The 56,622-nt window shown below is 63.2% G+C and carries 51 protein-coding genes (2 of these 51 cut by a window edge); 15 read left to right on the top strand and 36 right to left on the bottom strand.

Going from position 1 to position 56,622, the window contains the following annotated elements; translation table 11 throughout:
- Positions 1–19, bottom strand: the 5' end (the start) of a protein-coding gene (locus AC1DDS_RS20690) for a PRC-barrel domain-containing protein (RefSeq protein WP_477480563.1). 284 nt of this gene lie to the left of the window's left edge; 19 of the gene's 303 nt are visible here — the first part of the coding sequence; the start codon lies at positions 17–19; its stop codon lies off the left edge, out of view.
- Between the two features lie 304 nt (positions 20–323).
- On the opposite strand from AC1DDS_RS20690, the gene AC1DDS_RS20685 reads away from it, so the two are divergent.
- Together AC1DDS_RS20685 and AC1DDS_RS20680 are read left to right on the top strand one after the other, a co-directional pair.
- Positions 324–659 (top strand): hypothetical protein, encoded by a 336-nt coding sequence (locus tag AC1DDS_RS20685; RefSeq protein ID WP_477480562.1) that lies wholly within the window; start codon positions 324–326, stop codon positions 657–659.
- Positions 660–728: 69 nt separating this feature from the next.
- Positions 729–914: a hypothetical protein gene (locus AC1DDS_RS20680; protein ID WP_310420447.1), complete on the top strand. Its 186-nt coding sequence runs from the start codon at positions 729–731 to the stop codon at positions 912–914.
- A gap of 66 nt (positions 915–980) precedes the next feature.
- Here AC1DDS_RS20680 and mfd read toward each other — a convergent pair whose 3' ends face one another.
- Together mfd and AC1DDS_RS20670 are read right to left on the bottom strand one after the other, a co-directional pair.
- On the bottom strand, positions 981–4,490 hold the full coding sequence (mfd, locus tag AC1DDS_RS20675) for a transcription-repair coupling factor (protein WP_477480561.1): 3,510 nt from the start codon (positions 4,488–4,490) through the stop codon (positions 981–983).
- On the bottom strand, positions 4,487–4,804 hold the full coding sequence (locus AC1DDS_RS20670) for a succinate dehydrogenase assembly factor 2 (RefSeq protein WP_477480560.1): 318 nt from the start codon (positions 4,802–4,804) through the stop codon (positions 4,487–4,489). The genes mfd and AC1DDS_RS20670 overlap by 4 nt, the downstream gene beginning before the upstream one ends.
- 159 nt (positions 4,805–4,963) lie before the next feature.
- On the opposite strand from AC1DDS_RS20670, the gene recG reads away from it, so the two are divergent.
- Positions 4,964–7,069, top strand: a complete 2,106-nt coding sequence (gene recG, locus AC1DDS_RS20665) for an ATP-dependent DNA helicase RecG (protein ID WP_477480559.1) — start codon at positions 4,964–4,966, stop codon at positions 7,067–7,069.
- A 10-nt stretch (positions 7,070–7,079) separates the two neighbouring features.
- Here the strand turns inward: recG and AC1DDS_RS20660 are convergent, their stop codons facing one another.
- The 5 genes from AC1DDS_RS20660 to AC1DDS_RS20640 form a co-directional block, all read right to left on the bottom strand.
- Complete coding sequence (locus AC1DDS_RS20660; protein ID WP_310420456.1) at positions 7,080–7,778, bottom strand: DUF502 domain-containing protein; 699 nt, start codon at positions 7,776–7,778, stop codon at positions 7,080–7,082.
- A gap of 22 nt (positions 7,779–7,800) precedes the next feature.
- Entirely contained in the window at positions 7,801–8,295 is a 495-nt protein-coding gene (locus AC1DDS_RS20655; RefSeq protein WP_477480558.1) for a GNAT family N-acetyltransferase, read from the bottom strand.
- Complete coding sequence (gene glmS, locus AC1DDS_RS20650; RefSeq protein ID WP_477480557.1) at positions 8,292–10,118, bottom strand: glutamine--fructose-6-phosphate transaminase (isomerizing); 1,827 nt, start codon at positions 10,116–10,118, stop codon at positions 8,292–8,294. Before glmS ends, AC1DDS_RS20655 begins: the two co-directional genes overlap by 4 nt.
- Before the next feature lie 214 nt (positions 10,119–10,332).
- Positions 10,333–11,712, bottom strand: a complete 1,380-nt coding sequence (gene glmU, locus AC1DDS_RS20645) for a bifunctional UDP-N-acetylglucosamine diphosphorylase/glucosamine-1-phosphate N-acetyltransferase GlmU (protein WP_477480556.1) — start codon at positions 11,710–11,712, stop codon at positions 10,333–10,335.
- A 73-nt stretch (positions 11,713–11,785) separates the two neighbouring features.
- Positions 11,786–13,429: a Na/Pi cotransporter family protein gene (locus AC1DDS_RS20640; RefSeq protein WP_477480555.1), complete on the bottom strand. Its 1,644-nt coding sequence runs from the start codon at positions 13,427–13,429 to the stop codon at positions 11,786–11,788.
- 322 nt (positions 13,430–13,751) lie between these two features.
- On the opposite strand from AC1DDS_RS20640, the gene AC1DDS_RS20635 reads away from it, so the two are divergent.
- From AC1DDS_RS20635 to AC1DDS_RS20615, 5 genes are read left to right on the top strand one after another with little or no spacing between them, the layout of a single operon-like run.
- The gene (locus AC1DDS_RS20635; protein WP_477480554.1) at positions 13,752–15,635 is read left to right on the top strand and encodes a peptidylprolyl isomerase; all 1,884 of its coding nucleotides are present in this window, start codon (positions 13,752–13,754) and stop codon (positions 15,633–15,635) included.
- Positions 15,636–15,659: 24 nt separating this feature from the next.
- Positions 15,660–16,676: an anthranilate phosphoribosyltransferase gene (gene trpD / locus AC1DDS_RS20630; protein WP_477480553.1), complete on the top strand. Its 1,017-nt coding sequence runs from the start codon at positions 15,660–15,662 to the stop codon at positions 16,674–16,676.
- Between the two features lie 15 nt (positions 16,677–16,691).
- Positions 16,692–17,507: an indole-3-glycerol phosphate synthase TrpC gene (gene trpC / locus AC1DDS_RS20625; RefSeq protein ID WP_477480552.1), complete on the top strand. Its 816-nt coding sequence runs from the start codon at positions 16,692–16,694 to the stop codon at positions 17,505–17,507.
- Positions 17,504–18,004: a cyclic pyranopterin monophosphate synthase MoaC gene (gene moaC, locus AC1DDS_RS20620; RefSeq protein WP_477480551.1), complete on the top strand. Its 501-nt coding sequence runs from the start codon at positions 17,504–17,506 to the stop codon at positions 18,002–18,004. Before trpC ends, moaC begins: the two co-directional genes overlap by 4 nt.
- Positions 18,005–18,006: 2 nt before the next feature.
- Positions 18,007–19,236, top strand: a complete 1,230-nt coding sequence (locus tag AC1DDS_RS20615; RefSeq protein ID WP_477480550.1) for a molybdopterin molybdotransferase MoeA — start codon at positions 18,007–18,009, stop codon at positions 19,234–19,236.
- Positions 19,237–19,261: 25 nt separating this feature from the next.
- Here the strand turns inward: AC1DDS_RS20615 and AC1DDS_RS20610 are convergent, their stop codons facing one another.
- Complete coding sequence (locus AC1DDS_RS20610) at positions 19,262–19,426, bottom strand: hypothetical protein (protein ID WP_310420475.1); 165 nt, start codon at positions 19,424–19,426, stop codon at positions 19,262–19,264.
- A 242-nt stretch (positions 19,427–19,668) separates the two neighbouring features.
- Between AC1DDS_RS20610 and AC1DDS_RS20605 the strand changes: the two genes are divergently transcribed.
- Together AC1DDS_RS20605 and AC1DDS_RS20600 are read left to right on the top strand one after the other, a co-directional pair.
- Positions 19,669–21,282, top strand: coding sequence for a M10 family metallopeptidase C-terminal domain-containing protein (locus AC1DDS_RS20605; protein ID WP_477480549.1), 1,614 nt, complete (start codon positions 19,669–19,671; stop codon positions 21,280–21,282).
- Between the two features lie 204 nt (positions 21,283–21,486).
- Complete coding sequence (locus AC1DDS_RS20600) at positions 21,487–22,110, top strand: GntR family transcriptional regulator (protein WP_477480548.1); 624 nt, start codon at positions 21,487–21,489, stop codon at positions 22,108–22,110.
- An 80-nt stretch (positions 22,111–22,190) separates the two neighbouring features.
- Here AC1DDS_RS20600 and AC1DDS_RS20595 read toward each other — a convergent pair whose 3' ends face one another.
- The 5 genes from AC1DDS_RS20595 to cysG all read right to left on the bottom strand — a co-directional run bounded on the left by AC1DDS_RS20595 (position 22,191) and on the right by cysG (position 27,177).
- Complete coding sequence (locus AC1DDS_RS20595; RefSeq protein ID WP_477480547.1) at positions 22,191–23,003, bottom strand: ferredoxin--NADP reductase; 813 nt, start codon at positions 23,001–23,003, stop codon at positions 22,191–22,193.
- A gap of 222 nt (positions 23,004–23,225) precedes the next feature.
- Positions 23,226–23,726, bottom strand: a complete 501-nt coding sequence (locus tag AC1DDS_RS20590) for a DUF934 domain-containing protein (RefSeq protein ID WP_477480546.1) — start codon at positions 23,724–23,726, stop codon at positions 23,226–23,228.
- A gap of 14 nt (positions 23,727–23,740) precedes the next feature.
- Positions 23,741–25,411 (bottom strand): nitrite/sulfite reductase, encoded by a 1,671-nt coding sequence (locus tag AC1DDS_RS20585; RefSeq protein ID WP_477480545.1) that lies wholly within the window; start codon positions 25,409–25,411, stop codon positions 23,741–23,743.
- A gap of 10 nt (positions 25,412–25,421) precedes the next feature.
- Positions 25,422–25,739 (bottom strand): DUF2849 domain-containing protein, encoded by a 318-nt coding sequence (locus AC1DDS_RS20580; RefSeq protein ID WP_477480544.1) that lies wholly within the window; start codon positions 25,737–25,739, stop codon positions 25,422–25,424.
- Between the two features lies 1 nt (position 25,740).
- Positions 25,741–27,177, bottom strand: a complete 1,437-nt coding sequence (gene cysG / locus AC1DDS_RS20575) for a siroheme synthase CysG (protein ID WP_477480543.1) — start codon at positions 27,175–27,177, stop codon at positions 25,741–25,743.
- A 257-nt stretch (positions 27,178–27,434) separates the two neighbouring features.
- Here cysG and AC1DDS_RS20570 point away from each other — a divergent pair, with 257 nt between their 5' ends.
- From AC1DDS_RS20570 to mazG, 3 genes are all read left to right on the top strand, one after another.
- A complete protein-coding gene (locus AC1DDS_RS20570; protein WP_477480542.1) occupies positions 27,435–28,829 on the top strand; it encodes a GGDEF domain-containing protein in 1,395 nt (464 codons plus the stop codon).
- Between the two features lie 77 nt (positions 28,830–28,906).
- Positions 28,907–29,494, top strand: a complete 588-nt coding sequence (locus AC1DDS_RS20565) for a deaminase (protein WP_477480541.1) — start codon at positions 28,907–28,909, stop codon at positions 29,492–29,494.
- A 19-nt stretch (positions 29,495–29,513) separates the two neighbouring features.
- A complete protein-coding gene (mazG, locus tag AC1DDS_RS20560; RefSeq protein WP_477480540.1) occupies positions 29,514–30,347 on the top strand; it encodes a nucleoside triphosphate pyrophosphohydrolase in 834 nt (277 codons plus the stop codon).
- A gap of 123 nt (positions 30,348–30,470) precedes the next feature.
- Here the strand turns inward: mazG and hflX are convergent, their stop codons facing one another.
- The 9 genes from hflX to dusB all read right to left on the bottom strand — a co-directional run bounded on the left by hflX (position 30,471) and on the right by dusB (position 41,933).
- Positions 30,471–31,823, bottom strand: a complete 1,353-nt coding sequence (hflX, locus tag AC1DDS_RS20555; RefSeq protein ID WP_477480539.1) for a GTPase HflX — start codon at positions 31,821–31,823, stop codon at positions 30,471–30,473.
- Positions 31,824–31,870: 47 nt separating this feature from the next.
- Entirely contained in the window at positions 31,871–32,113 is a 243-nt protein-coding gene (gene hfq / locus AC1DDS_RS20550; RefSeq protein ID WP_310420496.1) for an RNA chaperone Hfq, read from the bottom strand.
- 105 nt (positions 32,114–32,218) lie between these two features.
- A complete protein-coding gene (locus AC1DDS_RS20545) occupies positions 32,219–33,082 on the bottom strand; it encodes a D-amino-acid transaminase (RefSeq protein WP_477480538.1) in 864 nt (287 codons plus the stop codon).
- 18 nt (positions 33,083–33,100) lie between these two features.
- Positions 33,101–34,477, bottom strand: a complete 1,377-nt coding sequence (trkA, locus tag AC1DDS_RS20540) for a Trk system potassium transporter TrkA (protein WP_477480537.1) — start codon at positions 34,475–34,477, stop codon at positions 33,101–33,103.
- Between the two features lie 27 nt (positions 34,478–34,504).
- A complete protein-coding gene (ntrX, locus tag AC1DDS_RS20535) occupies positions 34,505–35,869 on the bottom strand; it encodes a nitrogen assimilation response regulator NtrX (RefSeq protein WP_477480536.1) in 1,365 nt (454 codons plus the stop codon).
- Positions 35,859–38,129, bottom strand: a complete 2,271-nt coding sequence (locus tag AC1DDS_RS20530; RefSeq protein ID WP_477480535.1) for a sensor histidine kinase NtrY-like — start codon at positions 38,127–38,129, stop codon at positions 35,859–35,861. The genes ntrX and AC1DDS_RS20530 overlap by 11 nt, the downstream gene beginning before the upstream one ends.
- 185 nt (positions 38,130–38,314) lie before the next feature.
- Positions 38,315–39,769 carry a nitrogen regulation protein NR(I) gene (gene ntrC / locus AC1DDS_RS20525; protein WP_310420506.1) on the bottom strand — a complete coding sequence of 485 codons (1,455 nt, stop codon included), beginning with the start codon at positions 39,767–39,769 and terminating at the stop codon, positions 38,315–38,317.
- Complete coding sequence (locus AC1DDS_RS20520) at positions 39,766–40,914, bottom strand: two-component system sensor histidine kinase NtrB (RefSeq protein WP_477480534.1); 1,149 nt, start codon at positions 40,912–40,914, stop codon at positions 39,766–39,768. Before AC1DDS_RS20520 ends, ntrC begins: the two co-directional genes overlap by 4 nt.
- Positions 40,911–41,933: a tRNA dihydrouridine synthase DusB gene (gene dusB, locus AC1DDS_RS20515; protein WP_477480533.1), complete on the bottom strand. Its 1,023-nt coding sequence runs from the start codon at positions 41,931–41,933 to the stop codon at positions 40,911–40,913. Before dusB ends, AC1DDS_RS20520 begins: the two co-directional genes overlap by 4 nt.
- A 153-nt stretch (positions 41,934–42,086) precedes the next feature.
- On the opposite strand from dusB, the gene AC1DDS_RS20510 reads away from it, so the two are divergent.
- Both AC1DDS_RS20510 and AC1DDS_RS20505 read left to right on the top strand, forming a co-directional pair.
- Positions 42,087–43,289, top strand: a complete 1,203-nt coding sequence (locus AC1DDS_RS20510; protein WP_477480532.1) for a bifunctional 2-C-methyl-D-erythritol 4-phosphate cytidylyltransferase/2-C-methyl-D-erythritol 2,4-cyclodiphosphate synthase — start codon at positions 42,087–42,089, stop codon at positions 43,287–43,289.
- 14 nt (positions 43,290–43,303) lie between these two features.
- Positions 43,304–43,798, top strand: coding sequence for a CinA family protein (locus AC1DDS_RS20505; RefSeq protein WP_477480531.1), 495 nt, complete (start codon positions 43,304–43,306; stop codon positions 43,796–43,798).
- Positions 43,799–43,940: 142 nt separating this feature from the next.
- On the opposite strand, the gene AC1DDS_RS20500 is transcribed toward AC1DDS_RS20505, so the two are convergent.
- From AC1DDS_RS20500 to kdsA, 13 genes are all read right to left on the bottom strand, one after another.
- Positions 43,941–44,390, bottom strand: a complete 450-nt coding sequence (locus tag AC1DDS_RS20500) for a type II toxin-antitoxin system RatA family toxin (RefSeq protein ID WP_477480530.1) — start codon at positions 44,388–44,390, stop codon at positions 43,941–43,943.
- A 70-nt stretch (positions 44,391–44,460) separates the two neighbouring features.
- On the bottom strand, positions 44,461–45,870 hold the full coding sequence (locus AC1DDS_RS20495) for a pyridoxal phosphate-dependent decarboxylase family protein (RefSeq protein WP_477480529.1): 1,410 nt from the start codon (positions 45,868–45,870) through the stop codon (positions 44,461–44,463).
- 155 nt (positions 45,871–46,025) lie between these two features.
- Positions 46,026–46,997: a lipoyl synthase gene (gene lipA / locus AC1DDS_RS20490; protein WP_477480528.1), complete on the bottom strand. Its 972-nt coding sequence runs from the start codon at positions 46,995–46,997 to the stop codon at positions 46,026–46,028.
- Positions 46,998–47,034: 37 nt separating this feature from the next.
- On the bottom strand, positions 47,035–47,280 hold the full coding sequence (locus AC1DDS_RS20485; protein ID WP_477480527.1) for a GlsB/YeaQ/YmgE family stress response membrane protein: 246 nt from the start codon (positions 47,278–47,280) through the stop codon (positions 47,035–47,037).
- 212 nt (positions 47,281–47,492) lie between these two features.
- Positions 47,493–48,938 (bottom strand): dihydrolipoyl dehydrogenase, encoded by a 1,446-nt coding sequence (lpdA, locus tag AC1DDS_RS20480; RefSeq protein ID WP_477480526.1) that lies wholly within the window; start codon positions 48,936–48,938, stop codon positions 47,493–47,495.
- An 89-nt stretch (positions 48,939–49,027) separates the two neighbouring features.
- Positions 49,028–49,288, bottom strand: a complete 261-nt coding sequence (locus AC1DDS_RS20475; RefSeq protein WP_310420526.1) for an HP1242/YdcH family protein — start codon at positions 49,286–49,288, stop codon at positions 49,028–49,030.
- Positions 49,289–49,369: 81 nt separating this feature from the next.
- Positions 49,370–50,011, bottom strand: a complete 642-nt coding sequence (locus tag AC1DDS_RS20470) for an SGNH/GDSL hydrolase family protein (RefSeq protein WP_477480525.1) — start codon at positions 50,009–50,011, stop codon at positions 49,370–49,372.
- A 212-nt stretch (positions 50,012–50,223) separates the two neighbouring features.
- On the bottom strand, positions 50,224–51,552 hold the full coding sequence (locus AC1DDS_RS20465; RefSeq protein ID WP_477480524.1) for a pyruvate dehydrogenase complex dihydrolipoamide acetyltransferase: 1,329 nt from the start codon (positions 51,550–51,552) through the stop codon (positions 50,224–50,226).
- 15 nt (positions 51,553–51,567) lie between these two features.
- Positions 51,568–52,962, bottom strand: coding sequence for a pyruvate dehydrogenase complex E1 component subunit beta (locus AC1DDS_RS20460; protein ID WP_477480523.1), 1,395 nt, complete (start codon positions 52,960–52,962; stop codon positions 51,568–51,570).
- Positions 52,963–52,982: 20 nt separating this feature from the next.
- Entirely contained in the window at positions 52,983–54,029 is a 1,047-nt protein-coding gene (gene pdhA, locus AC1DDS_RS20455; protein ID WP_477480522.1) for a pyruvate dehydrogenase (acetyl-transferring) E1 component subunit alpha, read from the bottom strand.
- 150 nt (positions 54,030–54,179) lie between these two features.
- A complete protein-coding gene (locus tag AC1DDS_RS20450; protein ID WP_192244911.1) occupies positions 54,180–54,488 on the bottom strand; it encodes an FtsB family cell division protein in 309 nt (102 codons plus the stop codon).
- Positions 54,489–54,839: 351 nt separating this feature from the next.
- Entirely contained in the window at positions 54,840–56,114 is a 1,275-nt protein-coding gene (eno, locus tag AC1DDS_RS20445; protein WP_477480521.1) for a phosphopyruvate hydratase, read from the bottom strand.
- Positions 56,115–56,309: 195 nt separating this feature from the next.
- Positions 56,310–56,622: the 3' end of a 3-deoxy-8-phosphooctulonate synthase gene (gene kdsA / locus AC1DDS_RS20440; protein ID WP_477480520.1), read on the bottom strand. 530 nt of this gene lie beyond the right edge of the window; 313 of the gene's 843 nt are visible here — the last part of the coding sequence; its start codon lies beyond the right edge, outside the window; its stop codon occupies positions 56,310–56,312.

Here is a 56,622-nt window from a genome sequence, read left to right as displayed (position 1 = left end):
CGTGGTTGGTATGGTCCATTTCCAGTCCTCCATTCTACTAGACTGAAATAATCCGATGGAAGGGAAATTTGTTCCCACTCTCTACGGTCAAAGAACAGCGACCGAGCGTGGGCACGGATCGGAAACGATCCCGGTTCAGGAAGCGGCGATCCCGCCTGCAATGGATCGCGGTAAATTGAAGATCTACCGTCCTGCCAACTCCAGGGAGGTGTTGAAAGCCAGTGCGATCGCGTTAGAATCTGGGCGTTCGGATATCTCTTCGCGGACCTCACCCAAGAATGGCGGATCCGAGGGGCGCGCGGTACGGGCCGATGGAGATGGCTATGAATTTCAGCAAGCTCAGATCTTCACTGGCCTCACTGGCACTCGGCTTGGCGGTGATCGCATCACCGTTGGCAATTGCCCACCAGGCGGACGCTCAAACCAACATCAACATCAATATCGGGGTCGGCAGCAGCCTTAACAGAGGCCACGGGATAAGTTGTCGTGAGGGGGAACGGTTGCTTCGTAATCGCGGATTCCGCGACGTCCGACGGATCGACTGCCGTGGCAGGTTCTTCATCTATCGCGCCTGGCGCGGCAACTCGCGCTTCGAGATTGCAATTGCCCGAATCGACGGCCGCATCGTCGACATGCGTCGAATCGGCCGGCGCAGATAGGTCGCCGTTGCGCCATCAAATCGCCCCTAAACTCCGGCATTTTCCCTGCGCACAAGGGAGAAAAACACAATGCATCAGATCATTGAAGTCGCCGCAGCGCGAGCTGGCGGACGCATCCCGCTTGGCATCATGACGCTTCGACAGGCATTGACGATGCCGCACATGGAGGAGCTCCGCTATCGTCACATCACCGACGATCGCCACCCGGAGAGGGTGATATCGCGCCAAGAGCTCGAGAACCTTGCTGGACAATAGAATTGCGTGGGCGCTTGAAGGCGAGCCAGCTTTGAGAGCGCCCACCCGCCTTGCAATCGACACACTTTAGCTCGCCTGTTTCGCCAGCCCCGCCAGTTGCGTCATCAGTTGGGCCGCACCCGTCAACCGTTTCGCCGGTGTCGGAAGATCGCGTGACAGGAACAGGCTCTGGTCCGGGCGGATTTTCGCCAGCGATCCCTGCTTGGCGATGTAGCCGACCAACGCCGCCGGATTCGGGAACTCCTTGTGGCGGAACTGGATGACGACGCCCTTCGGGCCGGCATCCAGCTTTTCCACGTTCGCCGTGCGGCACAGCGACTTGATGTAGACGATCTTCAAAAGGTGCTGCACCTCGAGCGGCAGCGGACCGAAGCGGTCGATCAGTTCGGCGCCGAAGGCGTCGATGTCGGCGAGCTCGGTGATCTCGCCAAGCCGGCGGTAGAGTCCGAGGCGCAAGTGCAGGTCCGGCACGTAGTCGTCCGGGATCATCACCGGCGTGCCGACGGAAATCTGCGGCGACCAGCCGGTATCAATGATCTCCTCGTCGCCCTTGATCTCGGCAACCGCCTCCTCCAGCATCTGCTGGTAGAGCTCGAAACCGACCTCCTTGATATGACCGGACTGCTCCTCGCCGAGCAGGTTTCCGGCGCCGCGGATGTCGAGGTCGTGGCTTGCAAGCTGGAAGCCGGCGCCGAGCGTGTCGAGCGATTGCAGCACCTTCAGCCGCCGCTCGGCCGTGGCCGTCAGTTTCTTGTTCACCGGCAGGGTCAGGAGCGCAAAGGCGCGCACCTTGGACCGCCCGACCCGGCCGCGCAGCTGGTAAAGCTGGGCGAGGCCGAACATGTCGGCGCGATGCACGATGAGCGTATTCGCCGTCGGAACGTCGAGGCCCGATTCGACGATCGTCGTCGACAGCAGCACGTCGTAGCGCCCGTCGTAGAAGGCGTTCATGATGTCTTCGAGTTCGGTCGCCGGCATCTGGCCATGAGCGACCGCCACCTTCAGCTCCGGCACGTCCTGCTGGAGAAAATCCTGGATCTCGGCAAGATCGCTGAGGCGCGGGCAGACATAGAAGCTCTGGCCGCCGCGATAGTGCTCGCGCATCAGGGTCTCGCGGATCACGAGCGGATCAAACGGCGAGATGAAGGTGCGCACCGCCATGCGGTCGACCGGCGGCGTGGTGATGAGCGACAGCTCGCGCACACCGGTCATAGCCAGCTGCAGCGTACGCGGAATCGGCGTCGCCGACAGCGTCAGCACGTGCACGTCGCTTTTTAGCTCCTTCAGCCGCTCCTTGTGCTTGACGCCGAAATGCTGCTCCTCGTCGATGACCAGAAGGCCGAGATTGGCGAACTTGATCGAGTTGCCGAGCAGCGCGTGCGTGCCGACAACGATGTCGGTCTTGCCGTCGGCCACTTCCTTCTTGGTCAGCGCCAGTTCCTTGGAGCCGACGAGGCGGGAGGCCTGCTGGATGCGGATCGGCAGGCCGCGGAAGCGATCCGAAAAGGTCTTGAAGTGCTGGCGGGCGAGCAGTGTCGTCGGCACCACCACCGCCACCTGCACGCCGTTCATCGCCGCGATGAACGCGGCCCGTAGCGCCACTTCCGTCTTGCCGAAACCGACGTCGCCGCAGACAAGCCGGTCCATCGGCCGGCCGGCGCCGAGATCCTCGCGCACCGCGTCGATCGCGTTTGCCTGATCGTCGGTCTCCTCATAGGGGAAGCGGGCGGCGAATTCGTCATAGACGCCGTCCTGTGCCGACAACGCCGGCGCATGGCGCACAAGACGGGCGGCGGCGATCTGGATCAGGCCGTTCGCCATTTCCAGCAGGCGTTTCTTCAGTTTGGCCTTGCGCGCCTGCCAGGCGACGCCGCCGAGCTTGTCGAGAATGGCATCGCTCCCCTCGCCGCCATAGCGCGACAGCAGGTCGATGTTTTCCACCGGCAGGAACAGCTTGGCGTCGTCGGCGTAGACCAATTCGAGGCAGGCATGCGGCGCGCCGGCCGCCTCGATGGTGCGCAGCCCGACGAAACGGCCGATTCCGTGTTCGGCGTGAACGACAATGCTGCCTTCGTCCAAGCCCGCGACTTCGGCGATGAAATCGGCGCCACGCTTGCGGCGGCGCGAGCGACGGACCATGCGGTCGCCGAGAATATCCTGCTCGCCGATGAAGACGAGGTCGCCGGCTTCGAAGCCATTTTCCAGGCTCAGCACGGTAGAGCCCGCCTCACCCGGCTTCAGCTTGCGCAGCGAGGCAAGATCCGGCACGTCGACGACATTGCCGAGGCCATGCTCGGCGAGCACTTGCATCAGGCGATCGAGCGAGCCCTCGCTCCAGCCGGTGACGAGGACCTTCCGACCCGAAGACCGCAGGTCGGCGATGTACTTCACCACCTGATCGAAGACGTTTACCCGGTCGTTGCCGGGTTCGCCTTCCTTGACCGCTTTTGCCCAGCGCGCCCCGGTGCGCGCCTCGATCGGAAAGACTCGGCGCGCCTCGCCTTCATGTTCGTTGAACGGCGAAATCCGGATTGCGTCGTGCTCGGTCAGCAGGGCGGAAAAGCGTTCGTCATCGAGATAGAGCTGTCCGGGCGGAACGGGCTTGTAGGGCGTGGCCTGCGCCAGTTGCCCCTTGGCGGAGGCGGAATTCTGGCGCGCCTCGTAATAGTCGCGAACGAGCTTGGAGCGCTCGGCTGCTGCTTCCCGAGCGGCATGGTCGGTGACGATGCGAAAGCCGGCGAGATAGTCGAACGCGGTCTCCAACTGGTCGTAGAACAGCGGCAGCCAGTGCTCCATGCCGGCATAGCGCCGCCCCTCTGAAACCGCCTGGTAGAGGGCGTCGTCTCGTGTCGCGGCGCCGAACAGGGAGAGATACTGCGTGCGGAAATGGCTGATCGTCTCCGGCGTCAGCGTCACCTCGCTCATCGGATTAAGATCGAGGCTTCTCGCCTGCCCCGTCGAACGCTGGCTGGCCGGATCGAACGCCCGGATGCTCTCCAGCGTGTCACCGAAGAAATCGAGGCGCAAAGGTTCCTCTGTGCCGGGAACGAAGACATCGAGAATGCCGCCACGCACGGCATACTCCCCGACCTCGCGCACCGTCGCGACGCGCTCGAAGCCGTTCTGCTCGAGCCGGGCGGCCAGATCGTCCATCCGCACCTGGTTGCCGGGACGGGCGGAAAAGGCAAGGCTGCCGATGACATTGCGCGGTGCCATCTTCTGCAGCATGGCGTTGACGGTGACGAGCACGATCGCCGGATGCGGCTTCCTGCTGTGGGCGATCAGGGCTGAAAGGGCAGAAAGCCGACGCGCGGAGGTGTCGGCACTCGGCGACACGCGGTCATAGGGCAGGCAGTCCCAGCCGGGCAGAGTGAGCACTGGAATGTCGGGGGCGGCAAAACCCAGCATCTGCTCCATGTCGCCAATACGCTGCCCGTCGGACATCACGTAAGCGACGGGACCAAGCTTGCGGGCAAGCTCCACCAAAACAAGCGGTTCGGCGCCGCTCGGCACCGCGCCGATCGTTGCGGGTTGGCCGATCACGGCAAGGGCGGCAGTGTCCAGACCCGGGATCATCGCGCCTTCCCGAGGGTTTCAGCCGTCACCGGAGAGAAATCCGGGGTAAAGGCGCAGATGCGCGGAAAGAGCCCGGTGCGAAACCGTTCCGGCACCGGCCGTTCGCCCGTCACCCATTTGACCAGATCCGCGTCGTCCTCGGCCATGATCGCTTCCAGTTCGTCGAGCTCGGCATCGGCCAGCGTGGAAATCTCGGCGTCGGCGAACGCGCCAAGTACCAGGTCCATCTCGCGGATGCCGCGATGCCAGCAGCGGAAGAGAATGCGCTTGCGGCGCGGTTCGATGTCTGCGCTGGAGCGTGTGCTGCCGGTCATGTCCGTTGTCTTTCCCGCGTTCGGATCGCGGCGCACGTCCAGAATAGGCACCGCAGAGCAGACCGCCGATAGAGGCGGTGGTGATCGTGGTTTCTATAGACGCTCGAAAACGGATTGTCAGCCTTGCCAAGCGGCAATTCTCCGGGGCATTTTGGTGCCATGCGCCCCGCCCTGCTCGATCCCCTTTTCGCCTCCCTTTCCTCCCTGCCCGGCATCGGGCCGAAGACCGGCGAATTGTTCGCAAAACTGCTCGGCCAGGAAAGCATCGACGATTGCCGCGTCATCGATCTCGTCTTTCATATGCCGCACAGCCTGATCGACCGGCGCCATCAGCCGGGCATCGCCCACGCACCGCAAGGAGCGATCGTGACGATTTCCGGCCGCGTCGACCGCCATCAGCCGCCGCCCCGCGGCAAGTCGAACGTGCCCTACCGCGTCTTCTTGCACGACGATACCGGCGAACTGGCTCTGACCTTCTTCCGCGCCAAGGGCGACTGGCTGGCGAAGTCGCTGCCGGTGGACGAGCAGGTGATCGTCAGTGGCAAGGTGGACTGGTTCAACGGCCGGGCCTCGATGGTCCACCCGGACTTCATGGTCAAAGCCAGCGAGGCCGAGGCGATGCCGATGGTCGAGCCGGTTTACGGACTGACGGCCGGCCTGTCGCCACGGACCCTGCGGAAGGTGATCGAAGCGGCCGTGTCGCGCATTCCCGCCCTGCCGGAGTGGATCGAGGGTGCGCTCCTTGCACGGCAAGACTATGCCGGCGCGACGGATGCGTTTGCGGCCCTGCACCATCCCCGCGACGCGCTGGACATCGACCTGCAGGCGCCCGCGCGCCGACGGCTGGCCTATGACGAATTTCTCGCCGGCCAGCTCTCGCTGGCACTCGTCCGGCAGAATCTGCGCCGGGTTTCCGGCCGGCCGGTGATCGCCACCGGCAAACTGAGCCAGGTGGTGCAGGCGGCCCTCCCCTTTTCGCTGACGAACAGCCAGTCCACTGCGATCGCCGACATCCTGAAGGACATGGCGACCGACCAGCGCATGCTGCGGCTGCTGCAGGGCGACGTCGGTTCGGGAAAGACGGCGGTTGCCCTGATGGCGATGCTAGCCGCCGTCGAGGCGGGCGGACAGGCCGTGCTGATGGCGCCGACCGAAATCCTTGCCCGCCAGCATCACGCGACGCTGTCTCGCATGGCTGCGCCGGCAGGCGTCACCATCGACGTGTTGACTGGTCGGACGAAAGGCCGCGAACGGGATCAGGTCCTGGAACGGATCGCTTCGGGCGAAACCAGCCTCGTCATCGGCACGCATGCGCTCTTCCAGGACGATGTGTCCTACCGCGACTTGGCTCTTGCCGTGGTCGACGAACAGCACCGCTTCGGCGTGCACCAGCGTCTGCGTCTGACCGCCAAGGGGATTTCGCCGCACATGCTGGTGATGACGGCAACACCGATCCCGCGCACGCTCGTGCTGGCCGCCTTCGGTGACATGGACGTTTCGAAGCTGACGGAGAAGCCCGCCGGCCGCAAACCGATCCAAACCGTGATCGTGCCGCAGGAGCGGACCGGCGAGATCGTGGAGCGTCTGCGCACAGCCATTGCCGAGGGTAAGAAGGCCTACTGGATCTGCCCGCTGGTGGAGGAGACCGAGGAATCAGACCTGATGTCGGTCGAGGAGCGCCACGCGGCTCTCGCGGGTGTCTTCGGCGGCAAGGCAGGTCTCGTCCATGGCCGCATGAGCGGGCCGCAAAAGGACGAAACGATGCTCGCCTTCAAGAATGGCGAGACCCGTCTGCTCGTTGCAACGACGGTCGTCGAGGTGGGCGTCGACGTGCCGGACGCCTCGATCATGGTAATCGAACACGCCGAACGCTTCGGGCTGGCCCAGTTGCATCAATTGCGCGGGCGCGTCGGTCGCGGCGACACTGCCTCGACCTGCATCCTGCTTTACAAGGGTCCGCTCAGCGAAAACGGGCGAGCACGGCTGGCGATCCTGCGCGAGACCGAGGATGGCTTCCGGATCGCGGAAGAAGACCTGAAATTGCGTGGCGAGGGTGAATTGCTCGGCACGCGCCAGTCGGGCACGCCGGGATTTCTCGTCGCCAGCCTCGAGGCCCATGGCGATCTGCTGGAGATTGCCCGCAAGGACGCGGCCTACGCGCTGGAGAAGGATCCGGAACTGGTTTCCGAGCGCGGCAATGCGCTGCGCACGCTGCTCTACCTCTACCGGCGCGACGAGGCGATCCGCTTCCTGCGCGCCGGTTGAGCGCGCCCTGTCACTTCTTGAACTTCTGCTTCAGCTTGACTGCAAGCGGTGTCGGCGGCGCCAGAAGCTGGTCCGGCGGCGTGACAAGTCCGACTGAAATGATCAGCTTCGCCGCATCCTCGGCACTCATGTCGAGTAGGACGATCTTCTCGCGCGGCACGAAAACGAGGTAGCCGGCAGTCGGAAACGGCGTCGGCGGCAGGAAGCAGGCGACCATGTCGCGCCCCATCGCGTCGAACTTCGACTTCATCTCGCCCTTGGCGTCGGTGGCGATGAAGACGACCGACCACAATCCGGCGCTCGGATACTCGATCAAGCCGGCCTTGTTGAAGGACGTGCCCTTCTCCTTCAGCACCGACTCGAAGATCTGCTTCAGGCTTTTGTAGACCGTCCGCACCAGTGGCGTGCCGTTGAGAATCGATTCGCCGAAGTTGAAGATCGAACGGCCGATGAGATTCTTGCCGAGAAAGCCGACCAGCGTGATCACGACCAGCGCGATCAGGAGGCCGAAACCGGGGATGGCGAACTGGAGGTAGCTTTCCGGGTTGTAGCGGTTGGGGATGTACGGCTTTACCCAGCTGTCGGCCCAGTGGATGAAGGTCCAAGTCAACCAGATCGTGATCGCGATTGGTGCGCAGATGACCAGCCCGGTCAGAAAGTTGTTGCGGAGCCGCATGGCAACGGAAAGTCGGGGAATGATCTCGGTCATCGCGCTCCAGCCGCAGCCTGCCTCACCCGTAGAAAGCCGGATGATAGGCAACCGTCCCGCCCACGTAAACCGGCGAAAACGCCAGGCGCATGAAATACTCAGGCGGTATCCCCGGGCATGCAAAGGCGGGGTCGACCGAGAAGCCGAAGCGGGTGTAGTAGGCAGGATTGCCGGCGAGGACACACCCCTTGGCATCGAGCTTCCGCAGCCGTCCGAGGCCTTCATTGACGAGCGCACTGCCGATCCCTTGGCGCTGGCGCGCAGGCAGCACCGAGATCGGGCCGAGGCCGTACCAGCCCGCCTCCTCGCCGGAGATCGTCACGGCAGAGAATGCGACGTGGCCGATCACGTTTCCTTCGTCTTCAGCCACCAGCGAAAGCGTCAGGGCGCCCGCTGCCCGCAACCGGTCTATGATCGCGGGCTCGGTGCCTTCGCTATAGGGCATGTTCGCAAACGCATCCGTCGTCAGCGTCCGGATGGCGTCGACATCGCTCGCCGTTTCGTCGCGGATGATCACTCCACCGTCACCGATTTCGCGAGGTTGCGGGGTTGGTCGACGTCCGTGCCCATGAAGACGGCGGTATGATAGGCGATCAGCTGGATCGGCAGCGAAAAGATCATCGGCGCGATGATCTCGTCCACCGAAGGCAGCACGATCGTCGCCATGGTCTCGAGCTTCGTCGCCGCCGCGCCGCGCTCGTCCGTGATGAAGATGATCCGCCCGCCGCGCGCCGCCACTTCCTGCATGTTGGATACGGTCTTCTCGAAGAAACGGTCGAACGGTGCGATGACGATCACCGGCATGTTCTCGTCGATCAGCGCGATCGGCCCATGCTTTAGCTCGCCGGCCGCGTAGCCTTCGGCATGGATGTAGGAGATTTCCTTCAGCTTCAGCGCACCTTCCAGCGCCAACGGGTAGCTCGTGCCGCGACCGAGGTACAACACATCCCGGCATTTGGACAGTTCGCGCGCCAGAAGCTCGATCGTCGGCTGGATCGTGTTGAGCACGTTCGCCATGAGGCGCGGCGTCTCGGACAGGTTTCGGACCAGCGCCGTCTCTTCCGCTTCGCTCAGCGTGCCACGCGCGCGACCCGCCTGGATCGCCAGCGACGCCAGGACCGCAAGCTGGCAGGTGAAGGCCTTGGTGGAGGCGACGCCGATTTCCGGCCCGGCCAGCGTCGGGAACACGACATCGGCTTCGCGGGCAATGGTCGATTCCGGCGCGTTCACGATGGCGCCGATCTTCAGCCCCGCCTCGCGGCAATAACGCAACGACGCCAGCGTGTCCGCCGTCTCGCCCGACTGCGAAATGAACAGCGCCGCAGATTGGGGATTGAGCGGGATTTCGCGGTAGCGGAACTCGGACGCCACATCGATCTCGACCGGCAGGCGCGCCAGACGCTCGAACCAGTACTTTCCGACCAGACCGGCGAGATAAGCGGTGCCGCACGCCGACAAGGCAAGTCCTGATAGAGATGAGAAATCAATTCCCTCTGCTGGTTTCTTCACCTTTCCTGCGATGAAATCGATATAGTGGCTGAGCGTGTGCGACACCACTTCCGACTGCTCATGGATCTCCTTTTCCATGAAATGGCGATGATTGCCCTTGTCGATCATGTAGGCGGAGGCGTTCGAGACCTGGCGCCGGCGTTCGACCGGATTGCCGTCGAGATCGAAGATATGCACACCGTTCCGGCCGACCACCGCCCAATCGCCGTCGATGAGATACGTGATCTCGGAGGTAAAGGGAGCGAGCGCGATCGCGTCCGAGCCGAGGAACATTTCGCCCTGCCCATGACCGATCGCGAGCGGCGGGCCATTGCGGGCGACCATGATCGTCGACGGATCGTCCTCGAACATGACCGCCAGCGCATAGGCGCCCGTCACGCGGCGAAGCATCGCCAGCATGGCGTCGCGCCGGCCATGGCCCTCCCGCCGCAGCCGCGCCAGCAACTGCGCGACCACCTCGGTGTCGGTCTGCGTCACGAACTGCGCGCCGCCCTCGATCAGTTCGTCCTTGATCTCGGAGAAATTCTCGATGATGCCGTTGTGGACAACGGCAATTCCGTCGGTGAAATGGGGATGGGCATTGCCCTCGGTCGGCGCGCCATGCGTGGCCCAACGGGTATGGGCGATGCCGATCGCTCCGGCGAGCGGCTCCTCGGCGAGCCGTGCCTCGAGATTGACGAGCTTGCCCTCGGCCCGCCTGCGCTCAAGCCGTCCGTCCCTGATGGTGGCAACCCCGGCCGAATCGTAGCCACGGTACTCAAGCCGCTTGAGCGCCTCGACAAGCCGCCCGGCAACGGGCTCGCTACCGACGATACCGACAATACCGCACATGAAATCACTCCATTCTGGGACGACGCGCCAACCTTTGTCCCTTGGCGAACAAGGGATGATCGGCGTTCTGATTCGGCGCACATTCCGTAACGAAAATCGATTCCGCCTTTTGGAGATATGCAGTGGAAACTGCCGCATTCAGGTAGCGATTTTTGCAGTAAGCGCAATGGGTTCGCACTCACATTCGGTTTCAGTCGTTAATGCCGATGGCCACCTATTCGGCGGCTTTTTTCCTGGCCGCCTTGATCGCCGCATTGCGTTCGCGGATCAGCTTCGCTCGCTCCGGCTTGTTTTCCTGCCGGGCGCGGCCGAACGCGACGGCGTCGTCGGGTACGTCCTGAGTGATCACGCTGCCCGAGGCGACATAGGCACCGTCGCCGATCGTGACGGGTGCGACAAGCGCCGAATTCGAACCGATGAACGTGTTTGCCCCGATGCGGGTCTCGTGCTTGTTGATGCCGTCATAGTTGCAGGTGATCGTGCCGGCGCCGATGTTGCTGCCAGCGCCGATGAACGCGTCGCCGATATAGCTCAGGTGGTTCACCTTGGCGCCCGCGCCGATCTCAGCCTTCTTGACCTCGCAGAAATTGCCCACCTTGGCCTCGGCGCCGAGATTGGCGCCGGGTCGCAATCGGGCGAACGGACCGACGGCCGCCCCTGCGCCGACATGCGCACCTTCCAGATGTGAAAACGCGTGAATGACGGCGCCGCTCTCCACCGTCACACCGGGACCGAAAATGACATTCGGCTCGATCGTCACATCGCGCTCAATTCTGGTGTCGTATGACAGAAACACAGTTTCCGGCGCGATCATGGAGACGCCGGAAAGCATCATTTCCGTGCGTCTGCGTTGCTGCCAGAGCCGCTCGATGAAGGCGAGTTCGACGCGGGTGTTGCAGCCGGTTAGTTCCTCCTCGGGCGCCTCGACGGCGGTGGCGCGTCCGCCGGAAGCGCGGACAACCTCGACGATGTCGGTCAGATAATATTCGCCCTTGACGTTGGCGTTGCCAATCCTGTCGATCAGCGCCAGCGCCTTACGGCCGTCGATCGCCATCAGGCCGCCATTGCAATAGGTAATCGCCCGCTCTTCGGGCGACGCATCCTTCTCTTCTCGGATCGCGACCAGTTCGCCGTTTTCGATGATCAGACGCCCGTAGCCGAAGGGATCGGCAGCTGTGAAACCGACGACGACCACGTCGCTGCCCGCCGCTAGGCCGGCGCGCGCCGTCTGGAGCGGCGCCGCCGTCAGAAGCGGCGTATCGCCGAACACGACAAGCACGTCGTCATAGCCCTTTGCAATCGCCGCTCGCGCAGCGAGGACCGCATGTGCCGTCCCAAGCCGTTCGTTCTGGATGTAGGTCTCGCCGCGGACCTGCGGATTTCGGGCCGCGGCTTCCACCTTCTCGGCGTCACGGCCGAGCACGAGCGCCACGTCCGTGATTCCCGCACTGGCCAGCGCATCGACCACATGGGCGATCATGGCGCGGTTGCCGATCGGATGCAGCACTTTCGACAGGGACGATTTCATGCGGGTGCTTTCCCCCGCGGCCAGTATGACAGCCAGGCAACTGCGGGTCGTCGCGTCCTTGCGCATGGTGCTCCTCGTTTCACTCGTGTGGATGCGGCCGGTTAACAATGGCACCCATAAACAGACAAAGGACTTTTCGCTACTCGCTGTTTCGCAATCGGCTTTCGACCAATAGCCCGCTCTCGTCGAGAATGGGATAGGCGACCGAGACCAGATGCGCGTTGATGCGCTTGAGGTCGCGCAGCATGTCCAAATGGAGGGAACTGGTCTGCAGGCTCTCCAGGCGGCCATCGCGAAGACGTGAAAGGTGGCGCTCCGACGACTCCTTTTCCAGGCGCCGCACGGCGACCTTCACCTCCACGAGTTGCCGAGCCAATGCGAAATCGCGCGTGACAAGGATCGTCTGGGCGATGCGGAGATTCTCGATCGTCAGGTTGAACAGCCCGGTCAATTCGGCATAGCCATCGGCGGAAAAGCGCAACCCATTGGCGATCTTCTTGCGCACCTGCTCCTGCAGCCCCTTCTCGATGATGTCGCCGACATGCTCAAGGTTGATCGCATAGTCGATGATGACGATCGACTGGGCCGAGTTCTCTTCGTTCAAGCCCTGGTGACCGAGACGAGACAGGTAGATTTTGATTGCCTGCTGCAACTCATCAACCTGCTTTTCAAGTCCGCCGATCTTTTCGAGCTCGGCGGCATTGTTGTCCTCGAAAGCCTTCATCGTGTGAATCAGCATCGTCTCGATCAGGTCGCCGACGCGCAGGACCTCGCGGGTAGCGCCCGACAACGCCACGACCGGGGTGGCAAGTGCCGTTTCGTCAAGATGCTGCGGTCCTGTTTCCGCTCTCGGGTCGTCCGGCACCAGCCGCTCCATCAGGCGCGCCAAGATGGGCGACAGCGGCCAGAAGATCAGGGCGACGACGATGTTGAAGGCAAGATGGGCATCGACCGGCAACTTCGTCGCCGGCAACGGCAGATGGGCGAGCGCGTCGGCAGCCACTCCCGCGAACGGCAGAACGATCAGGCAGCCGATGGCCCGCACGAGCAGGTTCCCGATCGTCACGCGCCGCGCCGGAGCCGGGAGCCTCAGTGTTGCGATCACCGGCGGTATAGCACCGCCGAGGTTAGCGCCGAGCACCAGAACGACAGTCAAGGCCGGCGAAAGTATCCCCATCGTCGTCAGCGACAGGATCAGCACGACAATGGCAAGGCTGGAGGAGGAAACGAAGGCAAGCGCGGTCGAAAAGACCAGCGCCACGGGCCACGCGCCATCGAGCAGGGCAAGAAACGCGGCCAGTGCCGGGGATTGACGCATCGGTTCGGTCGCCAGGCTCAACAGATGCAGCGACAGCAACATCAGGCCGACGCCCACCAGTGCCGCGCCTGCTCCTTGCCGGAAGGTCGAGCGAGAGCGGTAGAGGACCACCCCGATCAAGATGACCAGCGGCGAGACCCACTCGATGCCGGTCGCGACGATCCAGGCTGTGACGGCAGTCCCGACATTTGCCCCCAGCAGCACGATCTGCGCCATGCGTGAGCGAATAAGATTCTTTTCGACGAAGGAGGCCGTCATCAGCGCGGTCGCGGTAGAGCTTTGCAGGGCGATCGTCGACAGGAAGCCCGCGACGAACGCTCGAAACGGTCCGCCGGTACCAAGTGCCAGCCCCTTGCGCAGGCGCCCGCCGAAGGCACGCGTCACGCCGTCCTTGACCTGCGCCAGGCCAAACAGCAGCAGGGCCACCGCACCGAACAGATTGATCGTCACTATGGTCGATTCCATGCGAACACCTTTCCAAATCCGCCGGCCGCCCTCCTCGCGACAGCCCGGCAAATCACCGATGCGAACTTCGCAGAATGCGCGTGTTCTGCAATTCATCAATTATATCAGACGAAAATCATTCGCCGACGAAGGATTTCGTCGAACTCCGGCCTGTTTGCGCCAGCGGTACGACACCAACCGATGATTGCATGCCTGAAGCCGCGTCGGCAACGTCGTGGCCGCGACCATTTCGGCCTTCCCCATTATACTTCTATTCCGCCGAACTTTCCGTTATGAGACGAACTCCGACGGCAAGCCGCCGAACCAGCTAGGAATGCGAAGTATGCTCGAATCTTTGAGAAAAGGCGCCCAGACTTGGGTTGCGAAAGCCCTGTTGCTCATTCTTGTAGCCTCATTCGGCGTATGGGGTATTTCCAGCTCGCTCGTAACGGGCACCTCGAGCGCGGTGGTGACGGTAGGAGACGTAAAGGTGTCTCCGACCGATTTCCGCCTGGCATACGAACGCCAGATCGCATCGCTGTCGCAACGCTTCGGCACGCGCCTGACGAGCGAGCAGGCCCGCGCGTTCGGGGTCGAGAACCAGGTCTTCGCCGAACTGATCGCCGGCGCCGCGCTGGATCAGCTCTCCCGCGACATGAGCCTTGGGCTCAGCAAGGACCGCCTGGCACAACTGATCGCCGACGATCCGGCCTTCAAGGGACCGAACGGCAAGTTTGATCGAGTCGCCTTCTCGTCCATCCTTCGCAATGCCGGCCTCCGGGAAAACGACTATATCAGCAATCGCAGCCAGGTGGCGGTCCGCAGCCAGATCGTCGAAGCCGTCTCCGATGGCTACAAGGCTCCGGCAACACTGACGGACGCGATCAAACAATACAGCAACGAGACCCGCAGCCTGGACTATGTGCTGCTCTCCAACGCGAATATCGAACCGGTCAAGGCGCCGGCCGAGGACGTAATCTCCGCCTGGTTTGACGAAAACAAGGACAAATATCGCGCGCCGGAATACCGCAAGATCGTCTATGTCGCCCTCGCCCCCCAGGACATTGCCGATCCGTCGACCATCGATGACGCGGCGGTGCGCGAAGACTACGAGAAGAACAAGGAGAAGTACCGTACCGCAGAGATGCGCACGGTCGAGCAACTGACCTTCGCCGATCGCAAGTCCGCCGACGAGGCCGCAGCGAAGCTGGCTTCCGGCACGACCTACGATGCGCTTGTCGCCGAGCAAGGCAAAATGGCAACCGACGTTCTGCTCGGCGATTTCAGCAAGGCGACGATGCCGGACCAGACGCTGGCGGAGGCCGCCTTTGCGATCGCCGCGGACGGCGGCACATCGCCGGTCGTCGATGGAATGTTCGGCCCCGTCATCCTGCGGGCGACGAATATCCGGCCCGAGAACACCAAGTCATTTGACGAGGTCAAGGACGAACTGCGAAACGAGTTGGCGCTGGCGCAGGCGAGCCAGGACCTGATGGCCGTTCACGATCGCTTCGAGGAAGCCCAGGCGAACGGCGCGAAGCTCGAGGAAGCCGCCAGCCAGACCAAACTCAAGGCTGTGACCATTGAAGCCATCGACAGCACCGGCAAGGGCAAGGATGGCGAGGACATTACCCTGCCCGAAGAAAGCACCCTCCTGGCCGAGGCATTCAAGACCGACGTCGGGCTCGAGAGCCCGCCGGTCAACTATGGCCGCGATGGCTACATCTGGTACGAGGTCCTCGATATCCTCCCCGCGCGCGACCGCACGCTCGACGAGGCACGCGAGAAGGTCGTAGCAGATTGGACCGCACAACAGCAGCGCGAGGCGCTGGCGAAGAAGGCGGCCGAGATTGCCGAACGGGTCCGCAAGGGTGAAAAGCTCGCCGACATCGCAACGGACATGGGCATAGCAGTCGAGATGAAGGCCGGCCTGCGGCGCGGTGCTGAGGACCCGGTGCTCAGCCCGGCAGCGGTCGCCGCCGCCTTTGCAGGTCCGCACGGCCATGTGTCCAACGCGCCGGGCACCGGCGAGGAAGGCCAGATCGTGCTGCAAGTCACAGACGTAAACAGCGAGGCCGCTGGCGATGCGCTTGCCGGTGCGGATCAGCAGATCGAGGCAGTCGCGCGCGCAAGCGGCGACGACATCCTCGACCAGATGGTCAGCAGCCTGCAGTCGGCCTACGGCGTCTCGATCAACCGGGCGCTTGCTGAACGCAGCATGCAATAAATCAGCCCTCACACGGAAGCGGACATGTCTGACCTCAAACCATTCATCGCCAAGGTTGCCGCAGGACTGCCGCTCGATCGCGAGGAAGCCCGCGCCGCCTTCGAGATCATCATGTCCGGTTCGGCGACGCCCTCGCAGATCGGCGGCTTCCTGATGGCGCTCAGGGTTCGCGGCGAAACCGTTGACGAGATCTACGGGGCCGTCGGGTCGATGCGGGCGCGGATGCTGCCGGTTTCGGTGCCGGCCGAGGCAATCGATATCGTCGGAACCGGCGGTGACGGAGCCGGCACCTACAACATCTCGACGCTGGCCTCCATCATCGTCGCCGGTGCCGGTGTTCCGGTGGCCAAGCACGGCAACCGGGCGCTCAGCTCTAAATCCGGCACCGCGGACGCTCTGTCCTGCCTGGGGGTCAAGCTCGACATCGGCCCGGAGGTGATTTCTCGCTGCGTCGCTGAAGCGGGCCTCGGCTTCATGTTCGCGACATTGCATCACCCGGCGATGAAGCACGTCGGCCCGTCGCGCGTCGAACTCGGCACGCGCACGATCTTCAACCTGCTTGGCCCGCTCTCGAATCCCGGCGGCGTGAAGTTCCAGCTGCTCGGCGTCTATGCCGCACAATGGTTGGTGCCGGTCGCCGAGGTGTTGCGCGACCTCGGTTCCGAACGTGTCTGGGTCGTGTATGGCTCCGGCCTCGACGAGATCACGACGACCGGGACGACGCAGGTTGCCGCGCTCGAAAACGGCAAGATCCGCACCTTCGAGCTGTCGCCGGCCGACTTTGGCCTGCGACAGGTCACGTTGGACGACATTCGCGGCGGTGACGGGGCGCACAATGCCGAAGCGCTGCTTGCGGTCCTGGACGGTGCTGCGACGCCCTATCGCGACATTTCGCTCGCCAACGCCGCCGCCGCGTTGATCGTCGCCGGCAAGGCGGGCGCGATCGGCGAAGCAATGGACATTGCGCGGCAGTCGCTCGAAAGCGGCAGCGCCCGCACGGCGCTGACCCGGCTCATCGCGGTATCCAACGCCGGCGAATAAGGATAGGTTTGGTTCATGACCGACATTCTCAAGAAGATAGAGGCCTACAAGCGCGACGAGATCGAAGCTGCGAAGGCACGCGTGCCGCTCGCCGAGTTGCGCGCCATGAGCCAGGATCAGGAACCGCCACGCGGTTTCTTCGCCAACCTTCTGACGAAACGCTCCGCTGGCAGTTTCGGACTGATTGCCGAGATCAAGAAGGCCAGCCCTTCCAAGGGGCTGATCCGGCCGGATTTCGATCCGCCGGCTCTTGCAAAGGCCTATCAAGCCGGGGGGGCCGCCTGTCTCTCGGTCCTGACGGATGCGCCCAGTTTCCAGGGGGCACCCGAATTCCTGACACAGGCGCGCGCGGCGTGCGACCTGCCCGCGCTGCGCAAGGACTTCATGTTCGATGCTTATCAGGTCCAGGAGGCACGCGCCTGGGGTGCCGACTGCATCCTGCTGATCATGGCATCGCTTTCCGATGGCGAAGCCGAGAGACTGGAGGACTCCGCCTTCTCGCTTGGAATGGACGTGCTGCTGGAAGTCCATGACGAGGCGGAGATGGAACGCGCACTGAAGCTGAAATCGAAGCTCCTCGGCATCAACAACCGAAACCTTCGGACCTTCGAGGTCGATCTGGCCGTTTCCGAACGGCTGGCGCGGATGGTACCCGACGACCGGCTGCTCGTGGGCGAGAGCGGGATCTTCACCCATGACGACTGCCAGCGGCTGAAGGCCTCGGGGATTTCCACCTTCCTCGTCGGGGAGAGTCTGATGCGCCAAGACGACGTTACCGCCGCCACCCGCGCCCTCCTCACCGGCGCCTCCAGCGTGATGGCGGCGGAATGACGAAGACTGCCAGCAGCGCACTGACCCACATCGGCGCCTCGGGCGAGGCCAACATGGTCGATGTCGGCGAGAAAGCCGAGACCGTCCGCGTTGCGGTCGCCGAGGGGACGATCCGAATGCTCCCTGAAACGCTGGCGCTGATCCGAGAAGGAAACGCCAAGAAGGGCGACGTGATCGGCACGGCCCGGCTCGCCGGGATCATGGCGGCAAAGCAGACCGCCAATCTCATTCCGCTCTGTCATCCGTTGATGCTGACAAAGGTAACGGTGGAGATCGTCGAGGATCCTGCCCTGCCCGGCCTGCGCGTCGAGGCGACCGCCAAGTTGACCGGCCGCACCGGGGTGGAGATGGAGGCGCTCACCGCCGTCAGCGTAGCGTGCCTGACGATCTACGACATGGCCAAGGCCGTTGACCGTGAAATGGAAATCGGCGGCATCCGCCTGGTTGCGAAATCGGGTGGTCGATCGGGTGACTACCTGCGCGGGGAGAACAGCTGACCATGTCGCTTTTGCCGGTCGAAGATGCGCTGGAACGCCTGTTGAACGCAGCTAGACCGCCGGAACGAACAGAAAGCGTCCCGTTGCACGAAGCCTGCGATCGGGTTCTGGCGAGCAATGTCCTCGCACGGCTGACGCAGCCCCCGTTCGACAATTCCGCGATGGACGGCTATGCGTTGCGCCACGCCGACATCCTCGAGGTCGGAACGAAATTGCGGGTCATCGGCCGGTCAGCGGCAGGCCATGCCTTCACAGGCTCTGTCGGCCCGGGCGAAGCGGTCCGAATCTTCACCGGCGCACCAATGCCCGCCGGGGCCGACACGGTTCTCCTGCAGGAGGACACCGAAAAGCTGGACGACGACCGCATCCGGACCACGTTCCTTCCAGCATTTGGCCGCCACATCCGCCCGCGCGGCCAGGACTTTACCGAGGGCGAAGCCGTCCTGAAGCAGGGCGACCTGCTCGACGCAGGCAGGCTGACTGTCGGCGCAGCGATGAACCATCCCGTACTGAACGTCTACGCGCGGCCGAAGGTGGCTCTGCTTGCAACCGGCGACGAGTTGGTTCCACCGGGGTCCACCCTCGGCGCAAGCCAGATCGTCGCGTCGAACAGCTATGGGGTCGCAGCGCTTGCGCGCGAGGCCGGCGCCGAGGTGATCGATCTCGGCATTGCAGCGGACGAGCCGAACGCGATCCTCGACGCCGTCGAATGGGCGAAGGCGTGCGGCGCGGATGTATTGGTGACGCTGGGCGGCGCGTCGGTTGGAGATCTCGATCTGGTCCAGCCAGTGCTGCTGTCGGCCGGGATGGAACTTGATTTCTGGAAAATCGCGATGCGCCCCGGCAAGCCCCTGATGGTGGGCAGGCTCGGCGGCATGCAGATCCTGGGCCTTCCCGGCAATCCGGTTTCCAGCATGGTCTGCGCATTGCTCTTCCTGGAGCCGCTGGTCCGGCGGCTGGCCCGCCTTCCGCAACCCGATCGCCGCACCTTCGCCGTCGCCGGGGCGCGCCTGGCCGCCAACGACCAGCGCCAGGATTACGTGCGGGCAAAAGTGACCGCGCGGGAAGACGGCGCGCTCGAAGCAACGCCGTTCACGAAGCAGGATTCCTCGATGATGAAGCTCTTCGCCGCGGCCGATTGCCTGATCGTGCGGCCGCCGCTTGCGGAAGCAACCGAGATCGGCGACCCGTGCGAAATCCTGCTGCTCCGTCCACCGGTCCGCGCCCTTTAGCATACCTGCAACTCTGCCGCGGTGCTCAGTCCTTGCCGTAGAGACGCTCGATCTCTTGCCTGGCTTTTTCGGCCAGCGGGTCGTCTGGATGCCGTTCGATGAAGAGCTCCAGCGCTTCACGTGTGCCTTTTGCCTTGAGACGGGCATATTCTGCCGCTATCGCCTCACCCGCGTTCGGGCCTTTTTGCATGGGCTCTCCCATCTGGGGGGTGCTGGATGTAGCCAGACTTTCCGGCGCGGAACACAAGAGAAACGCCACGACAACGGTCAGTACAGCGGTTGGCAACATGATGGCACGTCCCGGTATTCGCGTCTGCAGATCAGTTCCTCATCAATTCTAGCAGGCTTCATCGAGGATTCGACCGTATCAACGCCCTAGAATGCAAAACTCGGCCAGTTGCGTCGCCTGCTTATGGACAAGGACTTTTGTGAATGACCGGAATTGGAAAGAAGACCAAGACAATTTCCGCCACTGGTTCTGACTTCGTCGACTCGATCCTCAGCGACACGGCCTGGAGCGGCAGCGTCACCTACGGCTTTCCGACCTCAAAGAGTCAGTACAACTATACCGGCGAGCCGAATCAGGGTTTCCGTGCCGTGTCGGACAGCGTGAAGAAGGCGGCTCTGTTTGCGATGGAGAAGTCGTATGGCTCCGCCGCCAACGACGGATTCTCGGTTGAGGGTTTCACCAATCTCAGTTTTTCCGAGGGCAACGCCAGCACGGCCACGCTTCGCTTCGCCGAGTCCACCTATGACAATCCCACGGCGAAGGCCTATTTCCCAGGGCAATATCAGGAAGCCGGCGACCTCTGGTTTGGAACGGCCGAGGCGGGCAGCCAAAATGACCTGCGCGCTCCTAAGGCCGGCAACTACGCCTGGCACACGCTGATCCACGAACTCGGTCATGCGCTCGGGCTGGAGCACGCCCATAGCGGCGAAGGCCTGGCAACGATGCCCCAGGAGTACAACTCGGTCGAATACACGGTCATGACCTACAGCACCTATGTCGGAGACAAGGTCGACCATTACAACTATGGAGACAACGACGCGCCGCAGACCTTCATGATGGCGGACATCTATGCGCTCCAGCACATGTATGGCGCCGACTATTCGACAAACTCGGGCAACACGACCTACAAGTGGAACCCCGGCAGCGGCCAGACCTATGTCAACGGCGAGGTCGCCATCTCGCCGGGGGCCAACCGGATCTTTGCGACCGTCTGGGACGGTGGCGGCAATGACACCTACGACCTTTCCTCCTACACGAAAGCCCTGGAACTCGACCTGCGGCCGGGCTCCTACTCGATGTTCAGCAAAGCGCAGCTTGCCGATCTCGGCGGCGGCCCGAACGATGGGTATGCACGCGGCAACATCTTTAACGCACTGCTGTACAAGGGCGACACGCGCTCCCTGATCGAGAACGCCAAGGGCGGGTCCGGCAGCGACGAGATCATCGGCAACCAGGCGGCGAACAAACTGTACGGGAACGGCGGCAATGACAGGCTGTACGGCCAGGAGGGCTCCGATTACCTGTACGGCGGCAGCGGTGCTGACAAGCTGTATGGCGGAAGCGGCACCGATACGGCGATGTATTCAACGGCCACGAAGGGCGTGACGGCCAGCCTCTCCAACTCGTCGCTCAACACAAACGATGCGCAGGGCGACATCTATTCGTCGATCGAGAACCTGTACGGCACGAAATACGCCGACAAACTGATCGGCAATGGCTCTGCCAACCGTCTGACGGGCGGCGCCGGCAACGACGTTCTGGACGGCAACGGCGGCAACGACACGCTTGTCGGCGGAGCCGGAAATGACGACTTCGTCTTCAGGAAGGGCTATGGGAAAGACACGATACTCGACTTTACAGACGGGTTCGATCAGATCGATCTACGCAGCTACGGGTTTGGCAGCGTCGCGAAAGTCCTGAGCTATGCCGCACAGACAGGCTCGGATGTGCAGTTCACGTTTGCGCCGACGGACACTCTAGTTCTGAAGCACTTCGACGTTGCCGACCTGAACAAGGGCGATTTCCTGCTGGCTTGATGCCGCGCAAGCCGGGAGAAGGTCCGAGTGCGCAACGGCCCTCTCTTCGATCGCTTTTCACATTGATGCCCGTTGCGAAGCAGCAGCGCTGACAGCCGCAAATAATGGTTGCAGGCTCTGCATCGCCCGCTGGCGATGTTGTGATATATCAACCGAGTCGTCCGAAAGCGGGCGCGACAGTGGTATTTCACAGAAACTCAGCCGATGACGAGCGCAACCGGGTCACAGGCCCACCTCGCCTACCTGACCCTCGAAGGCTTGATCGTAACGCTGAAGCTGGAGCCCGGCGCACCGGTTACGGAAAGGGAGCTCATCGATCTTGCCGGCCATGGCCGCACTCCGGTGCGCGAGGCGATCCAGAAGCTGGCCTGGCAGCGCATGATCGAGGTTAAGCCGCGCGTCGGCCTCCAGATCGCGCGCATCGGTGCGGACGATCACGTGCATGTTCTCGCCGCACGCCAACGGCTCGAACCACTCGCCGCAGAACTCGTCGCGTCACATGCCTCCGCCAAGGACCGAGAGCGGCTGCTCGCTGCGGCTGAGGCGATGACTGACAGCGTGCTCCGATCGGACATGGAAGGCTTTCTCGCCGCCGACAAGGCCTTCGACGAGATCATTGAAGCCGCCTGTCCGAACAGGTTTCTCACCGCTGCGCTTGCACCGCTGCAACCCCATGCCAGACGGCTTTGGTTTGCAAGGGCCGACGACCGGCACATGAAACGGTCTGTTGATCTCCACTTGAAGGTGATCGGGGCAATCCGCGACGGCGACGCCACGGCGGCGTCCGCCACCATGTCCAGGCTGATGGCCTACATCGGCGAGTTCTAGAGTCTTTCGCGCCACGCACTTGCGGCAGGCTGGCCGCGTCTGGCGGCCATGCCTCGGGTCGTGAAAAAGGTACGATCGAACTAGTCGACGAAGGCGCGCTCGATGACGAATTCGCCCGGCTTGCTGTTGGCGCCCTCGGTCAGGCCCGCTTGTTCTAGAAGGGTCTTGGTCTCTTTCAGCATCGCCGCGGAGCCACAGATCATCGCGCGGTCGACCGCGGGATCGAAGGGGGCGACGCCCAGGTCGGCGAACATCTTGCCGTTGCTGATCAGGTCGGTGATGCGCCCCTGGTACGGGAACGGCTCGCGGGTAACGGTTGCGTAGTGGCGCAGTTTGCCCCCCACCACCTCGGACAGAAGCTCGTCCTTGGCGATCTCCTCGACCAGGTCGAAACCGTATTTCAGTTCGGAAACCTCACGGCAGGTGTGGGTCAGGATCACCTCGTCGAACTTTTCGTAGGTTTCCGGATCGCGGATCAAGCTTGCGAACGGTGCGATGCCCGTTCCAGTCGAAAACATGTAAAGACGCTTGCCGGGAGTGAGTGCATCGAGCACGAGCGTACCGGTCGGCTTCTTGCGCATCAGCACCTGGTCGCCCTGCTTGATCTGCTGCAGATGCGACGTCAGCGGGCCATCCGGCACCTTGATCGAGAAGAATTCGAGTTCCTCGTCCCAGGCGGGGCTTGCGATCGAATAGGCGCGGTAGATCGGCTTGCCGTCCACCACTAGCCCGATCATGGCGAACTCACCGGAACGGAAGCGGAAGCCATCGGGGCGCGTCATCCGGAAACGGAACAGCCGATCGGTATAGTGCTGCACGTTCGTCACCGTTTCGGCATAGACCCCGGCGGGAACGGTGGCTGCGAGATCTTCGGTCTTGGCTGGCGCGTTCATGCGTGGTCGTTTCCTGCATTCGGTCGGAGTTTGTGCGTATAGGCAGATATTATATCGCACGCGGAGAAGAAAGGCATTGCGTTCCAATGGAACCCGGCCATGCGCAAATTGCATTCGTTCGCTTCTGGTCTAGTCACCAGTTATATAGTTTTTAAAGCGGAAACGGAAAAGGCCCACCGCCGGAAGCAACCGGCGACGAGCCCCATTTGCGACAATATGTCGTCAGCCGACGCGGCGCCAGCTATAGGATTTCGCATCCGTCGACGGCTTGGCCGTCGGTTGGTAATGGTTGGCAATGCCTGGGAGGCGGTTTTCCGAAAGCCGCTTCAATGCCGTGGCGTTGGAGACTGCGAAACTGTCGATGCCGCAACGGAGCATCAGCGGGATCTGGTCGATCAGGACGTCCCCGACCGCCCGCACCTCGCCGGCAAATCCGAGGCGCGAGCGCAGCAGTGACGCATGGCTGAACGCGCGCCCGTCGTTGAAGGCGGGGAAGGCCACGGCCACCAATGCGATGCGGTCCAGGTGTCCGGCAAGCAGGCGCACGTCGTCCGCCGGCTTGATCAGCACACCGAACCCGCTCTCCTTGCCCTCCGCTGCCCGCGTCAGAAAGTCTTCCAGGCCGATGACCGCCTTCTCGTTCGAACCGACCTTGGTCTCTTCGGTCTCGATCACCCAGGGATCGTCGCCGACGAAGCCGGTTTCTTTCCAGATTTTCGTCATGCCACGCGCTCCCCTCACGCCGCTTCTGCCGTATTGCCGTAGAGTGCAGCCTTGAACGGCTGCGGCCCGACGCGGCGATAGGCGGCAAGGAAGGTCTCGGACGGATCAAGGCGCAAGCCGAGATAGGTGTCGACGATGGCCTCGATGGCATCCGTTACCTTTTCCGGCTCGAAGCCGCGGCCGATGATCTCGCCGATCGAGGTGTTTTCATCGCCCGAGCCGCCGAGCGTGATCTGATAGAGTTCCTCGCCCTTCTTCTCCACGCCAAGCAGGCCGATATGGCCGACATGGTGGTGACCGCAGGCATTGATGCAGCCGGAGATCTTGATCTTCAGCTCACCGATCTCGGCCTGCCGCTCCGGCGAGGCGAAGCGTTCGGAAATTTCCTGGGCGACGGGGATCGAGCGGGCGTTGGCCAAGGCGCAGTAGTCGAGCCCGGGGCACGCGATGATGTCGGTGATCAATCCGGCATTCGCCGTGGCAAGCCCGGCGGCCACCAGCGCGCGATAAACAGGCTCCAGGTCGGCGAGCGCCACATGCGGCAGGATCAGGTTCTGCTCGTGGCTGACGCGGATCTCGTCGAAGGCATATTCCTCGGCGATGTCGGCAACCGCCTCCATCTGCGCGTCCGTCGCGTCGCCGGGAATGCCGCCGATCGGCTTCAACGAGATCGTCACCATGCCGTAATCGGGGTGCTTGTGCGGCTGGACGTTCTGCTGGACCCAGCGGGCGAACTCCGGATCGGCCTTTTTCCACCGCGCCAGGCTTTCCCAGCCCTCGGCCCGCGGCTCGAACGCCGGTGGGGCGAAATAGGCGGCAATGGAGCGGATGTCGACGTCAGGCAGCGTCAGTTCGCCGTTCTTCAGTTCAGCGAATTCCACGTCGACCTGACGCGCCAGTTCCTCGACACCGGTCTCGTGCACGAGGATCTTGATGCGGGCCTTGTACTTGTTGTCGCGGCGGCCGTAGAGGTTGTACACGCGCATGATCGCGGTGATGTAGGACAACAGGTCGGCTTCCGGGAGGAAGTCGCGGATCTTCTTGGCGACCAGCGGCGTACGGCCCTGCCCGCCGCCGACATAGACGGCAAAGCCGATCGCACCCTTGTCGTTCTTCTTCAGGTGCAGGCCGATATCGTGAACCTGGATCGCCGCGCGGTCGCGCTCCGCACCGGTAACGGCGATCTTGAATTTGCGTGGCAGGAAGGAAAACTCCGGGTGGACCGAGGACCACTGCCGCAGGATCTCGGCATAGGGCCGCGGATCAGCCACTTCGTCGGCAGCCGCGCCGGCAAAATGATCGGCAGTGACATTGCGGATGCAGTTGCCTGAGGTCTGGATCGCATGCATCTCGACACTGGCAAGATCGGCCATCGCGTCGGGCATGTCGGCAAGCTTCGGCCAGTTGAACTGGATGTTCTGGCGCGTGGTGAAATGGCCGTAACCGCGGTCGTACTTGCGGGCGACGTGGGCGAGCATCCGCATCTGCCGGCTGTTCAGCGTGCCATAGGGGATCGCGACGCGCAGCATGTAGGCGTGAAGCTGAAGATAGACGCCGTTCATCAGCCGCAGCGGCTTGAAGGCGTCCTCGGCGAGCTCACCGGACAGGCGGCGAGCCACCTGGTCGCGGAACTGGGCGACACGGCCGGCAACAAAGGCGTGGTCGAATTCATCGTAACGATACATGTCTGGTCCTTCAGGCCGCGGCCGCGCGGATCGTCTTGAGCCCGGCATAACCGGCTGCATAGGGAATGGATGGACCTTCGGCCCGAATACGTTCGCGCATGCGCAGCGGCCGCAGGACACCATCGATGTCCTCGACGTCGACAACGTTGACGTCGACCACCTTGTTGTCGGCAAAGGCCTGCCGGCCGTTTGCTTCCAGTGCTTCGACGGCCTCCTTGTGCCGGGCGACGAAAGCGGCCTGCAGCGACTCGTTCCAGTTGCCGGCGGCGTCGAGCCAGACGGATATGCCATCCGCAAGGCGATTTGCAGTCAGAACCTTCTGTACCATGTCATGCTCCCAGGTATGCGGTTTCCACCGTCTCGCGGCTGCGGACGAGCGGAACGGAATGTTCGAAATTGGCGCCGGCGACAGCGTCGCCGATGATGACCATGACCGGGCCGGTCAATTCGTCGCGATGCTCCAGGTCCGGCAGATCTTTAAGCGTGCCGTGCAGGAGGCGCCTGTCGGCCCGGCTGGCATTCTCGATCACAGCGACGGTGGTTTCCGAAGGCAGCCCGGCCTGCATGAGGCGCCCCGCGACAGAGGCGGCGACCGTGCGCCCCATATAGACGGCAATCGTCGCGCCGGACACGGCGAGCCGTGCCCAATCCGGCAGCACCGCGCCGGTGAGGTCGTGGCCGGTCGTGAAGACGAGCGACGAGGCGACGCCACGCAGCGTCAGCGGCAGCTCGAAATCGGCGGCGGCGGCGAAGGCCGAGGTGATGCCGGGGACGATCTCATAGGCAATCCCCGCCTGACGCAACGCGGCCATTTCTTCCGCCGCTCGGCCATAGACAAGCGGATCCCCGGATTTCAGCCGCACGACGCGCTTGCCTTGTCGGCCGAGTTCCACCAGCAGGTCGTTGATCTCGTCCTGCGACTTCGAATGACAGCCCTTGCGCTTGCCGACGGAAATCCGCTCAGCATCGCGGCGCCCCATGTCGACGATGGCCTGGGGCACGAGCGCGTCGAAGACGATCACGTCCGCCTCCATCATCACCCGCTGCGCCCGCAATGTCAGGAGATCCTCGGCCCCCGGACCGGCACCCACCAGCCAGACCCGTCCCTCCGCCTGCCCCGACCTGGCCAGCAGCGCATCCACCGACCGGCGCGCAGCGGCCATATCGTTCGCATGCACCGCATCGGCCACATCGCCGGCGAAGAAGCGGCGCCAGAATATGCGCCGCGACACGCCGCGCGGCACAAATCGCTCGGCGGCATCACGATACTCGGCCGCCAGACGGGCGAGCGTACCAAGCGACGGCGACAGAACCTGATCGATGCGCGCCCTGATCAATTGTGCCAGGACCGGTCCGGCCCCTTCCGTGCCGATGGCCACGGCCACCGGCGCGCGGTTGACTAGGGCAGGCGTGTAGAAGTCGCACAGCTCCGGCTGATCGACGGCATTGGCCGGGATCCGTTTTGCCCGGGCGGCTGCCACGATCGCCTCATCCTGGGCCGCATCGCCGGTCGCGGCAAAGACCAGTGTCGCACCGTCGATCTGCCCGGCCGAAAATCGAGCCTTCACGTGCTCGACACCGTTGGCGGCTAGGAACTCCGCATATGGCGCGATCGGATCCAGGCCAAAGGCAACAATGCGCGCCTGTGTGTTGCGCAACAGCCGGACCTTGGCAAAGGCCTCGTCGCCATCGCCGAATACCACCACCTTTTTTCCGGCGACGCGGAAAAAGGCGGGGAAGACAGAAAGGCGGGATTGGTTGCTCACGAACGGATCCTTCTTCACTAGGTCCGCCGTTATCGCAAATCGGATCCGGCAAAAGAAGAAACGGAATATCGCGTCGGAGGGCCGGCGTGCATTTCTGTTCCATCGATCCGCCGGGAAGCGCAAAACCGCCCCTCTCCCCCCATCCAAGGCTCATCCGGCGCTTGGCCCATGGCGGCGCAAAAGTCCGATAACTCTTTCTTTAATCAAATTGAAACGCCCCTCTTCCTAGAGAGGGCAAACGACTGGGAAAGTCCACCATGAACGCCTCTCCAAAATGCCTGAACCTCTGGTACTCCTGTGATGAAGACCGCCTGGACAAGGCGCGGCAAACCCTCTCCGACGTCGTCGCGGAACACGTCGACCGACTGGTCGAAAGGTTTTACGAAGTCTTCTTTCAGCATGAGGAGGCATCGAGCTTCCTCAACCATTCGGTGGTCGTCGAGCGTCTAAGTCCCTCCCTTCAGCGCTGGATGCTTTCGCTCGCGACCTTTGAGCCCAAGCAGGATCTGAAGACATTCGCCGAACGGCAGGCGAAGATGGGCGAGGTGCATGCGCGCATGAAGATCCCTGTCCATCTCGTTCTCGAAGGCGCGAGCCTGATCAAGACCGACGTGGCCAAGGTCCTTCTGGCCAATCACGGGAATGGTGAGGGAGCGACGGCGATCGTTCTCCTGAACGAGATCATCGACTATTCCATGCTGCTGATGAGCCAGGCCTATGTCACCGGTATCGCGCAGCGCGCCAAGATCGAGGAGGCATACCGGCTGTTCACCCTCGGCCAGGACGTCAATGTCGAGCGCGAGAGCCAACGGGCCGCGCTCCTGGAGTGGAGTCAAACCACCATTTTCGGCCTGCTTGGGGCAGCTGGCAACGCGGCTCTCAAGCCGATCTCGACATCGGAATTCGGGCTCTGGTTCCGTCACCGCGCCAGCGTGATGTTCCAGGGATCGATCATGCTCAACAGCATCGATACGGCCATGAAGGAGATCGACGAGCAACTGCTTCCGACCATCGCAGGCCTTGCGTCCCTGCACGGACCAGATGCCCTGCCGCTCGTCGCAAAACTGCAAACACGCGTCGAAGAGATCAAGTTCCTCCTGTCGGACCTGTTCCAGAGCCTGTCCGCCGCGGCGGGCGGCCGAGATCCGCTGACGAGCACGCTCAGCCGAAAGTTCCTGCCGTCGATCCTCGGGCGAGAGATCGCGCTGTGCCAGCAGCACGGGACCCCCCTTTCCGTCATGATGATCGATGCCGACCATTTCAAGCAGGTCAACGACACCTGGGGGCATGCAGCCGGCGACGCCGTCCTGCGCCAGATTGCCGAAGTCATTGCCGACAATACGCGCTCTGCCGATATCGTGTTCCGCTATGGTGGAGAGGAATTTCTGGTCGCCCTGGTCGAAACCGGCCTGGACGGCGCCCTTGAGGTTGCCGAGAGGGTGCGCGCCGCCGTCATGAATGCGCAAATCGCGATCGGCGATTCGACACCGATCCGTGCCACGGTGTCGATTGGTGTGGCGCTCCACACGGGTCACCCCGACTATCAGCACTTGATCAACGCGGCCGACCGGGCGCTCTATCAGGCGAAGGAAGACGGTCGCAATCGGGTTTCAGCCGCGGGGGAACTGCCAATGAAAGTCGCTAACGGCTAGCAGGTGGAGCGTTTCGCGCTTCCCCTTGAGGTCGTGCGGCCGTACAGTCCCCCACATTTGACAGAGGAACTCCGGCCTTGACCGCAGCCACGCTACCGCAACGCCTGCTCGACGTTGTCGAATACGACATTCTCCCCCTGACCGAGCGCGGGGTTGCCGCTGGCAACAAGGTATTCGGCGCCGCCATCCTGCGGAAATCGGACCTGTCGGTCGTGATAGCCGAAACGAATAACGAGCTCGAAAATCCGCTCTGGCACGGCGAAGTCCATACTCTGAAGCGGTTCTACGAAACTGCTGGAGGTATCGCCACCAAGGACTTGATTTTCCTCTCCACTCACGAACCGTGTACGATGTGCATGTCGGCCATCACCTGGGCAGGATTCGACAATTTCTACTCCTTCTTCAGTCACGAGGATTCACGCGATGCCTTTGCGATTCCGCATGACCTGAAGATCCTGAAGGAAGTCTTCGGGCTTGAACCGGGCGGCTACCGCCGCAACAACGCCTTCTGGCACTCCTATTTCATCGCCGACCTCGTCGAGACGCAGGACGAGCCGCTCAAAAGCACACTGAAGGCCCAGACGACACGGATCAGGTCGGCCTATGATCGGCTCTCCGGCATCTATCAGTCGGGCAAAGACGCCAACAGCATCCCGCTCAACTGAGCGGCACGGAGAGAGCAGCATGCAGCCGTCCCGCGACATCCAGGGCCTGCTCGATATCATGGCAGCACTGCGCCAGCCCGAGACTGGCTGCCCCTGGGATATCGTCCAGACGTTCGAAACCATCAAGCCCTACACCATCGAGGAGGCCTATGAGGTTGCCGACGCGATCGAACGCGGCGACATGCATGACCTTTGCGACGAGCTCGGCGATCTGCTGCTACAGGTCGTGTTTCACGCGAGAATGGCCGAGGAAGCAGGAGAGTTCGCCTTCGGCGACGTCGTCGACGCGGTGACGCGCAAGATGATTCGTCGCCATCCGCACGTCTTCGACCGCTCCGGCGCGGACACACCCGAAGCGGTGAAGCTGCAGTGGGATACGATCAAGCAGGCGGAACGGCGCGAGCGGGCGGAACGGCGCGCCAAGCGCGGCCTGCCGCCGGAGACCGAACAGGGGTTTCTCGGCTCGGTGCAGCGATCGCTGCCAGCTCTCGTCGAGGCGTTGAAGCTCCAGGAACGCGCCGCCAAGGTCGGCTTCGACTGGTCCGAGCCGGAACCAATCCTCGACAAGATCGAGGAAGAGGTCGGGGAGTTGCGCGAGGCGCTTCGTCACGGCGACCGCAAGAAGGTGTCGGACGAGTTGGGCGACCTGATCTTCGCCGTGGTCAACATCGGCCGCCATACGGACACCGATCCCGAGATGGCACTGCGCGGCACGAATGCCAAGTTCCGCCGCCGCTTCGCTCATATCGAGACGGAACTTCAAGCCGCAGGCGAGACGCTCGAAGCCGCGACGCTGGAGCGGATGGAGGACCTTTGGCAGGCGGCAAAGGCGATCGAGCGGCAACTGGGCTAGACTATTCCGGCGAAGCACCCAGCGGCCATTTGCTCGGACTTGCGCAATATCTACGCACTGTTGCGGGGAAATGCGGACCTGCGAGGAAGAGCGGAAGCGCATTGAGCGCTGCCGCAATGCGAATCATTTTTCCCAGTCTTCGAGCGGCCGTCGAGCCCCATGCCCCAAACGGCGGTCGAGTTCTGCGGCCTCGGTCTCCGTCAGCCGGACGGCGATGCGGACGCTGCCATCCTCCAGGTCCTCACGCTCGTCCACGATCGAATGATCGTAGAGCCACGGCAGGAGCTGGAGCTTGTCCACGGGAAGAACGACGTCGCGATCCACCAGAACGCCGGACAGGCGTCGGTTGACCTCGTCCAGAAGCTTGTCCACCCCTTCGCCCGTGAGGGCGGACACGGCGATTGTGTTTGGCGTTGCCGCCGCCTTTTGCACCAGCGCCTCGCGGGCTTCGCTCGGCAGGTCGTCGATCTTGTTCCAGACATCCAGGATGCGCTCGGCGCCGTCCTTCTCGTCGATTCCGAGATCGGCGAGGATCCGCAGCACGTCGCCGGCCTGCGCCCCGTTGTCGGGGTCTGACATGTCGCGCACGTGCAGGATCAGGTCGGCCTCGAGAACTTCCTCCAGCGTCGCCCGGAAGGCGGCCACGAGGTGGGTCGGCAGGTCGGAAATGAAGCCGACGGTATCGGAAAGGATGACGGTCCGGCCCTGCGGCAGCTTCATGCGGCGCAGCGTCGGATCGAGCGTGGCAAACAGCATGTCCTCGGCCAGCACCCCTGCGCCGGTGATCCGGTTGAAGAGCGTCGATTTGCCGGCGTTGGTGTAACCGACCAGCGCCACGATCGGGTGCGGCACCTTCTTGCGCTTGGCACGGTGAAGCTGGCGCGTGCGACGGACCTGCTCCAGCTCGCGCTCCAGGCGCACGATCCGCTCCTGCAGGAGCCGCCGGTCGGCTTCGATCTGGGTTTCACCCGGACCGCCCATGAAACCCGCGCCACCGCGCTGGCGTTCCAGGTGGGTCCAGCTGCGGACCAGCCGGCCCTTCTGGTAGTTCAGATGCGCCAGTTCGACCTGCAGCGTGCCTTCCTTGGTCGAGGCACGACGGCCGAAGATCTCGAGGATCAGACCGGTCCGGTCGATGACCTTCGCGTTCCACTCTCTCTCCAGATTGCGCTGCTGCACCGGCGTCAGCGGATGGTCAACGATCACAAGGCCCGCGTCGCTCTCATCGAGCGCGGTCTTGATTTCCTCGATCTTGCCGGTGCCAAGCAGAGTGCCTGGCTTCGGTTGCGTCACCGCTACGATCGCCGAGTGGACGACGTCGAGATCGATCGCCCGGGCCAGACCGATCGCTTCGGCCAGACGCGCTTCATCGGAACGCGCAACAGGACCGGTCGCATCGCCCGCCCTCGCCTTCTTCACAACCGGAGCGATCACGACTGCGCGCGAATCGTCGCGTCGCTTCTCGCGCTCCGGCACGATGGATTCTTGGCTTGTATCTCGCTTGCTAATGAGCCGTGACCTTGTCAGGAGGCGCTTTCTTCAGTCTCGAACATCTGCAGCGGCTGGCCGGGCATGATGGTGGAGATTGCGTGCTTGTAGACGAGCTGGGAATGCCCGTCTCGGCGCAACAGTACACAGAAGTTATCGAACGACGTGACTACGCCGGTCAACTTAACACCGTTGATCAGGAAGATCGTCAGGGAAATCTTTTGCTTGCGAACGGTATTAAGGAAAAGATCCTGCAAATTTTGAGAACGTTCCGCCATGGCGCCGCTACTTTCTTGATTGCCGATCCTGCTGATCGGTTGACTGATAAACAAAAATCCCCGGGAGCCATCAAAGCACTGTTTGCCGCCCCGTCGGATTTGGTATCAAATCGCTGTCTTCTCCGCAACGTCGAAAAATGCTTCCCGCAGCTTCTGGGCAGTGGTGCCCGGATGGCCATTGGCAATGACCTTTCCATCAACCTCGACCACCGGAAAGCAGATGCTCGTCGCAGCCGTGATGAACACTTCGCGCGCCGTCAGCATTTCCGACACCATGAAAGGACGTTCCTCGACCGTGAGTTCGAGCTTTTCCGCAACCTTCATCAGCGTCGTCCGCGTGATCCCGCGGAGGATGCCGTGGTCGGCAGGCCGGGTACGGAGCTTGCCGTTTCCGTCGAGAATCCAGACATTTGTTGCAGCCCCTTCCTTAACGTAGCCGTCGGCGTCGACGAAGATCGCTTCCTGCGCGCCCTGCTCCTTCGCCTGCTGGCGGGCAAGCACATTCGGCAAAAGGCCGACGGTCTTCACGTCAACCCGGTCCCAACGGTTCTCCGGCACCGTGATCGCCTTGATCCCGTTGGCATTCTTGGCCGCGATGACGCGTGGATCGGTCGGCTTTGCAGTGATGACGATCGATGACGGCGTGCCATCCGCGGGAAAGACATGGTCACGACGGGCCACGCCGCGCGTCACCTGCAAATAGAACAGGCCGTTTGTGACCTTGTTGCGTCTCAGCAACTCCCGGATCACGGATATCAAGGCTGACCGCGTCATCGGCCAGGCGATCCGGATTTCCCGCAAGGATCTATCGAGGCGGTCCAGATGCCGCGTCAGGTCGACGATCATGCCGTGCCGCACTTCGCACACCTCGTAGACCCCGTCGGCAAACTGGTACCCGCGATCCTCGACATGCACCGCGGCATCGCTGTGGCGGACATATCTTCCGTTGACATAGGCAAAGCGTGGCATGGATACCGCCTGAAACCTCTAGAAGTATTGAATACTGACGCGGAAAAGCTGCTGGACGTGCCGCACGGCGTCACCCGTCGCGAACAATACCACCCGGTCCTTGGCCTTGATCTTCATGTCGCCATCGGGGCGCAGGACGTTTCCGTCGCGATAGATCGCACCGATGCGGATGCCGTCGGGCAATTCAAGCTCGCGGAAAGCTGTGCCAACTAGCGGAGACGTCTCCAGCGCCTCTGCCTCGATCACCTCCGCCGACCCGCGCTGCACGGCATAGACCGAGCGAATCCGCCCCTTGCGAACGTGCTGGAGGATGCCGGACATCGTCACCGCGCGCGGATTGATATGCGCGTCGATCCCGAGGCTCTTGGCGAAGTCCTGGAACGACGGTTCGTTCAGAAGCACGAGGTTCTGCTTGCAGCCGAGCTTCTTCGCCATCACGCTGCCGAGAATATTGATCTGATCGTTGTTGGTCAGGGCGACAACAAGGTCCGCGTCCTGGATATCGGCCTGCTGGAGCAGCTTCTGGTCCATTGCCGACCCGTGGAGGACAACCGCGCTTTTCAGCTGATCCGCAATATGGACCGCGCGCTCGCGATCGCTTTCGATAATCTTGACGCGCGTCCTCGGCTGGAACTCCTCGATCGTCTTTGCCACGAAGAAGCCGATGTTGCCGCCTCCGGCAATGACGATCCGCGCCGCTTCCTTTTCCTCATGGCCGAACAGCGAAAGGGTGCGACGGACATGCGTGCTTTCGCAGACGACATAGGCGAGGTCACCAGTCTGCAGTTCATCGGTCGAATGCGGGACGAACAGCCTGTTGTCCCGGTAAATTCCCGTCACCGTCGCCTTCAGATCGGGAAACAGATCCGTCAACTGCCGCATCGAGGCATTGACGACAGGACAATCCTCCATGCACTCGATCGCCACCATGACGATCCGGTCGTCGGCGAAGCGCACGACGTCGGTGGCGCCGGGATAGGAGATGCGGCGGAGCACCATCTTGCCGACTTCGATTTCCGGCGAGATCGCCACATCGATTGGCACATCGTCACGGGAGAACAGATCGGAGTATTCCGGTGCCAGATAATTCTGCGCGCGAATACGCGCGATCTTGGTCGGGACCTTGAAGAGCGAATGGGCTACCTGGCAGGCGACCATGTTGATCTCGTCGTGCAGCGTGACGGCTATGATCATCTCCGCCTGGTCGGCGCCCGCCTTGGCGAGCACGTCGGGATGGGCGCCATGGCCGACGACGCCACTGACGTCCAGCGTATCGGTGATGGCCGCGATGAGCGGCGCCGAGGTGTCGATCACCGAGACGTCGTTGCCCTCCTGGGAGAGGCGCTCGGCGATCCCGTAGCCGACCCGTCCCGCCCCGCAGATAATGACCTTCATTCCCTACCCCTTGCGGCGCCCGACGAACTAGACGCCAAGCGACTTCAGTTTGCGATGGAGCGCGGAACGCTCCATGCCAACGAACTCCGCCGTACGTGAAATATTGCCGCCGAAACGGTTGATCTGCGCGATCAGGTAGTCGCGCTCGAACATTTCGCGGGCTTCGCGCAGCGGCAGCGTCATGATGTGTTGATCGCCTTGCGAAGACACCCTCGGCAACATGTCGCCGACATCGGTCGGCAGCATGTCGGCGGTGATCGGGCTGTTCGGGCCATCGCTGCGGGCAAGGATCATCAAGCGCTCGATGTTGTTGCGCAACTGGCGGATGTTGCCCGGCCAGTCGTGTGCCTGCAACACCGCAAGCGCGTCTTCACCGATCTTGCGTGCACGGATGCCGGCCTGCTCGCTGACTTGCCGCATGAACATATCGACCAGGAAGGGGATGTCCTCACGTCGCTCCGCAAGCGGTGGCACGCGCACGGGCACCACGGCGAGACGATGGTAGAGATCTTCCCGAAACGCCCCTTCGGCAATCAGGCTTTCCAGGTTGTAGGCGGTCGAGGAAATGATCCGCACATCGACCTTGACCCGCTTTGAGCCGCCGACGCGCTCGAACTGCTGATCGACGAGGACACGCAGGATCTTGTTCTGGGTCTCGCGCGGCATCTCGCCGATCTCGTCGAGATAGAGAATGCCGCCATGGGCCTCCTCAAGGACGCCGGTCTTGCGCTGCTGGCCGCCACCGCCCTCGGTGCCGAACAGCGCAATCTCCATCCGCTCCGGCGTGATCGCAGCCGCGTTCAGCACCACGAACGGCCCGCCGGCGCGTGTCGACTTGCGGTGGATCATCCGCGCCACCAGTTCCTTGCCGGCGCCGGAGGGGCCGAGAATCATGATGCGGCTGTTGGTCGGCGACACTTTGTCGATGGTCTGGCGCAGTTGCGATACCGCAACCGATGTGCCGATCAATTCCACCGCATCGCCGGAGCGGCGCTTCAGATCCGTCACCTCGCGCTTCAGCTTGGAGGTCTCCAGCGCGCGCTCGGCGATCAGAATCAGCCGATCCGCCTTGAACGGCTTCTCGATAAAGTCGTAAGCGCCGCGACGGATGGCTGAAACCGCAGTCTCGATATTGCCGTGACCGGAAATCATCACGACCGGCAAGTCCGGATGCCGGCTCTTGATCTCATCAAGCAGCGCCAGCCCGTCGAGCTTGCTGCCCTGCATCCAGATGTCGAGGAAGACGAGGCGCGGCACGCGATCGCTGATCGCCTGAAGCGCACTGTCACTATCGAAGGCGGTCCGCGTCTCATGGCCCTCGTCGGACAGAATCCCGGACACGATCTCGCGAATATCCTCTTCGTCGTCCACCACCAGAATGTCAGAGGCCATGGGTCAGTTCCTTGTCAGTTTCATCCGCATCGACGGCCAGGGTATCCTCGACGGGCAGGATCACGCGGATCATTGCCCCATGGCCGTGGTCGAAGTCCGGCGGCGCATCGTGCAATTCGAGTTGTCCACCGTGGTCTTCGATAATCTTCTTCACGATCGCGAGACCGAGGCCCGTGCCCTTCTCGCGCATCGTCATATAGGGTTCGAGTATCCGGTGCCGGTTCTCGGTCGGCAGACCCTTGCCGTTGTCGACAATGTCGACGACGAAATGGCCGCTCTCCTCCCGGCGTGCCCGGACGAGAATCTTGCGCTCCCCGCGCGGGGCTTCCGCCGGCAGCGCCTCGATCGCCTCAACGGCATTCTTGATGACGTTGCCGAAGGCCTGGCCGAGCATGCGGGCATCGAAATTGCCGACGAGGGGCTCGTCTCCAAACTCCTTCAGGAAGGCGACATGGCTGTTGCCCATCTCCCGCAGGAACACGGCATCCTTGAGGATCGCCCGCAGATCGGACTTGTCCTTGGTCGGCTTCGGCATGCGCGCAAACGACGAGAACTCATCCACCATCCGGCCGATGTCCTCCACCTGTCGCACGATCGTGTCGGTGCACTGGTCGAAGACTGCGCGGTCCTCCTGGTCGATCTGCTTGCCATAGCGCCGCTTGATCCGCTCCGCGGACAACTGGATCGGCGTCAGGGGGTTCTTGATCTCGTGGGCGATCCTTCGGGCCACGTCTGCCCAGGCGGTGGAACGTTGCGCGATGACGAGATCGGTGATGTCGTCGATCGTGATGACGTAGGATTCGACCGCATCCTTCGTCTCTTCCCGCGTCACCTGCACGTTCAGGGTGCGTTCGGTGCCGCCGCGCATGATGTTGATCTGCCGGCGATGGTCGTTGCGGTATCGATGCGAGGCCTCCTGCAGCACGGCGTCCACTTCGGGCGCTATCTCCGCGAGGCGCGCACCGACAAGTGTTCCAGAGCTGTGGCCGAACAACTGCTCGGCCGACGAATTGGCGATCGTCAGTCGGCCACCCTCTTCGACGCCGATCACGGCAGCCGTTACACCGGACAGCACGGCTTCGATGAAGCGGCGCCGATGATCCATCTCGTCCTTGGCGTCGAGGATCTGGCCCTGCTGGGCGCGGATCTCGGCGATCATCTTGTTGAAGGTTCGCGACAGGCTGCCGACATCGCCATCGGCGCTCTTCACCGGCACCTCGGTTTCGAGATTGCCGGCGGCAACGGCGTCGGCGGCACCGATCAGCAGGCGAATCGGCCGCACGATCCGATCCGCCACCGCAATCGCAGTCCAGATCGCCGCCAGGAGCACGATGAGAGCGAAACCGAGATAGAGCACGGCGAAGGCGACCTGGAGCGACGTCCGCCCGGCCTCCAGCGCGCGGTATTCGGCTGTATTGTCCTCCATCAGCCGCATGGAGCGCATCACTTCGGGATCGACCGTCCGTACCGTGTAGAGGTAGGTATCCGGGATGTTATCGATCTTGATGACGGCGCCGACGAGGTTGGTGGTCCCCGGCGGAATCAGCGTCGGCTGGCCTGCTGCTGCCGCCTTCAGAGCCTCGTCCGGGACCGTTGGCAGCGGCTTGTCGGTCGGAATGTTTGCCCGCAGGATCAGCGTGCCATCGCCGCGCACCAGGAACGCTCCCAGCATGCCGCGGCCGCGCGCCTGCCGCGTCATCAGATCCGTAAAGCCGGTGCGGTCGAGGCTGTAGAGCTGGCGGTTGCGCTCCAGATCATTCGACATCGAAACGGTCTGGCCCTGCAGGTAGCTGGCGTTTTCCAGTACGTACGCCTGCGCCACGTTCAGCGAAGAGCTGACGATCGACTGCGTCCTGATGGAAAACCACCGGTCTAGGCCGACGTCGAGCGTGATCGACGCAAAAAGCGCCACGAGAATGGCCGGAGTGATGGCGACGACCGAGAATAGCGCGACGATGCGCACGTGCAACCGGGCAGCAGCGCGCCCCCGCGAGCGGGCCCTCAACAGCCGGACGATCTCGCGGCCGATCAGGATCATCAGGCCAAGGACGAACAGCGCGTTCACCGCCACCGAAGCGATGATGACATTCGTCACCGGCTTGATCGGCGTCAGGCCTAGCAGGATAAAGAGCGAAAGCGTCGCTGCGATCAGCGCCCCGCCGGCGAGGAGAAGGCCCGGGAGCGCGAACGATGCCCTACGGTCGCGCATATTGCCCGCACTCTCGTCCCCGCCCTCGATCGAGGTCGCATTCTCATCCATTCGCTGCACTCGCTCCAACCGATCGAGACCGACCGGTGCCCTCGTCCGCTCTGATGCCCCTCTACGAGCGGCCACCACTGTCCCGCATGGGAAACGGCGGAGAGACTCAGCCTATTCGCCAGCAGTGCATCTGTTACCACCAAGCAACACAATGTGGCGAAAATGCAACGCGGAGCGAAGCGAAGTCAAGCCAGACGGGAGCTGCGATAAACCGAGACGCCGAGTTCCCTGATCTTCTTGCGAAGCGTATTCCGGTTAAGACCGAGAAGATCAGCCGCCTTGATCTGGTTGCCTCGGGTGGCCGTCAGCGCGGCAAGGATGAGGGGGTATTCCATTTCGGCAAGGACGCGGTCGTAGAGCCCGGGCGGCGGCAAACCATCGCCGAAACTGGCAAAGTACTGGCGCATGTTCTCTTCGACCGCCTGGGATATCGTGAGCGCGCCATTGCGGGGCGCGGATTTCTCGATCGGGCTATCGGGAATATCCGCGCGAAGCTCGGATTCGATGATTTCCTTTGTAATCACATCCTGTGGATAAAGCGCGGTGAGGCGGCGGACTACGTTCTCCAGCTCCCGCACATTGCCCGGCCAGGGATGCGCCTTCATCAAATCCAGCGCCTCCTGGTCGAATCGCTTGGCATCGAGTCCCTGTTTCTCGGCCTGCTGGACGAAATAGCGCACGAGGTCGGGTATGTCTTCCGACCGGTCGCGCAACGGAGGGAGCCGCAACGGCACGACGTTCAGCCGATAATAGAGATCCTCGCGAAACAGCCCCTGATTGATGGACTGCTTGAGGTCCTTGTTGGTGGCGGCGACGATCCGGACGTCGGTGCGGATCGGCGTGCGCCCGCCAACGGTCGTATATTCACCCTGCTGGAGGACGCGCAGCAACCGCGTCTGCGCATCCATTGGCATGTCGCCGATCTCGTCGAGAAACAGCGTCCCTCCCTCGGCTTGCTCGAAGCGGCCGGTCGAGCGATTCTGCGCGCCGGTAAAGGCGCCCTTCTCGTGGCCGAACAGTTCCGACTCGATCAGGTCGCGCGGGATCGCCGCCATGTTGATCGCGACGAAGGGTCCGTTGCGGCGCTTGCCATAGTCGTGCAGGGCCCGCGCCACCAGCTCCTTGCCGGTCCCGGACTCGCCGGTGATCATCAGCGTCAGGTCCGTCTGCATCAGCCGTGCCAGCACCCGATAGATTTCCTGCATCGCCGCCGAGCGGCCGACAAGAGGCATGCCGTCCTGCATGTCGTCATCGGGTCTCGCCGGCTTTTTCTTCGGCTCGGCCAGCGCGCGACCGACGATCGCAATCAGTTCGGTCAGATCGAAGGGTTTTGGCAGGTAGTCATAGGCGCCGCGTTCGGAGGCCTTGATCGCGGTCATGAAGGTGTTCTGGGCACTCATCACCAGAACGGGCAGATCGGGACGCGCCTTCTTGATGCGCGGCAGCAGGTCGAAGGCGTTCTCATCGGGCATGACGACATCGGTCACGACGATGTCGCCCTCGCCGGCGGCGATCCAGCGCCACAGCGTTGCAGCGTTGGAGGTGATCCGCACATCATAGCCCGCTCTGCTCAGCGCCTGGTTGAGAACCGTTCTGATCGCCGCATCGTCATCGGCAACAAGGACTGTGGCGCCTGTCATCTGCTCGTTCCTTTGTTCTCGGGAGTTTCGTCATCCTCGCTCACGCCTTTTGATGCCGGCATCAGCACGCGGAAGGTCGTGCGATGGCCCGGGCTGTCGCATTCGATGATGCCGCCGTGCGCGCCGATGATCTTGGCGACAAGCGCCAGACCGAGGCCCGATCCGTTGGTCTTCGTCGTGATGAAGGGGTCGAACAGGTGCGGCAGCAGGTCGGGCGGCACGCCGGGCCCGTTGTCGTGCACGCAGAACTCGAGCGGCAGCGACACCTTTTCCCGGGTTCCCGCCACCGACAGCCGGATACCCGGCCGGTACGCGGTCGTCAGCAGGATCTCTCCATCGGGCCTGTCGCCGATCGCCTCCGCCGCGTTCTTGATCAGGTTGAGAAACACCTGAACCAACTGGTCGCGGTTGGCGAAGACCGGCGGCAAGGATGGGTCATAGTTCTCGCTGATCTTGATGTTGCGGGCGAAACCTGCACGCGCCACTGCCTTCACGTGATCGAGCACCGCGTGAATGTTCAACGCAACGCGGTCGACCGGGCGCTCGTCGGAAAAAACCTCCATGCGATCGACAAGCGACACGATCCGATCGGTCTCATCGCAGATCAGCCGCGTCAGCGCCCTATCCTCGTCCAGCACGGAGGTTTCCAGGAGTTGCGCAGCGCCGCGGATACCGGAAAGCGGATTCTTGATCTCATGCGCAAGCATCGACGCCAGCCCGGTCACGGATCGGGCTGCTCCGCGATGGGTCAATTGCCGGTCGATCTTGTCGGCCATCGACCGCTCCTGCAGGACCACGACGACCGAGCCGGGTTCACTGGTGACCGGCGCGACATAGAGATCGACCAGCTTGTCGGTCCCGAGCCGTGGCGAGCTGAGATCCACCCGGTACTCGTTGACCGCCGCCCGGCGTTCTCTGACCTGTTCAATCAACGTCAGAAGCGGACTTCCGAAGGGAATGAAATTGCTGAAATCATGCCGTGACAAATGGCTGGCGCTTGCCCCGAAGAACGACTCGGCCTCCCAGTTGGCAAAGGCGATATGGCCGGCTTTATCGACCAAGACGACGGGGTGCTGGATCGCGTTCAACACCGCAAGGGCGAGCCCGTTGCCGTCGAACTGATCTTCCGTTCCCGCGCCGCTCATGCCGCTTTCTCATCTCGCTTCGCCGGCCCGCCGACCTCGCACAGGGCTTCCGCCAATCGGGCCGCAACGAATTCGCTGTCGGTCGATGTCATCAGCGGCGCCTTTTCCGTGCGCTCCAGCCAGGGCGCATAGCGCTCCAGGTACCAGCCGACATGCTTTCGCGCGTGGCGAAGACCGGCGACGGGGCCGTAGAAATCCAGCATCGTCCGATAATGCTCGACGGCGATGGCGGCGCGCTCCGCGCCGGTCGGTTCTTCACATGCACCCCCGAGCACTGCGGGGTGCCATGGGCGTCCCTGCGCAGACCTGCCGACCATGACGGCGTCCGCGCCGGATCGCCCAAGGATTTCCACCGCATCCTCCGCGGTGTCGACGTCACCATTGGCGATCAGCGGCACCGTGATCCGATCGCGAACCGCGCGGATCGCGTCCCAATCCGCCCTGCCCTCATAGAACTGCATGCGGGTGCGGCCGTGCACGGTGATCAGTTGCACGCCTGCTCCCTCGGCGCGCGCGGCGATGTCCGGCGCGTTCAGGCTGTCGTGGTCCCAGCCGAGCCGCATCTTGACCGTTACCGGCACCTTCACGGCTCCGACCGTAGCCTCGATCAGCCGCAAGGCATGGTCAGGCTCGCGCATCAACGCCGAACCGGAATAGCCGCCAATAACCTTCTTGGCCGGGCAGCCCATATTGACGTCGATGATGTCTGCGCCGTTTGCCTCGGCAAGGCGCGCCGCCTCCGCCATCCAGTGCGCATCGCGGCCGGCGAGTTGGACCATGTGCGGCCGAATTCCGCGATTGCGGATCCGCGCCCAGGATTCCGGTGCATTGCCGGCAAGCTCGCGGCTTGCCACCATCTCGGTGACCACGAGACCCGCGCCAAAGCGCCAAGCGAGTTCGCGGAACGGCAGGTCGGTAACACCCGACATCGGCGCCAGGACGACGCGATTACGCAGGGTCTGATTGCCGATTGTCAGCGGTGCTGAGAGATCCGCTTGAACCAAATGCTCATCTTTCATGCAGAGGAATGTTGTGCATTATTTTTAGCCAGACGATTTCCACTTGCCAAGTCGTTTTGACCGTCTCCCGCAATTTTCCGCATATCGCTGGCCTTGTCGCGGCGAACGGTCTAAACCGGCCGAAACACCTGAAGCCGGAGGAAATGGCAGGGCATGGGCGAGAACAGCAGGCTCTCGTGCGGCGTGATCGTTGTCGCCGCGGGACGCGGAGAACGGGCGGGGTCACACCCGGACGGCCCGAAACAGTACCGCAGCATCGGTGGCAGGCCGGTGATCGCGCGCACGCTCGACGCCTTCCTCAACTGGAGTCCGGCACGGGACATCATTGCCGTGATCCACCCCGACGATAGTGACCTGTTTGCCAATGCACTTGCCCGGGTGCCGGACGGCAAGGCGCGGATCCGCACCGTCATTGGCGGCCGGACGCGACAACAATCCGTCCTGGCCGGGCTAGAAGCGCTCGCGGGGTCCAACATCACCCACGTCCTCATCCAGGATGCCGTCCGACCGTTTGTCGATCTTGATCTGCTTCGTCGGATCGAAACGGCCCTTGTCGCCGGCGACCGCGCCGTGCTTCCCGCTGTTGCCGTCGCCGACACGCTGAAACGCTCCAACGCCGACGGTCACGTTGCCGAAACGGTGCCGCGCGCCGGCCTGTTTGCCGCGCAAACCCCGCAGGCCTTTCACTTCACAACCATCCTGGACGCCCACCGGCGCGCCGCAGCCGGCGGGCGCGACGATTTTACGGACGATGCGGCGATTGCCGAATGGGCCGGCGTCCCGGTGCGCCTGGTCGAAGGCGCCGTCGACAACGTCAAGCTGACGCTACAGAAGGATATCGCCATGGCCGATGAGCGCCTTTCCGAAACTGCCCTGCCCGACGTACGCACGGGCAACGGCTACGATGTTCACCAGTTGGTCGAAGGCGACGGCGTGACGCTCTGCGGCATTTTCCTGCCGCACGACCAAAAGCTTTCAGGCCATTCCGACGCCGACGTGGCGCTGCACGCGCTGACGGATGCGCTACTTGCCACCTGCGGCGCCGGCGACATCGGCGACCATTTCCCCCCATCCGATCCACAATGGAAAGGGGCCGCCTCACGCATCTTCCTCGAGCATGCGGCGAAGATCGTGCGCGCCAAGGGCGGTGTGATCATGAATGCAGACGTCTCCCTGATCGCGGAAGCGCCGAAGATCGGCCCGCACCGCGAGGAGATGCGGAAGAACCTGGCCGACATGCTCGGCATTGCGCTCGATCGTTGCTCGGTGAAGGCGACGACCAATGAAAAGGTCGGCTTCATCGGCCGCCGCGAAGGCATCGCGGCGATCGCCACCGCAACCGTCGTCTACCGATAAACGGAGCCAAGACCATGTGGCCTGCCGACATTGAGGATCAAGCCCGGTCGCTGGTGGAGGCGTTTTCAGACAGCGGCCTGCGGGTCGCCACGGCTGAATCGTGCACCGGCGGCCTCATCGCGGCCGCGCTGACCGAGATCGCCGGATCGTCCGCAGTGGTGGACCGCGGCTTCGTGACCTATTCCAATGCTGCCAAGACGGAGTTGTTGAAGGTGTCCGAGGCGACGCTGGCACTCCATGGCGCTGTCTCGCAGGAGACGGCGATCGAGATGGCCCGCGGGGCGCTTGCCGCTTCGAACGCCGAGGTCGCTGTCGCCGTCACCGGCATAGCCGGTCCCGGCGGCGGCTCGCCGGAAAAGCCGGTGGGTCTCGTCCATCTGGCCGCCGCGCGGCGGGACGGCCACTTGCGGCACCGCGAGATGCGCTATGGCGACATTGGTCGTCGCGGGATCCGCCTGGCCACGGTTCGCACCGCTCTAGAGATGCTTTCGGAACTCGGCGGAGCCTGAGGCCCGACCGGGGCGGTGCATGAGTTGAAGCCGGAGCGGTCGTCGGATCCGGGCCTCAGGGCATTTCCGCCCCTCATTACCTTCTCCCCGCAAGCGGGAAAAGAAAACAAGCAACTGCCGCTCGCCCCGAGACCGCAGTTCCTCAGCTTCGGTAGATCGTATCCGCGCGCTTCTCGAAGGCTTCGGAGAACATGTGGAAGGCCCGCTCGAACATCGACCCCATCAACGCGCCCAGGATCCGGCTCTTGAACTCGTAGTCGATGAAGAAGTGGACGTTGCATCCACCCTCGCCAAGCGGTTCGAAACGCCAGCGGTTGTCGAGATACCGAAACGGGCCGTCGATGTATTTCACATCGATCGCCTGTTCGGCGCTGTTCAACAGCACCTGCGTGGTGAACGTTTCGCGGATCGCCTTGTAACCGACGGTCATGTCGGCGATCAGCAATTCCTTGCCGTCGCGCTCCTTGCGCGTGCGCACGACGAGCCCCTCGCAAAGCGGCAGGAACTCGGGATAACGCTCGACGTCGGCGACGAGCATGTACATCTGCTCGGGCGTATGCGGAACGGGGCGGTGCGTTTCGAACTTTGGCATGCTGACCAGATATTCAAACACACGTCGCGAAACAAGATGGTCCAGCGAACAAGCGCGTTGCCTGGTCCGCTCACGCCATCCCGGAGGACACCCTTGCATAGGCCGCGAGGATGACTTCCGCAGCCATCTCGGCCTGGTCCTCGTCAGTCTGGTAGTTCGACACGGATATCCGCATCACCTGGCGACCGCGCCACTCAGCACCGCCGGCGAAGATCTGCCCCTCCCTCTGCAGGAGCGCGATCACATCCTGCGTCATGCGGTCCGCCGCCTCCGGAGCAAGGTCGTCGCCGAACTGCACGATGACCTGATTGAGTTGCAGCGCGTTCAGCACGCGGATGCCGTCGCGCGCCGCGAGCATGCGGGCAATCTCGGTTGCGGCATGGCAGTTTTTCTCCACAAGCTCGGCAATGCCGCTGCGACCGAGATGCTTGATCATGGCCCAGGTGGCAAAGCCGCGGGCGCGACGCGAAAGTTCCGGCACATAGTGCGACGGGTCGCGTTCACCCGCCTGCGCCAGCGGCAGATAGCTTGCTGCAATCGTCATCGCCCGCCGGTGCGCAAGTTCGTCCCGCACGATCGCATATCCGCAGTCGTAGGGCGTCTGCAGCCACTTGTGACCGTCCGTCGCCCAGCTGTCGGCCAGTTCGATGCCCACCGCGAGGGGGCGCTTTGCCGGGCAGGCTCGCGCCCAGAGACCGAAGGCGCCGTCGACATGCACCCAGGCGCCCTTTGCCTTTGCTTCCGGGATCAGTGCGGCGAAACCGTCGAAGGAGCCGGTATTGATCTGCCCGGCCTGAAGAATGGCGATCGCCGGCCCGTCGATGGCTGCCAGGGCCGTAATGAACGCATCCGGTCGGATGCGCCCCTCCTCGTCGGTTGGGATCCTGATTACCCGGTCACGCCCAAGGCCGAGAAACTGCAGGGCTGAAAACACAGTGGTATGGGCATCTTCGCCGATCAATACGGTGATCGGCGGGGCTCCGAACAGCCCTTGCGCATCCGCATCCCAGCCCTGCCTGCGCAGCACTTCGCCGCGGGCAGCCGCAAGGCAGGTGAAATTTGCAACCGTAGCACCCGTGACGAAGCCAACCGAACTCTCCGACGGCAGGTCGAGCAGTTCGAGCAGCCACCGCGCGGATAGTGCCTCAACTGCGGAGGCAGCCGGTGCCGCGGAATGGTTTCCGGCATTCTGGCCCCAGGCGGAGGTGAGCATGTCGGCGGCGACGCCGACGGGATGCGAACCACCGATCACCCAACCGAAGAAACGCGGCCCCGTCATCAGGTGCAGACCGGGTTCCGCCCGCGCCACCAGTGCCTCGATGACGGCACCCGGCTCGGACATGACCTCGGGCAACGGCTCGTCGAATGCGTCCGACGCCGCCGCGTAGTCCTCTTTGGGTCGGTGCAGCCGCTCAGAAACGGACTTGCGATACCGGGCGGCCTCGTCTGCCGCCTGCCGGAACAGGACCTCGATATCCATGCGCAACCTCCCTCGCGGGCAACCGGCCACTCGCCGCCAGCGAGAGGCGACACCTGCAGCCTACGCCCGCTGACGTTGGCCGACAACCGGATCCCCCAAAAGGATGCGGCCCGCGGTTTCACAACCACGGCCCGCACAAACTTGCAGATTGGAAACTATTCGGCCGCGGCGAGCAGCTTCTTCTCCCGGGCGACCCTCAGCCGGGCGAAGTCGTCGCCGGCGTGATGCGAGGAGCGCGTCAGTGGGCTGGCGGAGACCATCAGGAAGCCCTTGGTGTAAGCCACCGTCTCGTAGGACTTGAACTCCTCCGGCGTGACGAACTTTTCCACCTTGTGGTGCTTGCGGGTCGGCTGCAGGTACTGGCCCATTGTCAGGAAGTCGACGTCGGCGGTGCGCAGGTCGTCCATCAGCTGGAGCACCTCGTTGCGCTCCTCGCCGAGGCCGACCATGATGCCCGACTTGGTGAACATCGTCGGGTCAAGCTCCTTGACGCGCTGCAGCAGGCGGACGGAGTGGAAGTAGCGCGCGCCCGGACGAACGGTCAGGTAGTTGCCCGGCACGGTTTCCAAATTGTGGTTGAAGACGTCCGGCTTCGCGGCGACGACGCGCTCCAGCGCGCCCGGCTTTTTCAGAAAGTCGGGGGTGAGGATCTCGATCGTCGTCGTCGGCGATGCGGCGCGGATCGCCCAGATCACCTTCTCGAAATGTTCGGCGCCACCGTCGTCTAGGTCGTCGCGGTCGACGGAAGTGACGACGACGTGCGACAGGCCCATCTGCTTGACGGCCTTGGCGACGTTTTCCGGCTCGTCCTGATCGAGTGCGTTCGGCTTGCCGGTGGCAACGTTGCAGAACGCGCAGGCACGGGTGCAGATTTCGCCCATGATCATGAAGGTGGCGTGCTTCTTGTCCCAGCATTCGCCGATGTTGGGACAGCCCGCCTCTTCGCAGACCGTCACCAACTTGTTGTCCTTCACGATGGAACGCGTCTCCTGGTAGCCCTTCGAGACGGGCGCCTTGACGCGAATCCACTCCGGTTTGCGCAGCACTTCAGTGTCGGGACGATGCGCTTTTTCCGGATGACGGACGCGCGGTTCATCGCCATTGGTCCTGTCAAGAATCGTGACCATAAATACCTGCCTTTAACCGACTATGCTGCGAGAGCCGTCAACGCCTGACGAGTTTCGCGAGGAATAACAGAATGCAGGAGCCGACGAAACCCTGCACGAGGTAACCCAGCCAACCGCTGGCGACATGGATGCCGGCACGATCGAAGATCCCGTTCGCCAGAACTGCGCCGACCATACCGATGATGACGTTCATGAAGACACCGAAGCGGATATCCATCAGCTTGCCGGCGAGCCATCCCGCCACACCGCCGATGATGATCCCCGCGATCCACCCCACGTCCATGCAATGTCTCCTCGTCCAAGTTCAGAAGCCCGTCATCGCCCCGCTGGAGTGAGGATCTCCCCCTCATCCGCCTGCCGGCACCTTCTCCCCGCCTGCGGGGAGAAGGAAGAATGCCGCAACGCCTCAGTCAAACTCCGGCTCAGCGTCGGGCACGTCCCCTCTCCCCGCACGCGGGGAGAGGGCTAGGGTGAGGGGCAATCCCGAGAACGCCCCTACGCGTTCAGCGCCCGCCCATAGGCATCGAGCACGCTTTCCTTCATCGTCTCTGAAATCGTCGGATGCGGGAAGATCGTGTGCATCAGTTCTTCCTCTGTCGTCTCAAGGTTCATGGCGACGACAAAGCCCTGGATCAGTTCGGTGACTTCGGCGCCGACCAGATGGGCGCCGAGCAGTTCGCCGGTCTTCTTGTCGAAGATCGTCTTGACCATGCCCTGGTCCTCGCCGAGCGCGATCGCCTTGCCGTTGGCGACGAAAGGGAAGCGGCCGACGCGGACGTCGCGGCCCTGTTCCTTCGCCTTCGCTTCCGTCAGCCCGACCGAGGCGACCTGCGGATGGCAATAGGTGCAGCCGGGGATCTTCAGCTTGTCCATCGGATGGACGTTCGGGAGACCTGCGATCTTCTCGACGCAGATCACCGCCTCGTGCTCGGCCTTGTGGGCGAGCATCGGCGGGCCGGCGACGTCACCGATCGCGTAGATGCCCGGCACGTTGGTCTTGCCGTAACCGTCGATGGCGATGAAGCCGCGGTCGGTCTTCACGCCGAGTGCTTCCAGACCGATGCTTTCGAGGTTGGCCTGCACGCCGACGGCCGAGATCATCCGGTCGGCCATAATCTTCTCGACCTTGCCATCCTTCATCTCGACATGGGCGGTGATCGAATTGGCCGCCTTCTCCACCTTGATGACCTTGGCCTCCAGGTGGATCTTCATGCCCTGCTTCTCGAACTGCTTCTTGGCGAGCGCGGAGATTTCCGCATCCTCGACCGGCATCACGGTCGGCATCACTTCGACCACCGTCACATCGACGCCGAGGGTGCGGTAGAACGAAGCGAACTCGATGCCGATCGCGCCAGAGCCCATGACGAGCAGCGACTTCGGCATTTCCTCCGGCTTCATCGCCTCGAAATAGGTCCAGATCAGCTTGCCGTCCGGCTCAATGCCGGGCAGCGCGCGCGGGCGGGCACCGGTGGCGATGATGATGTGCTTGGCGGTGTAGGTGCCTTCCGGCAGGACATTCTTCGGCAGCGGCGCCTGCGGCTGCTGGATCGCCTTGGTCGTCTTCGACACGACGATCTCGCCGGGCTTCGTCAGCTTCGCCTCGCCCCAGATGATGTCGACCTTGTTCTTCTTCATCAAAAAGCCGACACCGCCGTTCATCCGCTGGGCGATACCGCGCGAACGGGCGACGATCGCCTTGAGGTCCGGCGTCACCGTGCCTTCGATCTTGATGCCGTAATCGCCCGGATGCTTCGCGTAGTGGAAGATCTCCGCCGACCGCAGCAGCGCCTTGGTCGGGATGCAGCCCCAGTTGGAGCAGATGCCGGCCAGATGTTCGCGCTCGACGATCGCCGTCTTGAGGCCGAGCTGGGCGGCGCGGATGGCGGCGATGTAGCCGCCGGGACCCGAACCGATAACGATGACGTCGTAGGCGTTCGCCATGAGCGCTTCCACTCCTCTTTATGTCTCTTAGGGCCTTGCGCAGAAGCGCCCTGCCGTCGTTGTCCGAGGAGCGGAAGCGTCTCCGACCCTCAGGGACGCTCCTCCGCAGTTTCCAGCCGCGTCAGCGTCCCGTAGATTTCGTCCTTGAGCCGCATTCGTTCCTTCCGCATGTCCGCCATGTGGAAGTCGTCCGCGGGCTCGATGTTCGTTTCCGCCCGATGGATCGCCCGGTTCACCACATCATAATCTTCGGTGATGCGGTGGAAGTGTCCGTCGACCTCCCGCAAGTGCCGAATCTTGCCGACATATTCCGGGAATTCCTCAGCCAGTTGGTGCGGGGTGTTCGACATGGTCGCATCTCCTTTTCAAGTCGATGCAACCAGCCTAGACCGCGAAACGCGTAACTCCTTGATCTCCATCAAACATCGCCGTCAAAGCCCCAGCATCATGCGCACGACCGGCTCCAGTCCCCGACCGATCGCCCGCGTGTTCTCCGCATCCAGATGCACCCCGTCGAGCGGCGTCGTCTGCGCCACCGAGCCCGCATCGAAGAAGCCGCAGCCTTTTTCGTCGGCCAGGTCCGCATAGAGCGTCGCCAGCATGGCCGACTGCTCGACCCCGCCGGCAAACATCGCCGCGAAGGCCGTGTTCGCCGTTTCGCAGAGCGGCGGCGGCGCGACGATCAGGATCTCCGGCTGTTCCTCGCTGTCGAAGGGCCAGGCATGGTGGCGCACCAGATTGACCAGCCGCTCCATGCCCTGCATCGCTCCGAAGGCGGTCCCGCAGAGCACCGGCTTCATGTCGTTGGCGCCGAGCAGGAGGATGATGAGATCGATCGGGCCATGGCTATGCAGGACTGTCGGCAGGATGCGGGCGCCGTTCCTGTCACAATCGGCGAGATGGTCGTCATAGGCCGTGGTGCGGCCGTTCAGCCCCTCGACGATCACCTGCACATCCGGTCCGAGCGCCTTCTGCAGAACGCTCGGCCAACGGTCCTCCGACGCATGGCGCCCGAGCGTTTCCGCATCGTAGCCCCAGGTCAGGCTGTCGCCGTAGCAGAGAACGGTTTTCATGGAACACACCTACCGAAGTGGCTCAGATGGCCGCCCGCCCTGACAGTGGGGGCACTTCCGAATATGGCAATCACAACCGTTTGCTCCATAGTCGACCCCACAATGGGCGCACTGCATATGCCAAATACGTTGATTTCCATGAGTAGTAGATGGGCGACCCGTGTCGCCCATCACAATTTGGCCGCGAGGATTCTTATCCCCGACCTTGGGCATTAGACCAGCATCCCCATCGGGTTCTCGATGTAGCGCTTAAAGGCCTGCAGCAGTTCGGCCCCGAGCGCGCCGTCGACGCAGCGGTGGTCGGTCGAGAGCGTCACCGTCATCGCCTGGACGATGACCATCTGGCCCTTCTTCACGACCACGCGCTCCTCGCCGGCGCCGACCGCGAGGATCGTCGCGTGCGGCGGGTTGATGACGGCGGCAAAATTCTTCACGCCCATCATGCCCATGTTGGAGACCGAGGTGGTGCCGCCCTGGTACTCTTCCGGCTTCAGTTTGCGTTCCTTGGCGCGCTTGCCGAGGTCCTTCATCTCATTGGAGATGGCCGACAGGCTCTTCGTTTCCGCATGGCGGATGATCGGGGTGATCAGGCCGCCCGGGATCGACACGGCGACGCCGACGTCGGAATGTTTGTGCTTGACCATCGCGGACTCGGTCCAGGAGACGTTGGCGTCCGGCACATCCCTGAGCGCCAGCGCCATGGCCTTGATCACCATATCGTTGACCGAGAGCTTGTAGGCCGGCTTGCCGTCCCGTTCCGGGGCTGCGGCATTGATCTGCGCGCGCAGCGCCATCAACGCGTCGAGCTCGCAGTCGACCGAAACGTAGAAGTGCGGCACGGTCTGCTTGGACTCGACGAGTCGGCGGGCGATCGTCTTGCGCATGCCGTCGTGCGGCACGAGTTCGTAGGAACCTTCCTCGAACAGCTTGAGCACGGTCTCGTCGGACGGGCCCTTGGCAAGCGCCGCAGGTGCAGCAGCTGGAGCCGCGACAGCCTTTTTGGCTCCGCCACCGGCGACCGCAGCCTCGACGTCGGCCTTGACGACGCGGCCATACGGACCGGAGCCGGCGACCACCGCAATGTCGATACCGGCTTCCTTGGCGAGGCGACGGGCCAGCGGCGAGGAGAAGGTTCGGTTGCCGTCGGCCTTGGCCGGGGCGGCAACGGGCGCCGCCGGCGCAGCGGATGTGGCAGGTGCGCTCGGCGCAGCCTGTACCGGAGCCGCTGCCGGTGCAGCCGCTTCCGCCTTTGGTGCCGGAGCGCCGCCAGCAGCACTTGCGGCTGCCTTGACGTCCTCGCCATCGGCGGCAAGCACCGCAATCAGCGAATTGACCTTGACGCCTTCGCTGCCGGCGGGAACGACGATCCTGGCGATCGTGCCCTCATCGACGGCTTCCACTTCCATGGTCGCCTTGTCGGTCTCGATTTCGGCAATCACGTCGCCGGACTTGATCTTGTCGCCTTCCTTGACGAGCCATTTGGAGAGGTTGCCCTCCTCCATGGTCGGCGAAAGGGCGGGCATGGTGATGTTGATCGGCATGTCTCCGCCCTCCCCTTACTTGTAGCAGACGGTTTTCACCGCCTGGACAACTTCGCCGACGTTCGGAAGCGCGAGCTTCTCGAGGTTTGCCGCATAGGGCATCGGCACGTCCTTGCCGGCAATCGTCAGGATCGGCGCGTCGAGATAGTCGAAGGCCTGCTGCATGACGCGGGTGGCGATTTCGGTGCCGACCGAGCTCTGCGGGAAACCTTCCTCGACGGTGACGAGACGGCCGGTCTTCTTGACCGATTCGATGACCGTCGGCAGGTCCATCGGCCGGATGGTCCGCAGGTCGATCAGCTCGACGTCGATGCCTTCCTTCTCCAGTTCGGCAACCGCCTTCGTCGCATAGGTCATGCCGATGCCGAAGGAGACGATGGTGGCATCCTTGCCGGGGCGATGGATGCGCGCCTTGCCGATCGGCAGCACGAAATCGTCGAGTTTCGGCACGTCGAAGTGCTGGCCGTAGAGGATCTCGTTTTCCAGGAAGATCACCGGGTTAGGGTCGCGGATCGCGGCCTTCAGCAGGCCCTTGGCGTCAGCCGCCGTGTAGGGCATGACGACCTTGAGGCCGGGGATATGGCTGTACCAGGCGGCATAGCACTGGGAGTGCTGCGCGGCGACGCGCGCCGCCGCGCCGCTCGGACCGCGGAATACGATCGGCGCGCCCATCTGGCCGCCCGACATGTAGAGGGTCTTTGCCGCCGAGTTGACGATCTGGTCAATCGCCTGCATGGCGAAGTTGAAGGTCATGAACTCGACGATCGGCTTCAGGCCGGTCATCGCGGCGCCCACACCGACGCCGGCAAAGCCGTGCTCGGTGATCGGCGTATCGATCACGCGGCTTGCGCCGAACTCCTGCAGCAGGCCCTGGGTGATCTTGTAAGCGCCCTGATACTCGGCCACTTCCTCGCCCATGACGAAGACGTCGCCGTCGCGGCGCATCTCCTCGGCCATGGCGTCACGAAGAGCCTCGCGCACGGTCGTCGAAACCATCTCGGTGCCGGCCGGAATGTCCGGATCGGCAGCCACCTGCGCGATCGGCTGGGCGGGAACGGCGGCTGCGGTCGGGGCCGACTCAGCCTTGGCGGCGGCCGGTGTCTCGACGGCCTTCGCCGGCTTCACCTCGTCCTCGCCGACGCCCTTGTCGAGTTGATCAACATCCTCGCCTTCCGCCGCAAGCACGGCGATCAGCGCATTGACCTTGACGTTTTCGGTGCCGGCCGGAACGACGATCTTGGCGATCGTCCCCTCGTCGACGGCTTCCACTTCCATGGTCGCCTTGTCGGTTTCGATCTCGGCGATCACGTCGCCGGCCTTGACGGCATCGCCTTCCATCTTGAGCCACTTGGAAAGCGTGCCCTCTTCCATCGTCGGCGACAGAGCGGGCATGAGAATATCGATCGGCATATTTGGTTCCTCCGCCCGGATCAGATCAGAATATCGGTGTAGAGCTCGGATACATCCGGCTCCGGATCGGACTGGGCGAAGTCGGCGCTGTCGGCCACGACATCGCGCACTTCCTTGTCAATCTGCTTCAGCTCGTCCTCGGTGGCCCAGCCCTTTTCCAGCAGGCGCGCACGCACCTGTTCGATCGGGTCGTGCTCGGAGCGCATCTTCTGCACTTCGTCCTTGGTGCGGTACTTCGCCGGGTCGGACATCGAGTGGCCGCGATAGCGGTAGGTGAGCATTTCGAGGATGATCGGCCCCTTGCCGGAGCGGCAGTGCGCGACGGCCTCGTCGGCAGCGGCCTTGACCGCGCGCACGTCCATGCCGTCCACCTGGTAGCCCGGAATGTTGAAGGAGGCGCCGCGGTGGGAAAAGTCCGTCTGAGCCGAAGCGCGCGACACCGCGGTGCCCATGGCGTAGCGGTTGTTCTCGATGATGTAGATCACCGGCAGCTTCCAGAGTGCCGCCATGTTGAAGCTCTCGTAGACCTGGCCCTGGTTGGCAGCGCCATCGCCGAAATAGGCGAGCGACACATTATCGTTGCCGCGGTAGCGGTTGGCAAAAGCAAGGCCGGTGCCGAGCGACACCTGCGCGCCGACGATGCCGTGGCCGCCGTAGAAGTGCTTTTCCTTGGAGAACATGTGCATCGAGCCGCCCTTGCCCTTGGAAAGGCCGCCACGGCGTCCGGTCAGTTCCGCCATCACGCCACGTGCACTCATGCCGCAAGCCAGCATGTGACCATGATCGCGATAACCGGTGATGACCTGATCACCCTCCTTCAACGCCGCCTGCATCCCGACGACGACGGCTTCCTGGCCGATGTAGAGGTGACAGAAGCCGCCGATGAAGCCCATGCCGTAGAGCTGGCCGGCCTTCTCCTCGAAACGCCGGATCAGCAGCATTTCGCGATAGGCCTTGAGGTCGTCTTCCTTGGAAAAATCGGCGATGATACCGCCGTTGAAGTCTTTCTTGACAGGCTTTGCCGCACTCTTGCGGCTTGATACGGTCGCGGTTTTACGCGGAGCCATACAGTCCTCCCCGGGTTCATGCCTTTTGTACAAACCATAGGGGAAGGACGACGCGCGAGCAATGCCATAAATGCATGGCTCGCATTCCGTGCAAGCAACTGAAATAGCAGCAGTATTATCGATTAACTTGATTTCAGTTAATCGACCTTGTCAGTGGAAAATAACGATCTCGTCGCTTCGCGACATGTTGAGTGCGAAGCGCGCTTTTTCGTCCAGAATGTCCCTTTCCAGCGAGCCGTCGCTCATCAGCGCGACCTCACGCTCCAACCGCTTGCGCTCCTCGACCAGCACGTCGAGCCGCGCCTGGCGGGTAATCCGGTTGCGTTCGAATTGCTCCATCGCACGCAGCCCAAAGCCACCGTGGATCGAATGATAGCTGAAATAGGAGAGGAAGGCGATCGTGATCGCCGGAACGACGAACCGGCCCAGCCGGCGTTGCTTGTGATGTTTGGTCCACATGGAGGAGCCTCGATACGCAGTACGAGCTCACTGTAACGCCGACCGGTTAACCGAGCGTTGACCATGATGGAGGGAGTGGGGAGCAGCTCTGGTTTGCGGCGCTTTCCACAATGAGCGGGATTAAACAGCGACGCCGAGTAACCGGCTCTTTCGGGCGGGGCTGGCGATGAACAGTGCCTGTCCGAACCCCGTTCCAGCCAACAGAGTCGAGACGGCCCCTCATCCGCCTGCCGGCACCTTCTCCCCGCAAGCGGGGCGAAGGACAGATGCCGCAACGTACCAGTCCCCTCTCCCCGCTAGCGGGGAGAGGGTTAGGGTGAGGGGCAGCCCCCCACGCCGATTGTGCGTAAATCAGCCGCGCAGGATCGAGCTGCCGGCGTACTTGGCCTGCGGGCCGAGTTGCTCCTCGATGCGGATCAGCTGGTTGTACTTGGCAGTGCGGTCGGAGCGGGCCAGCGAGCCGGTCTTGATCTGGCCGCAGTTGGTGGCGACGGCGAGGTCGGCGATCGTCGAATCCTCGGTTTCGCCGGAACGGTGCGACATGACGGCGGTGTAGCGTGCCTTGTGGGCGGTCTCGACCGCGTCGAGCGTCTCGGAGAGCGAGCCGATCTGGTTGACCTTGACGAGGATCGAGTTGCCGACGCCCATCTTGATGCCGTCGCGCAGGCGGGCGGAGTTGGTGACGAACAGGTCGTCGCCGACGAGTTGCACCTTGCCGCCGATCTTGTCGGTCAAGAGCTTCCAGCCGTCCCAATCGTCCTCGGCCATGCCGTCCTCGATCGAGAAGATCGGGTACTTGGCGCAGAGTTCGGCAAGGTAGTCGGCCATGGCGCCGGGCTCGAGCGTGCGGCCCTCGCCTTCGAGCACGTACTTGCCGTCCTTGAAGAATTCGGTCGAGGCGCAGTCGAGCGCGATGTGAATGTCCTCACCCGGCTTGTAGCCGGCCTTTTCGATCGACTTCATGATGAAGTCGAGGGCGGCGGGCGCGGATTCCAGGTTCGGCGCAAAGCCGCCCTCGTCGCCGACATTGGTGTTGAAGCCACCGGCCGAGAGCTGCTTCTTCAGCGTGTGGAACACTTCCGAGCCCATGCGGACGGCGTCGCGGATCGTCTCGGCGCCAACCGGGACGATCATGAACTCCTGGAAGTCGATCGGGTTGTCGGCATGGGCGCCGCCGTTGATGATGTTCATCATCGGAACGGGGAGGACGCGGGCGTTCGGGCCGCCGACATAGCGATAGAGCGGCAGGCCGGCGGCCTCTGCCGCCGCCTTGGCGACGGCGAGCGACACGCCGAGGATGGCGTTGGCGCCGAGGCGCGCCTTGTTCGGCGTGCCGTCGAGTTCGATCATCGTCTGGTCGATCAGGATCTGGTTTTCCGCGTCGAGGCCGCCGACCGCCTCGAAGATCTCGCCGTTGACCGCTTCCACGGCGCGCTCGACGCCCTTGCCGAGATAGCGCGTGCCGCCGTCGCGCAGTTCGACAGCCTCATGGGCGCCGGTCGATGCGCCCGAGGGAACGGCGGCACGCCCGAAGCTGCCATCTTCAAGATGAACATCCACTTCGACGGTCGGATTGCCGCGGCTGTCGAGGATCTCGCGGCCGATGATGTCGATGATTGCGGTCATTGGAGGGGTTCCTGCTTTCTAGGGATGAAGAAGGTTGGGCCTGTTTACTGCAAAGGTCGGAAATTACAATGGCGCCGCACAGATGGCGGCCGCCATCCGTGCGGCTGACATGAAACATTCATGCAGATCCGGTCTCTGACCCCGCACATCACCGCCCGCTTGGCGGTGGGAGCAGGCCTCTGCGCACGATCTCGCCTAGGCGGCCTTGGCCACCGCGTCGAACGCGAGCAATTTTTCCAAAAGCCGGGGCATGTCCTTCAGCGGCACCATGTTCGGGCCATCCGAGGGCGCATTGTCCGGGTCCTCGTGCGTTTCGATGAACAGGCCGGCGATCCCAACGGCGACGGCCGCACGCGACAGCGTTTCCACGAATTCTCGCTGACCGCCGGAGGAGCCGCCCTGCCCACCCGGCTGCTGGACCGAATGGGTCGCATCGAACACGACCGGCGCGCCGAGCGAGGCCATGATCGGCAGCGAACGCATGTCGGAGATCAGCGTATTGTAGCCG

Source organism: Mycoplana sp. 10N416 (assembly GCF_056394765.1).
The sequence above is the reverse complement of the archived record's forward strand: the minus strand, read 5'-3'. Positions and strand labels throughout refer to the sequence as shown.

Bases quoted from the DNA above. Each gene is read 5' to 3' on its own strand.
- AC1DDS_RS20685 (WP_477480562.1), top strand. From the start codon at position 324: ATGAATTTCAGCAAGCTCAGATCTTCACTGGCCTCACTGGCACTCGGC.
- AC1DDS_RS20680 (WP_310420447.1), top strand. From the start codon at position 729: ATGCATCAGATCATTGAAGTCGCCGCAGCGCGAGCTGGCGGACGCATC.
- mfd (WP_477480561.1), bottom strand. From the start codon at position 4,490: ATGATCCCGGGTCTGGACACTGCCGCCCTTGCCGTGATCGGCCAACCC.
- AC1DDS_RS20670 (WP_477480560.1), bottom strand. From the start codon at position 4,804: ATGACCGGCAGCACACGCTCCAGCGCAGACATCGAACCGCGCCGCAAG.
- recG (WP_477480559.1), top strand. From the start codon at position 4,964: ATGCGCCCCGCCCTGCTCGATCCCCTTTTCGCCTCCCTTTCCTCCCTG.
- AC1DDS_RS20660 (WP_310420456.1), bottom strand. From the start codon at position 7,778: ATGACCGAGATCATTCCCCGACTTTCCGTTGCCATGCGGCTCCGCAAC.
- glmS (WP_477480557.1), bottom strand. From the start codon at position 10,118: ATGTGCGGTATTGTCGGTATCGTCGGTAGCGAGCCCGTTGCCGGGCGG.
- glmU (WP_477480556.1), bottom strand. From the start codon at position 11,712: ATGCGCAAGGACGCGACGACCCGCAGTTGCCTGGCTGTCATACTGGCC.
- AC1DDS_RS20640 (WP_477480555.1), bottom strand. From the start codon at position 13,429: ATGGAATCGACCATAGTGACGATCAATCTGTTCGGTGCGGTGGCCCTG.
- AC1DDS_RS20635 (WP_477480554.1), top strand. From the start codon at position 13,752: ATGCTCGAATCTTTGAGAAAAGGCGCCCAGACTTGGGTTGCGAAAGCC.
- trpD (WP_477480553.1), top strand. From the start codon at position 15,660: ATGTCTGACCTCAAACCATTCATCGCCAAGGTTGCCGCAGGACTGCCG.
- trpC (WP_477480552.1), top strand. From the start codon at position 16,692: ATGACCGACATTCTCAAGAAGATAGAGGCCTACAAGCGCGACGAGATC.
- moaC (WP_477480551.1), top strand. From the start codon at position 17,504: ATGACGAAGACTGCCAGCAGCGCACTGACCCACATCGGCGCCTCGGGC.
- AC1DDS_RS20615 (WP_477480550.1), top strand. From the start codon at position 18,007: ATGTCGCTTTTGCCGGTCGAAGATGCGCTGGAACGCCTGTTGAACGCA.
- AC1DDS_RS20610 (WP_310420475.1), bottom strand. From the start codon at position 19,426: ATGCAAAAAGGCCCGAACGCGGGTGAGGCGATAGCGGCAGAATATGCC.
- AC1DDS_RS20605 (WP_477480549.1), top strand. From the start codon at position 19,669: ATGACCGGAATTGGAAAGAAGACCAAGACAATTTCCGCCACTGGTTCT.
- AC1DDS_RS20600 (WP_477480548.1), top strand. From the start codon at position 21,487: ATGACGAGCGCAACCGGGTCACAGGCCCACCTCGCCTACCTGACCCTC.
- AC1DDS_RS20595 (WP_477480547.1), bottom strand. From the start codon at position 23,003: ATGAACGCGCCAGCCAAGACCGAAGATCTCGCAGCCACCGTTCCCGCC.
- AC1DDS_RS20590 (WP_477480546.1), bottom strand. From the start codon at position 23,726: ATGACGAAAATCTGGAAAGAAACCGGCTTCGTCGGCGACGATCCCTGG.
- AC1DDS_RS20585 (WP_477480545.1), bottom strand. From the start codon at position 25,411: ATGTATCGTTACGATGAATTCGACCACGCCTTTGTTGCCGGCCGTGTC.
- AC1DDS_RS20580 (WP_477480544.1), bottom strand. From the start codon at position 25,739: ATGGTACAGAAGGTTCTGACTGCAAATCGCCTTGCGGATGGCATATCC.
- AC1DDS_RS20570 (WP_477480542.1), top strand. From the start codon at position 27,435: ATGAACGCCTCTCCAAAATGCCTGAACCTCTGGTACTCCTGTGATGAA.
- mazG (WP_477480540.1), top strand. From the start codon at position 29,514: ATGCAGCCGTCCCGCGACATCCAGGGCCTGCTCGATATCATGGCAGCA.
- hfq (WP_310420496.1), bottom strand. From the start codon at position 32,113: ATGGCGGAACGTTCTCAAAATTTGCAGGATCTTTTCCTTAATACCGTT.
- AC1DDS_RS20545 (WP_477480538.1), bottom strand. From the start codon at position 33,082: ATGCCACGCTTTGCCTATGTCAACGGAAGATATGTCCGCCACAGCGAT.
- trkA (WP_477480537.1), bottom strand. From the start codon at position 34,477: ATGAAGGTCATTATCTGCGGGGCGGGACGGGTCGGCTACGGGATCGCC.
- ntrX (WP_477480536.1), bottom strand. From the start codon at position 35,869: ATGGCCTCTGACATTCTGGTGGTGGACGACGAAGAGGATATTCGCGAG.
- AC1DDS_RS20530 (WP_477480535.1), bottom strand. From the start codon at position 38,129: ATGGATGAGAATGCGACCTCGATCGAGGGCGGGGACGAGAGTGCGGGC.
- ntrC (WP_310420506.1), bottom strand. From the start codon at position 39,769: ATGACAGGCGCCACAGTCCTTGTTGCCGATGACGATGCGGCGATCAGA.
- AC1DDS_RS20520 (WP_477480534.1), bottom strand. From the start codon at position 40,914: ATGAGCGGCGCGGGAACGGAAGATCAGTTCGACGGCAACGGGCTCGCC.
- dusB (WP_477480533.1), bottom strand. From the start codon at position 41,933: ATGAAAGATGAGCATTTGGTTCAAGCGGATCTCTCAGCACCGCTGACA.
- AC1DDS_RS20510 (WP_477480532.1), top strand. From the start codon at position 42,087: ATGGGCGAGAACAGCAGGCTCTCGTGCGGCGTGATCGTTGTCGCCGCG.
- AC1DDS_RS20505 (WP_477480531.1), top strand. From the start codon at position 43,304: ATGTGGCCTGCCGACATTGAGGATCAAGCCCGGTCGCTGGTGGAGGCG.
- AC1DDS_RS20500 (WP_477480530.1), bottom strand. From the start codon at position 44,390: ATGCCAAAGTTCGAAACGCACCGCCCCGTTCCGCATACGCCCGAGCAG.
- AC1DDS_RS20495 (WP_477480529.1), bottom strand. From the start codon at position 45,870: ATGGATATCGAGGTCCTGTTCCGGCAGGCGGCAGACGAGGCCGCCCGG.
- lipA (WP_477480528.1), bottom strand. From the start codon at position 46,997: ATGGTCACGATTCTTGACAGGACCAATGGCGATGAACCGCGCGTCCGT.
- AC1DDS_RS20485 (WP_477480527.1), bottom strand. From the start codon at position 47,280: ATGGACGTGGGGTGGATCGCGGGGATCATCATCGGCGGTGTGGCGGGA.
- lpdA (WP_477480526.1), bottom strand. From the start codon at position 48,938: ATGGCGAACGCCTACGACGTCATCGTTATCGGTTCGGGTCCCGGCGGC.
- AC1DDS_RS20475 (WP_310420526.1), bottom strand. From the start codon at position 49,288: ATGTCGAACACCCCGCACCAACTGGCTGAGGAATTCCCGGAATATGTC.
- AC1DDS_RS20470 (WP_477480525.1), bottom strand. From the start codon at position 50,011: ATGAAAACCGTTCTCTGCTACGGCGACAGCCTGACCTGGGGCTACGAT.
- AC1DDS_RS20465 (WP_477480524.1), bottom strand. From the start codon at position 51,552: ATGCCGATCAACATCACCATGCCCGCCCTTTCGCCGACCATGGAGGAG.
- AC1DDS_RS20460 (WP_477480523.1), bottom strand. From the start codon at position 52,962: ATGCCGATCGATATTCTCATGCCCGCTCTGTCGCCGACGATGGAAGAG.
- pdhA (WP_477480522.1), bottom strand. From the start codon at position 54,029: ATGGCTCCGCGTAAAACCGCGACCGTATCAAGCCGCAAGAGTGCGGCA.
- AC1DDS_RS20450 (WP_192244911.1), bottom strand. From the start codon at position 54,488: ATGTGGACCAAACATCACAAGCAACGCCGGCTGGGCCGGTTCGTCGTT.
- eno (WP_477480521.1), bottom strand. From the start codon at position 56,114: ATGACCGCAATCATCGACATCATCGGCCGCGAGATCCTCGACAGCCGC.